Genomic DNA, 57,378 nt, shown 5'->3' with positions numbered 1-57,378 from the left:
TCACGTGCGTAGCGCGGGAAATCGCGAGACCGCCGGCGGCCGCAAACCCTCTGCGCGCCCCCTGGCCAATGCTCGTTTGCAGGATCAGCGCCATGTCCGGTCCGGGCACGGCGTAGACGACGACCAGCGCGGCAATGAAGACGACCAGAAGATGAGCGGAAACCATATGAACCTCGCGTTGAAGAGGCTCTATCTTGCTACCGTCCGATGAGTGAATATTGGCGAATGACTTACCTCTGTGGCCCCAAGGTAGCGGAATACACTACTATTTGGCCTTATGTCAAAGCTTTCCCCTGCCATGACCGACCTCGACAAAGTCGACCGCGCGATCCTCGCCGCCCTGCAGACCGACGGACGTATGTCCAATGCGCGCCTCGCCGAGACCGTCGGACTCAGCGAAACGCCGTGCGCCCGGCGCCTCAAGCGGCTCGAAAGCGCCGGCTACATCGAACGCTATCGCGCGATGCTGTCGCGCTCGGCGCTCGGTTACGGCGTGGTGGCATTCATCTACGTCCGCTTCGCGGTGCACGACCGTACGGTCGCGACCCGCTTCGAACGCGAGGTGCAGGCCATTCCGCGCATCCTCTCGTGCCATAACGTGTCGGGCAGCGCCGACTACATCCTGCAGGTGGTCGCGCGCGATCTCGACGACTACGGCAGTTTCATGCGCGATGAACTGCGCAGTCTGCCGGGGGTCACCTCGGTCGAATCGTCGCTGTCGTTGCGCGAGATAAAAGCGAGTACCGGACTGCCGGTGCCCTGACGGCCCGCGCGGCGGATCACAACGCCAAATCACCACGATATCGCTACGGACAAGCCGTGGCATAGTTCGCGCTATGGCGCGATCGCCGTATCCCTACCCCATGGAGTTTTCATGAATCCCGAACAGGCACGAGCCGAAGAATCCCGCGCAATGGAGCGCGTCGTGGCGGCAACCCGCCAGGTACAGACAGCGTTTGCTGGATTGCAGTCGCAATTCCCACCCGCCGGCGACGGCCGGCCGTCGCAGATCGCGCTGCAGACCTTCGATGCCGCGCTCCAGGAACTCGAAGACGCGCAAGGTGCCTTCGACGAAATGCTCGGCGATCTGCTCGACGGCGAGCGTTGAACTGGCGGTAAGCGCCATCGACAATTAATATCTTTTTCGACCTAATTACGGCGAAAAAATATATTGGACGTCTTACCGCCGCTCTCGCACTATTCGCATTCCCAGCGCATACCGCGCTCGCGCTAGCGAGCCGCCATCTGCGGGCTATCCGCGTGCCTTCATGCCTTTACTCCCGGCAATGGCGCACGGACTAGCCTGGGCAAAATTCCAATTTCGACGACCCCAATACCTGAGGACCCAGATGCCTGACTATCGATCACGCACTTCGACCCACGGCCGCAACATGGCCGGCGCCCGCGCGCTGTGGCGCGCCACCGGCATGAAAGATGCCGATTTCGGCAAGCCGATCATTGCGGTGGTGAACTCGTTCACGCAGTTCGTGCCGGGCCATGTGCATCTACGCGATCTCGGTGCGCTGGTCGCGAAGGAAATCGAAGCAGCCGGTGGTGTCGCGAAAGAATTCAACACCATTGCCGTCGATGACGGCATCGCCATGGGCCACGGCGGCATGCTGTACTCGCTGCCGTCGCGCGAGCTGATCGCCGATTCGGTGGAATACATGGTCAACGCGCACTGTGCCGACGCCATGGTCTGCATCTCGAACTGCGACAAGATCACGCCGGGCATGCTGATGGCCGCGATGCGCCTGAACATCCCCGTGGTGTTCGTGTCCGGTGGTCCGATGGAAGCCGGCAAGATCAAATCGCCGACCGACGGCCAGGTGATCGCCAAGATCGATCTGATCGACGCGATGATCAAGGCCGGCGATTCGAAAGTCAGCGACGCGGAAGTGGCCGAGATCGAGCGCAGCGCCTGTCCGACGTGCGGTTCATGCTCGGGCATGTTCACCGCGAACTCGATGAACTGTCTGACCGAGGCGATCGGCCTGGCGCTACCCGGCAACGGCACGATCGTCGCAACGCATGCATGGCGCAAGGGCCTGTTCGAACAGGCCGGCCGTCTGGTGGTGGATCTGTGCCGCCGTTACTACCAGGAAGAAGACGCCTCGGTCCTGCCGCGCAGCATCGCGAGCAAGCAGGCATTCGAGAACGCGATGGCGCTCGATGTCGCCATGGGCGGTTCGACCAACACCGTGCTGCACCTGCTGGCAGCCGCGCAGGAAGGCGGTGTCGATTTCACGATGTCCGACATCGACCGCATTTCACGCAAGGTGCCGTGTCTGTGCAAGGTGGCGCCCGCCACCGACAAATACCATATCGAAGACGTGCACCGTGCCGGAGGGATTCCTGGCATTCTCGGCGAACTGGCGCGTGCGGATCTGCTCGACCTGTCGTGTGGCAACGTGCATAGCGGCACGCTCGGCGATGCGATCGCTAAATGGGACGTCGCCGGTGGCGCGGGTGAAGACGCGCAGAAACTCTTCCGTGCGGCGCCCGGTGGCATTCCGACCACGGTTGCATTCAGCCAGGAAGCCACGTTCGCCGTGCTCGATACCGATCGCAAGAACGGTTGTATTCGCAGCAAGCAGAACGCCTATTCGAAAGACGGCGGCCTCGCCGTGTTGTACGGCAACCTCGCTGAGAACGGCTGCATCGTGAAGACCGCCGGTGTCGACGAATCGCAATGGATCTTCTCGGGACGCGCGCGCGTTTTCGAAAGCCAGGACGATGCGGTCGAAGCCATCCTCGGCGACAAGGTCGTCGCGGGCGACGTGGTCGTGATCCGTTACGAAGGCCCGAAAGGCGGCCCCGGCATGCAGGAAATGCTCTACCCGACGTCGTATCTGAAATCGCGCGGCCTCGGCAAGAACTGTGCGCTGTTTACCGATGGACGCTTCTCCGGCGGTTCGTCGGGGCTCGTGATCGGGCATGCGTCGCCGGAAGCTGCGGAAGGCGGCACGATCGGTCTCGTGGAAGAAGGCGACGTGATCGAGATCGACATTCCGAATCGCAAGATGCACCTGGCGGTGTCGAATGAAGAACTGGCGCGTCGTCGTGCAGCGATGGAAGCGCGCGGCGATCAGGCCTGGATGCCGGTGGATCGCCAACGTGTCGTGTCGCAAGCGTTGCAGGCCTATGCCGCGCTGGCGACTTCCGCCGATCGCGGCGCGGTGCGCGATCTTTCGCAACTGAAGCGCAGCAAGTAAAGGTGGCTTGGCCCTGCTGCCGCGACACGCGGTGGTCAGGGCCAAAGCGATCGATGTGTTGTCGGGCACTTGTCTTCCCGGTACCTGAAACAGCCCTCATCCTGGATAGCCCGCGATATCGATGGCGTATTGCGATCGGCTTTTGGAGCGGACGCCGGCGCGGCAGACAGTTAGTTGCGCGTGGCGACCGATCCGTGCAACCAGACACGCATGGGCAACGCGCGCGCAATCAGCCGTGCACGGCGACGATCGCCTCGATCTCGACAGTGATATTGCGCGGCAACGAGCCGACGCCAACTGCCGAACGCGCGTGCCGTCCGGCCTCGCCAAGAATGTCGACGAACAGATCCGAGCAACCGTTGATCACCCGCGGATGCTCACCGAACTCCGGCGTCGCATTGACCATCCCGAGCAACTTGACGACCCGCTTCACGCGCGCCAGATCGCCGAGTTCATCGTGCAGCACGGCCAGCAGGTTCAAGCCAACTAGCTGCGCATGCAGATACGCTTCATCGGTGGTGATGGTGGCGCCGACCTTGCCGGTCATCAGTTCGCCGCGCTCGTTCAACGGCCCCTGCCCCGAGAGGAACAGCAGATCGCCCTCGCGGATGCAGTGCGTGAAATTGCCGATCGGTGTCGGCACCGTGGGGAGTCTGAAGCCGCGCGTACGCAAGCGGTCGTAGCAGTTCATCGAAGACGGGGATGACATGTAGCAGTCGGTCTGGAAAATTGAAGCAGGCAGGCGGCCGTGACAGGCACGGCCATTGATATGAGTGCTCGGCGAACGACGCAACGAGAGATCAACCGATGGACTCGGATTGACGATGTTGCCAGCCAAGCCGGGTTTCGATACGAGCCGCCACGGTACGCACGGCTTCGGCGAACGGTTCGGTACCTTTGGCCGCTTTGGCCTCCGGCATCACGATCGAAATCGTGAACACGCATGTACCGCTGTTGTCGATGACCGGTGACGCCAGGCAGGCCACCGACGCATCCGATTCGCCGATCTGGATCGACAGTCGTGCATCGAGTGCTTCGCGTGCGAGACGCGCGAGCACGTCGGCGCGGGTCTCGGCACGGCCGGTCGGCGAAGGCTTCGCGTGACGGCGAAAAAACGCCACCCGCTCGGCGTCCGGCAGATGCGCGACCAGCAGCCGCCCGGACGCGGTCCAGTTGAGCGGCACGCGGCTACCCACCCGCGATGTCACGCGAAAATGCCCCGGCCCTTCGGCCATCTGCAGCACGACCATCATGCCTTCGACGAGCCCGCACACCTGCACGGTCTCGCCCACTTCGGCGGAGAGCGCCTGCATTTCCTCGCTCGCGACACCGAGGTAATCGAGCGAACTCGCGTAGCTCAACCCATAGCCGTAGAGCCGCGAGCCGAGCCAGATCGTGCCATCGGGTTTGCGCGCGAGCAGATTCCGCACGACCAGGTCGCTGATGATCGAATAGACCGTCGACGGCGGCGCGCCAACCATGCGTGCAATCTCGTAGGCAGTAGCAGGCCGTGCGGTCTCCTGCAGCGCATCGAGAATCTGTACGGCCCGTTCGATCGCGCTAGTCCGTGTGCGCGGCGCGGCCTCCGCGCTGTCGGCGGTCTCGGTAGATGCCTGCGCTTCGATTTCGCCAGCGCGCAGGTGCGCTGTATCTGTGGCGGACGACGGGGAAGTCGGTGTCATCGTGTCCTCTGCTCGCGGATGCGTGCTGAATGTTTTTTGTCCGGTTGACCGGGAACTACCGTATGTTAGACTAATCCTCAATTACAACATATATTCCACAGTTATGGAATAGGTCGCGGAGGCAGTTCGATGGATATCCGTTCTCGTCTGGGCTTGCGCCCCGTCATCAACGTATCGGGCACGATGACGAGCCTCGGTGCGTCCAGCGTGGCCACGCCGGTCATCGAAGCGGTCGCGGAAATGCTGCCGCAATTCGTCGAAATCGACGATCTGCAACGCAAGGCATCGGTGGCGATTGCAGCGGCTTGCGGCAGCGAAGCCGGGTATGTGACCGCATCCTGTTCGGCCGCCATCACACTGACCATCGCGGCCACGATGACCGGCGATGATCCGGGCCTGATCGAACGCCTGCCGCACACCGCCGGGCTGCGCAATGAAGTCGTCGTGCAGACTGGCCATCTGGTCAACTACGGCGCGCCGATCGACCAGGCCATCCGGCTTGCCGGCGCGCACGCCGTTCCCGTGGGAGCGGCAACCGAGGCGCACGGTTATCAACTCGCCGCCGCCATCGACGAACACACCACCGCCGCGCTCTATGTCGTCTCGCATCATACGGTCGGCTATGGGCTGATTCCGCTCGAGGAATTCATCGAGGTTGCGCATGGTAAAGGTGTGCCGGTCATCGTCGATGCAGCCTCCGAATACGACCTGAAACGCTTTATCGCAGCGGGCGCGGACCTCGCGCTGTATTCCGCGCACAAGTTTCTTGGCGGGCTGACCGCGGGCATCGTGGCGGGCAAGAAAGCGCTGGTGCGTGCCGCCTATTTCCAGAATGCCGGCATTGGCCGTGGCATGAAGGTCGGCAAGGAAGGTATCGCCGGTGCGATCGCTGCACTCGACCAGTGGCAGCACCGCGATCACGTCGCGGTTCGCGCACGCGAGCGCAGCTACCTGAGCAGTTGGGAACAGGCGTTGAACCGCTTGCCCGGCGTGCGCGCGCAGATCGAAGCCGACCCGACCGGCAATCCGCTCGAGCGCCTGAAAATTTCACTCGACCCGCGCGATGCGCGCACCACGGCATGGGATCTCGCCGATGCGCTCGCCCATCCGCACGACGGCTCACAGCCTGTGATCGTGCGCGATCACGAGGTCGAGTTGCATTACTTCTTTCTCGATCCGTGCAACCTGCATGCGGGCGAGGCACCGGTGGTGCTGGCGCGCATCGTCGCCGAACTGCAGCACGCCCGCGAAGCGCGCGAGCCACTCGTTACACCGTTTCACCAACGCGATGCGAGACGCACCGCCGCACGACGCAACTGGCCTGACTGATTTGCCGCAGTTCGCTTGAGTGCGGCGTCGGCGGTCAATGCCGATACGCTGCACGATTTATACAATCAGTACTACTAGCAGAACAACACCGGATCCGGTCGGTCGCCGGCATTCGTTCTTTGATGTGAGGAAACCACCATGCAAAATAAAATCCTTCGCAGTGCTATCGCTATTGCCATCGCCGGGATGGGCACACACTCCGCCTGGGCACAAAGCAGCGTCACGCTTTACGGCATCGTCGATGCCGGCTTCACTTTCACCAGCAACCAGGCGGGCCAGAAAGCCTATCAGGCCACTCAGGGCAACGTGCAGGGGTCGCGCTGGGGCCTGCTCGGCACAGAAGATCTGGGCGGCGGCAACAAGGTTTCATTCAGGCTCGAGAACGGCTTCAGCGCCGAAACGGGCGCGGCCGGTCAGGCCGGCCGGATGTTCGGCCGTAGCGCATGGGTTGCGCTCACCAACAGCACCGCAGGCACAATCACACTGGGACGTCAGTACAACAGCGTGCAGGACTACCTGTCGAACCTGCAGATCAACGGTGTCGGCGCGTTGAGCCAGTATGCGAACGCGGTCTACGACAACGACGACCTGAACAACACGTATCGCACCAACAACGCGGTCAAGTACACGACGCCGACTTTCTCCGGCTTCACCGCCAACGCGATGTACGCGTTCTCGAACACCGCGGGCCAGTTCGCAAACAACCGCGCATGGAGCGTCGGTGCCGACTATGTCGCCGGGCCGCTGCGCCTCGACGCCGCATACTCGCTGGTGAACAGCCCGGCCACGAACACTGCCGGCGCCGCGCCGTCGGACAACTACTTCAACACCGGCTCGTCGATCATCAGCAATGTGAAGCGCAACCAGGTATGGGGCGGCGGCGGTGCCTACGTGTTCGGGCCGGCCACCCTCGCGCTGCTCTATACGAACTCACGCTTCGATCTGCTGACGGGCGGCAGCCTGCGCTTCGCGAACTACGAAGCAAGCGTGCGCTACCAGATGACGCCAGCCACGCTACTGACACTCGGCTATATCTTCACGAGCCAGAACAGCAGCGCCGCCAGCGCGCCAGACGCGCACTACAACCAGTTGAGTCTCGGCGGCGAGTACTTCCTGTCGAAGACCACCGACCTGTACCTGAACGGCATCTACCAGCGCGCGTCGGGTTCGGCAGCGTGGGTTGAAGGCATCGGTAAGGCGTCGTCGACGAGCGGCCAGTTCGTCACGGTCGCGGGCATTCGCCACAAGTTCTGATTCCGCGCGGGTCTATCTACTTCGTGCCTGCCCCGCCGTATCGCCAATGCGACGCGGCGTGTAGACCACGTCGATTCAATCTTGTTTTCAGGAGCACCCATGGCGACTGTTCAAGGAAGCCTGTTACTCGTCTATGCACTGATTGCCATCGTCGCGCTCGTCGTGCTGATCGCGCGGTTCAAGATGAATCCGTTCATCACGTTGATGGTCGTATCGGTTGCGCTCGCACTCGCGGTCGGCATGCCGATGACGTCGATTCTCAAGTCGTTCGAAACCGGTGTGGGCGGCACGCTCGGCCATATCGCGATCGTGGTCGGGCTCGGCACGATGCTCGGCAAGATGATGGCCGAATCAGGCGGCGCGGAGCGCATCGCGCGCACGCTGATCGATCTGTTCGGGCCGAAGAACGTCCATTGGGCAATGATGTGCATCGCGTTTCTCGTCGGCCTGCCGGTCTTCTTCGAAGTCGGCTTCGTTCTGCTGATTCCGATCGCGTTCAATGTCGCGCAACGCACCGGCACTTCGATGATCCGCGTCGGCATTCCGATGGTGGCCGGTCTCTCGGTCGTGCATGGACTTATTCCGCCTCACCCTGCTGCTTTGCTGGCGGTCACGGCTTATAACGCGGACATCGGCCACACGATCTTCTACGCGCTGATTGTCGGCATCCCGACCGCCGCGCTGGCCGGGCCGCTGTTCTCGAAACTGGCGAGCCGTTTCGTCGTACTCGACGGTGTGAATCCGATGGCGCAGCAGTTTATCGAGCAGGACGCGCAACGCGCCGGACGCGAGCTGCCCAGTTTCTCGATCACGCTGTTAACCGTGTTGCTGCCGGTGCTGCTGATGCTGGTGGGCAGTTGGGCGGATCTGATCGCAACGCCAAAGTCGACGCTGAACAACGTACTGCATCTGATCGGCCATCCAGACATGGCGCTGCTGCTCGCGGTGCTGCTCAGCTTCTACACGTTCGGCAGCGCGCGCGGTTTTGGACGCGAAGCGATCCTCAAGTTCACCAACGAGTGTCTTGCACCGACCGCGGGTATCACGCTCGTCGTCGGCGCAGGCGCGGGGTTCGGGCGAATTCTGATCGACAGTGGCGCATCGAAGGCGATCGTCGATGTCGCGATGGGTGCGCACATGCCGTTGCTGTTGCTCGCCTGGTTCGTCGCGGCGCTGATCCGCGTTGCGACCGGCTCTGCGACCGTCGCGATGGCGACGGCTGCCGGGATCGTCGCGCCGATCGCATCGGCAGCAGTGGGTACGGCCGCCGCCGTGCGGCCGGAACTACTGGTGCTCGCAACCGGCGCGGGATCGCTGATTCTTTCGCACGTGAACGACGGCGGCTTCTGGCTCGTCAAGGAATACTTCGGCATGACCGTGCCGCAGACCTTCAAGACCTGGACCGTATGCGAAACAATTATTTCGATCTCGGCACTGGCGTTGACACTCGGTCTGTCGACATTCGTCTGACCGTACCGGCACCAGGGGCTTCGCTTGCCCGCCAACGCACAAGCGCTGAAGATGGATCCTTTGATTCATCTTGCATGCCAATACAAAGGAAGCCCCTATGCAATCTTTGTCGCCAGACACCGTGCTAATCGTCATCGACGTACAACAAGCATTCGACGATCCGAGCTGGGGACAGCGCAATAACCTTGCCGCCGAGGCGAACGTCGCCGCGCTGCTTGCCGGCTGGAGAGAAACGCACCGACCGGTCATACATGTGCAACACCGCTCCCAACGACCCGAGAGTCTGTTTCATCCGGATCGCCCCGGCTTCGCAGTCAAACCGGAAGCCGAACCACTACCCGGAGAACCGGTGATTTTCAAGGAAGTGAACAGCGGTTTTATCGGCACCGATCTCGAGCGGCAGCTCCGCGCAAGAGGTGCGGTTACGCTCGTCATTGTCGGGATCACCACCGATCACTGCGTGTCGACCACGACGCGCATGGCCGGCAACCTGGGCTTCGAGACTTACCTTGTGGCGGACGCCACGGCAACCTTCGGGCGCCGCAGTCCGGACGGACAGCACTTCAGCGCGCAGCAGATGCACGAAACCGCACTGGCAAGCCTGCATGAAGAATTTGCTACCGTGGTCGATACCGCAACGGTTCTCGCAGCGCTCTAGCCAAAGCGCATGTCGCCCGCCGGCGGTGCATTTAAAAGCTCACTTATGTTTTCCGTGAGGTTTCCCCTGAGGTTTTCCGTGAGCCGCTTCGCGTTTTGACAACTTGCCATGCGGCCGCATCCCGCCCGTCACAAGCGCCTTGACGTGCCGCTCGAGCACCGGCCGCCCCACCCCGGAGATACCGGGAAGCTTGCTTGGAATTCTCGACGTCGCGAGCGGCGTCATCACCAGCGAGAACAGGGAATTGACCAGCAAAGGCGCTTCGATCTCCCGATTGACCACACCCGCTTGCTGGGCTCGCGCAATCAATTCGATAAATAGAGTAACCTTCCCGGTCGGCAGGTGGCGCACCATCCGCTCGTGCAGCAAGCTGCCTTCGCAGAAGTTATCCTGCATCCACAGCGAGGGCAGCCACGGCATCCGCTCAGCGATGGTAAAAAGGCGGCTGATATGCGCTTCGATCATGCCGAACGGATCACTGCCGGCAGCTTCGGTCACCGGCTCCCAGACGAACTGAACCGCGGGCGCGAGGCGGTCGTCGACGATCGCGTCGAGCAAGGTGTCGCGATTCGTGAAATAGTAATGCACCATCGCTGACGTTACACCTGCGGCGGTGGCAATCTGTGCAATCGTGGTTGCGCCAACACCCTGCTCGGAGAACAGGCGCGTTGCGGTGTCGAGCATATATTCCCGTGCGTCTCTCACTTTCGGAGGCGGTCGGCACCCACACTGTCTTAACTTTTCCATTAATATCTATTAAGAATTGAAGGCTTTGTAATTTTATATTAATTGATTCGTTGATTAGAATATATTACGCTTGGAACAAATTGTTCCAGGGTCAACCCCCATCGGCAGGTTCGTGAATGAGCGCATCTCCCAGCTTTGGTACTCGCAGGTTGCCCGCAGCGCGGGTATGTCTACGTGTTCTGCAATATGGATGCATGGCTGTTGCGACGTTGGTCGCCGCAGGCTGTGCGGTCGGACCGGATTACCGCAAGCCGACCGTCGAAATCCCCGCCAGCTTCAAGGAAGGGGTCGACTGGCAACGCGCCGAGGCCAATCCACAAGCGTCGCTGTCCAGTACGTGGTGGCTTGATTACCACGACGATACGCTGACGCATCTGATTGAACAATCGCTGAAGGCGAATCAATCGATTGCTCAAGCAGAAGCGGCATACCGGCTCGCGCAGGCGACCGTGTTAGCTAACACGTCGAGCCTGTTCCCCACTATCACCGCAGGCGCATCGGGTTCACGCGCAGGCACAGGAACTGGCGCCGCATCGTCGGGCAGCAGTGCGACGAGCGTATCGGCACCGGGTGTGCGCAATTCCGTTAGCGCCAATCTCTCGGCAAGCTGGGAGCTCGATCTGTGGGGGCAAGTGCGGCGTGAAGTCGAGTCGGCGAAGGAAAGCGCGCAGGCAAGCGATGCGCAACTCGCCGGCGAACGCCTGTCGATTGCCGCCGCCGTCGCCACCGATTACTTCCAGTTGCGCCAGGCCGACGTCGACATCGATCTGCTCAAGCAGCAACAGCAAATCGATACGCGCATCCTCGAGATGACGCAGGCGAGCTTCAAGGAAGGCATCTCGTCGAACGACGACGTGCTGACCGCGCAGGACACGCTTGAAGTCGTGATCGCCGATCTGCAGTCGACGGAAACGACGCGCGAGCAGGATGAACACGCCATCGCAGTGTTGCTCGGTGTGCCGCCCGGCGGTTTCTCGATCGAACCGCAGCAACACTACGCGTTTGTCACACCGGCTGTTCCTCTTGCAGTGCCGTCGCAACTGCTCCTGCGACGCTACGACGTAGTCAGCGCCGAGCGCACGGCCGCCGCAGCAAACGCGAAGATCGGCGCAGCGGAAGCAGCATTTTTCCCAACGCTGACGTTGTCGGCGGAAGGCGGCTATCAGCATAGCGCGCTCGCCAACCTGTTCTCGCTGCCCAACCGTTTCTGGACGCTTGGACCGGCACTGGCAGGAACGATCTTCGACGGCGGCGCACGTACAGCGGCAGTCCGCGAAGCGCGTGCCACGTATGACGAAAATGTCGCCAGCTACCGGCAAGCCGTTCTGACCGCATTCCAGAACGTCGAAGACGGCCTGTCGTCGTGGAACCATCTGCAGCAGCAAGCCGATGCTTACGCGCATATCTATCGCCGCAACCAGCAGTTGTTCGATAGCGAGCATGCGCAGTTCCAGATAGGTACGGCCAGCGAGCAGGCCCTGCTGACCCAGCAACTCACCTTGCTGCTCGCCCAGCAAAACCTCTCCGACACGCAGGCCCTGCTCACGCAGAGCAGTGTGTCGCTGGTGAAGAATCTTGGCGGCGGCTGGCAGTGGGATGACGCCAAAGGTGTCGGCGTCGATGCTGTCGCCGTATCCGGGCAGCAGCCGGCAACAGCAACCGTGTCAGCACTTCCGGCGCGGTAACCGATGCAGGGACTCATCCAGTTTGATTCGCGGTGTCCGGTTCGAATGCAATGTTCCGGACACGCGTCGTATGACGCACCGCAAGCGGTTCATCCAGACCGGTATTCAGGTGCTGTCCGTGGCCGATCTTTGTGCACGGACTCCCGGTCTTTTTCCTTTCCACGATCATGCAAGCATGGTGTCCTATGACGTTACTGCCTGTGCGCACGTCGCTACTGTCCATTAGTTTCATCGCCCTCGTGGGTTGCAGCAAGGGCACGCCTCCGGCACCGCCGCCGCCCCAGGTGGGCGTCATCAAGGCTGAGCCGCAGAACGTGCCGCTCAACCGCGATCTCGTCGGGCGGCTGTCGGCCTATTACAGCGCGAATGTCACCGCACGCGTTTCCGGTGTGCTGCTCAAGCGTGTGTATACGGAAGGCACCGAAGTCAAAGCGGGTCAGTTGCTGTTCGAGATCGATCCGGTCTTCTACCAGTCGGTGCTCAACACCGATCTCGCTACGCTGGCGCAGGATCAGGCGACTTACGTCAATGATCGTGTGACCGCGCAGCGCGATCGCAAGTTGCTGCCGATCGGCTCGGTCTCGCAACAAACCGTTGACGATGCCGAAGCCGCAGAACGCAGCGCACTGGCCAAGGTTCAGGCCGATCAGGCTGCGGTCGACGGTGCGCGCATCAACCTTGGCTACACCAAGGTCACGTCGCCGATCAGCGGCATTGCCGGGCAGCAGCAGGTTACGGCTGGCGCACTCGTCGGTAGCGGCACATCCGATAGCGGCTCCAGCGGCACCCTGCTCACCACCGTGCAACAGCTCGATCCGCTCTACGTGAACTTCACGATCAGCGCCGCCGATCTGATCACGCTGCGTCAGGCGCAAAGCCAGGGCAGTGTCGCCCTCGCCACGCAGAACGACACCAGTGTTCAGGTGGTGCTGCCCAACGGTCGTCCGTACGATCAGGTGGGTACGCTCGACTTCTCCGACGTCGAAGTGAACTCGACCACCGGTGCGGTCAATCTGCGCGCGAAGGTGCCGAATCCGCAGCATCAGTTGCTGCCTGGCATGTATGTATCGCTGACGGTCGGCCTCGGTACGCAGAACAACGTGTTCCTGATCCCGCAGCAGGCGATCCAGCGCGACACCGTCGGTGCCTACGCGATGGTCGTGGGCGCGGACGGCAAGGCGGCGCGCAAGGATGTCACTGCAACCGACAACTATCGCAACAGCTGGATCGTCACAGGCGGTCTCGCATCGGGCGACCAGGTGATCGTGCAGGGAATCCAGAGCGCGCGTGAGGGAACGCCTGTCAAGGCAGACCCATGGCAGCCAGCCCCGGCAACGGGTGCAAGTTCAGCGCAGGTCGGCTCAGCCCCGGCATCAGGCGCGAAGCCTGCCGGCGTCAAGTCGTAAGGAGCTCGTCTCATGCCACGTTTCTTTATCGATCGCCCGGTCTTTGCCTGGGTGATCCCTATCCTGATCTGTCTGCTCGGCGTCATTTCGCTGTCGCGCATGGGGATCGATTCGTATCCTGACATCGCACCGCCCGAAGTGACGGTCACGGCGACCTATCCGGGCGCGAACGCCGCCACGATGGAATCGACGGTGACGCAGGTTATCGAGCAGCAGCTCACCGGTATCGACAACCTGCTGTACTTCAGTTCGACCTCGGGCAGCAACGGCACGGCGACGATCACCCTTAGCTTCGCAACGGGCACGAATCCGGATATCGCCGAAGTGCAGGTGCAGAACAAGGTGCAGCTCGCGCAGCCGCTGCTGCCGACCGCCGTGACCGAGCAAGGCGTGGTCGTGGCCAAGGCCAGCCCTGACATCCTGTTGTTCATCGGCCTGACCTCCACCAACCCCGCCATCGACGCCGCTCGCCTGAGCGACATCGTCGCTTCGCAGATCCAGCCGGTGGTCGCGCGGATCAACGGCGTGGGTAACACGTTCGAACTCGGGTCGGAATACGCGGTGCGGATCTGGATCGATCCGGACAAGCTGCAAAGTTACGGGTTGTCGACGACCCAGGTCGTCAACGCGATCAGCGGACAGAATGCCCAGTTCGCCACCGGGTCGCTCGGCGCGGACCCCGCGGTCAAGGGGCAGACGTTCACCGCGACCGTGTCCGGCGATGCGTTGTTCTCGTCACTGCAGCAGTTCCGCGACATCATCCTGACGTCGACCAACACCGGTACGGTCGTCCGCCTGAGCGACGTTGCACGCATCACGTTCGGCGCGCAGACGTACGGCTCTTCCGCGACCTATAAGGACAAGGAAGCGGGCGGCCTCGGCCTGTACCTGCTGCCGGGTTCCAACGCGCTGGCAGTCGCCAAGGCCGTGAAGGCCGAGATGGCGATCCTCTCGAAGGATCTGCCCACTGGCGTGAGCTGGGACGTGCCTTACGACACGACACCGTTCATCACGGCGTCGATCACCGACGTGGTCCGCACGCTGATCGAGGCCATCGTGCTGGTGTTCTTCGTGATGTTGATCTTCCTGCAGAACCTGCGGGCGACCATCATTCCGACACTGGTCATTCCGGTCGCGCTGCTCGGTACGTTCATCGGCCTGAAGGCGCTGAACTACTCGCTCAACCAGCTCACGCTGTTCGGCATGGTGCTGGCGATCGGGATTATCGTCGACGATGCGATCGTGGTGATCGAGAACGTCGAGCGGATCATGTCCGACGAGAAGCTCGCGCCAAAACCAGCGACGCGAAAAGCAATGGGCCAGATTACCGGCGCCATCGTCGCGATTACGGTGGTGCTGATCGCGGTGTTCGTGCCGTCCGCCTTTCAACCGGGCGCGACCGGCATCATCTATGCGCAGTTTGCGTTGACCATTGCGATTTCGATGGGCTTCTCGGCGTTCCTCGCGATGTCGTTCACGCCGTCGCTGTGTGCTGCGATTCTCCGGCCGACACACGACGAGAAACCGAACAGGATCTACCGGTGGTTCAACGCGGCATTCGCCAAGCTGAGCGATACGTATTTCGGTCAGGTCACGCGTGCGGTTCGTCACGCACCGCGCTGGATGGTTCTGTTTGCACTGGTCGCCGTGCTGACCGGGTTCCTGTTCACTCGCCTGCCGACATCGTTCGTACCGGACGAGGATCAGGGCTTCATGCTGGCACTGGTCAGTCTGCCTACCGGCGCGACGCTCGAACGCAACAGCCAGGTAATGGCCGAGATCAACAAGAAGCTCGAAAACAGCCCGATCGGCAAGGACATTGCCGGCATCTTCAACGTGAAGGGCTTCAGCTTCGTCGGTAACAGCGAAAACGTCGGCATGATCTTTATCAAGCTGACCGACTGGAAAGCACGTTCGAAAACGGCCATGCAGCTGATTCCGGAGGCCAATGGGATCTTGCACAGCATTACCGACGCCCAGATCTTCGTGGTGAATCTGCCGACCATCCGCGGGTTGAGTCAGTTTGGCGGGGTCGACATGTACCTGCAGGCGCGCGCCGGGCAATCGCGTGCTGAACTGGGACAGGCCACGGGCATGCTGCTGGGTCAGGCGGCCAAGAATCCGGTCCTGTTCGGTGTTCGCCCGAACTCGCTGCCTGAAGCACCGCAACTGCAGGTGACTGTCGATCGCGTGCAGGCGCAGTCGATGGGACTGTCGCTGAACGACGTCTACAGCACGATCCAGTCGCAACTGGCGCCCTCCTACATCGACCAGTTCACGTATGCAGGCCGCGTGAAGCGCGTCTATGTGCAGTCGGATGCGCCGTTCCGGATGGGTCTCGACTCGCTCCAGCATCTGTACACGCCGACCAATGTGACGAGTTCATCGTCCACGACCACGAGTTCGAGCAGCACGGCCAGTGGCGTCAACTCGAGCGGCTACCAGACACCGGTCAATCCGTCGGTCAGCAACAGCGCGATCAGTCCGTACAACATGGTGCCGCTGTCGAGCGTCGTGAAGGCGACCTGGGGTGTGGGTCCGCAGGCACTGCCGCGTTATAACGGCTATTCGGCAATCGAAATCGTCGGTAACTCGGCGCCCGGCTATTCGACCGGCCAGGCGATGGACACGATTCAAGGCATCATCAACAAATCGTTGCCGCCGGGCTTTGCCGCGGACTGGACAGGACAGTCGTATCAGGAAATCCTGGCCGGGAACTCGGCAACCCTGCTGACCATCCTGTCGATCGTGATCGTCTTCCTCTGTCTCGCTGCGCTGTACGAGAGCTGGTCGATTCCGGTTGCGGTGCTGCTGGTGGTTCCGCTCGGCCTGCTGGGTATGTTGACCTTCTGTCTGCTGACAGGCGTGCCGAACGACATCTACTTCAAGATCGGCATGGTGACGGTGATCGGGCTGGCGGCGAAGAACGCGATTCTGATCGTGGAATTCGCGGTGGATGGCCAGGCGCACGGCATGACGCTCTTCGACGCGACGTTGAATGCGGCGAAGCTGCGGCTACGACCGATTCTGATGACGTCGATGGCCTTCATACTCGGTGTGTTCCCGCTCGTGATCTCGTCCGGTGCCGGTGCCGCGTCGCGACATGAAATCGGCATTGGTGTGATCGGCGGGATGCTGTTTGCTACGGTCTTCGGCTTGCTGCTGATCCCGGTGTTCTATGTATCGGTGCGCCGCATGCTGGGTGACAAGCTCGATGAAGTGACACACAAGCTACGGCTCGCCGAGCACGACGGCCAGACCGATACCTGATGAGCAATACCCCTGCCGCTTCCGGCAGGGGGTGCTTCGTGAGCGTTGGCCGGCAACCTGCCGGGAAGCCAGATGGCCCAACGCCACGAATGCACCAGTCAAACTGTTTCGGCGCTACCCCGGCGCTCGCCAACGTTCGGCAGGACTTCCGGCAATGAAACGGACCAGGAAACACGCCCTCGATACCCGCGCGCAGATATTGCAGGCGGCCGAACGCGTCTTCATGCAACGCGGCGTTTCGCGTGCATCGCTATCGGATGTGGCCGAAGCCGCCGGCGTCACGCGCGGTGCGGTGTATGGGCACTTCAGAAACAAGCTGGCGGTCTTCGAAGCCTTGTTCGAAGATGCATCGTTGCCGGTGGATCCGTTTATCGCGGCGTGGAGCGAGTGGGACGACGATCCGCTCGGACAGCTGCAAAGAAACCTCACGTTTCTTCTCACGCAGGTGCTGTCGGCGGGTGCCGCGCGACGCCTCTACACAATCATCCTGTCGCGTTGCGAGCCGGCCGTCGAAACCGAAGTGTTCTGGCACAGGATCGACGAGAGCCGGCGCCATGCCGAAACCCAGATCGAGCACGCCTTACGGGCGGCGATCGATCGCAACCAGTTGCGCCCCGATCTGAACGCGCAGCGTGCTGCCGCGGTCATTCATGCCAGCCTGACCGGATTTTTTCTCAGAAGCCTGCGTGAACCACTGCCCCCGCTACCCGAAGCGGAGGCACGCTGGGTTGTCGCATCGGTCATGCGCGGGTTTAGTTTTTCCTGAGGCATTGCGTTCGCGTTCGCCCTATCTGTCGCCGAGAAAATGCTCGATCGCGAAGTTGAATGCCTCGGGGTCCTGCAGGAACGCGAAGTGACTGGTGTTCGGCAATATCATCAACCCGGCGCCCGGAATCGTCGCAGCGATATATTCGGTGTGCTCGCGGTGGATCGCCTCGTCATGATCGCCATCGAGTACCAGTACAGGCGCCTTGATGCCCTTGAGCTGCGCATCGGTCCAGTTCGGTTGTGACGCCCACATGTGACTGATCTGCTCGACGAATGCATCATATTCGTTTGGTGTCGGCGACAGATGGCGGTATTCATTGCCCGCACGCTTGATGAATGCAGCGAACGTCGGGTTCCTTTCGACATCCTGGATCACACCGTCCGTCTTCGTATTCGCAGCGAACGCGATCACCTTGCCGACCCGGTCCGGGTAACGGATCGCCAGATCGAGCCCGATGATTGCGCCGTCGCTCCAGCCGACAATGTCGGCCTTCTGCAGCTTCAGTTTGTCCATCAGCGCGACGACATCGTCGGTCATCAAGTCGTATCCGAAGGGCCGCGCGTCACGCGTGCTGCGTCCGTGCCCACGGCTGTCGACAATCACCACCTCGTGGTGCTTCATCAAGGCGCGGATCTGATTGCCGAAGTAGTCGGAATTCGACAGACCGCCGTGCAACAGGATGACCGGCGAGCCGCTGCCGATCGTCGCGTAATACAGGTGAATGCCATTGACGTCGGCAATGCCGTGGTGCTCGCCAGCGACAGGCGCGGGAGTGGGCGGCAAGGTCTGCCAGCGCGCTTCGGCTTGTGCGTATTGTGCGTACTGCACGGCAAACACGGTGCAGGCACACAAGAACAGGCGCTGTACTCGCGACCTGCTTCGATTCGTTTTTTCTCGCATGGCATTTACCTCGGATGCTTGATTGGCGGGACATGAAGAGGCTTCAAATATACGCCTCTTCTCCGGATGCAAATAATGCGCTGCGAATACCAGATCCTCATCTGCAATTGAAATTCCACTGCTCCTAGTGATACTACGTCAGACAGTCCACTAATATGCAACCTAGCTTTTTAACGCCCTATATGGAGATTCTTATTGCAAAAGAGGTACGTTATCTGTCTACTGTGGTTTCGCATTCGATGTATAGCTCATGATTTTTCAGGCAGGTTCGCCGCGGTCCCTTGCATGGCTCATGCATAGCGTCCGCGCCGTTGCCCTGCCCGCTCCGAATGCGATGCTGCGCATTTAAACCGGTGTGGAAACCCATTTACTGAAATGAGCCCCCCATGAGATTCCTTTGTTTCGCATAAATGGAATGCCATCCAATGCAGTCCGGATATCTGTTCGGAGATGCCCTATTGAGTCTCCGGAATTTCCGCTGCAATCGACTGCTTTATTCAACATTCTTATTGCCTTTCCTTAAAGAAATTCGCGGTCATTGACTCAATCGTCCCGGAGACCCTTATGAGCATTTCACGTCGCTCGTTTCTGAAAGGCAGTGCTGCCGCCGCTGCGCTCGGCGCAATCGGTTCTCCATCGGTTTCCGGCGCGGTGGCTGTGGCGGCGTCGGCGGCTTCCGGAGTGGCGGCCATCAGCGCACCTGGCGATGTGGTCGGCAAGGTCACCGTCGGCTACCAGGGCTGGTTTGCGGCACTCGGCGATGGCGCGCCGATCAATGGCTGGTGGCACTGGTCGCAGAACTGGTCGCAACCACCCTCGCCCACGAATGCAGGCATTCGTGCATGGCCCGACATGCACGATTACACGCATACCTATCCGACGAATTTCGCACCGCTGCACAGCGGCGCAACCGCCACCCTGTTCTCGGACTACGACCAGGATACGGTCAACGCGCAGTTCGCATGGATGCAGCAGAACGCCATCGATACCGTCGCGCTGCAACGCTTCGATCCCGATTCGAGCGAAGGTCCGACGCGCGATGCGATGGCCACCAAGGTGCGCACCGCGGCGGAGACCTACGGCCGCAAGTTCTACATCATGTACGACGTGTCCGGCTGGACCGACATGCAGTCGCAGATGAAAACGGACTGGACCTCGAAGATGTCCGCGCTGACGGCCTCCCCTGCTTACGCGAAGCAGAACGGCAAGCCGGTGGTATGCATCTGGGGCTTCGGCTTCAATGACGACAGCCGGCCGTTCAGCGCCGATGTCTGTGCCGACGTGGTTGCGTGGTTCAAGAGCCAGGGCGTGTATCTGATCGGCGGCGTGCCGACACACTGGCGTACCGGTGAATCGGTTCGGCCCAATTTTCTCGACGTCTTCCACCAGTTCAACATGCTCTCGCCGTGGATGATCGGGGCGATGAGCACGATCCAGCAAGCCGATGCGTTCGCTGTCGATATCAATGCCGCCGACAAGGCGGATTGCGACGCGCATGGCATCGACTATCAGCCCTGTGTGATGCCCGGCGATCTGTCGCAACGCGAACGGGTGCACGGCAACTACATGTGGCGACAGTTCTACAACCTGGCCAATCTCGGCGTGGCCGGCTTCTACATCTCGATGTTCGACGAGTACAACGAAGGCCATCAGATCGCGAAGACTGCCGCGACGCAAGCGGATGTGCCGTCGAACTCGAGCTATCTGAGCCTCGACGAGGACGGCACGCCGTGTTCGTCCGACTACTACCTGCGTCTGACCGGCGATGGCGGCCGCATGCTCAAAGGCACGCTCGCGCTGACACCAGTGCGCCCTACCGCTCCGACAGTGGGCAGCAACACCGGTGTAGCGACCGTGGTGAGCTTCACGGCCAGGGTCAACAACCTGATCGTGACTGCCGACAGCGCCGGCACCGCACCGCTGATTGCAAACCGCACGGCCGTCGGCCAGTGGGAGCAATTCGACATGGTCAACGCGGGCAACGGCGACATCGCGTTGCTTGCGCATGCCAACGGCAAGTACGTCACCGCGGAAAACGCGGGCGCTCAACCGCTCATCGCCAATCGCACGGCGGTCGGCCAGTGGGAAACCTTCCGCATCGTCATTCAACCGGGCACTAACGGCGCGGTGGCTTTGTTGTCGCGCGCCAACGGGCGCTATGTCACCGCGAGCAATGCGGGACAAGGTCCGCTCATTGCCAGTGCCACTCAGGTAGGTGGCTGGGAACAGTTCGACATCACGATTTCTTGAGCTGGGGCGTTACTGCATGCGAACGCGAGCGAAAGCATCGACGCTTCGCACGCAGTCATTTCAATCTCGTCAGGAGGATCAAATGAAATCGAAAGTTATAAGAGTGCTTGCAATCTGTCTTTCGTGTCTAGGGTTCTCGGCGCACGTTGCCGCACAGTCAGCGACCGCGCAAACCGCTGCGACGTCTGCGGCAACCTGTCAGTTCAGCGTGTGGACCGCCGGCGTCGATTATCCGGTGGGCACTGTGGTGCAGTATCCGGCCAACGGCTCGTACTACAAGGAAGTGAACGCCGGCACCAACGGCAGCGACGGTACCGATCCGACCATCAGCACCTGGTACTGGCAACCGACTACCTGCAGCGGTACGAGCACGCCGCCGCCTAGCAGTTTCATCTACAGCCCTTACTTCTACTCGGGCGACTTTGGCGGCAACCAGATGAACACGACCGTTACCGGTAGTTCGCAACTACTGGTGAATGTGATCCCAGCCAAGCTTCAGGCCATCACCTGGGCGTTCGCCACCGGCAGCTGCGGCAGCGAAAACTGGAATGGCGTGTCGGCTTCGGCGTTTGCCAAGGCGAACGTGGGGAGCTTCGTTAACGCGGGCAAGAAGTACACCGTGTCCACAGGGGGCGCAGGAGCGAGCTTTCTCTGCACGTCGGACGCTAATTTCGCGAAGTTCATCCAGACCTACAACAGCGCGAACCTGCTAGGCATCGACTTCGATATCGAAAACGGCCAGTCGCAGAGCGATATCAACAATCTGGTGGCACGCGTATCGACGGCACAGGCAACCTATCCGAACCTGCGCTTCAGCTTCACGATCGCCACCGACGGCGGCAACGAAAGCAACAGCCTCGGTGGCACCGGCGCGATGGTGATGACCGCGATCCAGAACTACGGGCTGAAGAACTACACCATCAATCTGATGACAATGGACTTCGCCTCGTCGGGTCAGGAGAATGCGTCGCTGTGCACGCTCAACAGTAGCGGCAAGTGCAATATGGGGCAGTCGACCATCTCTGCCGCTGAAAGTCTGCACAATTACTGGAAGGTGCCGTACAGCCAGATTGAAGTGACACCGATGATCGGCGGCAACGACAGCATCGACGAAACGTTCACGCTGGCCGATGCCGTCACCGTGGCGAACTATGCACTGTCCAAGAAGATTGCCGGGATTCATTTCTGGGCGTTCTCGCGCGACCGCGATTGTGCTCCGGCAACCGTTGACGGCAACTCTTCCGACACCTGCAACAACTATGGCAAGGCGGGCACGCTAGGCTATACGAACCAGTTCATTTCGGCTCTGGGGTTGTAGCAAGGGGATGCCTCGGTCGGGCTACCGGCCGGCGACTATCAATCGCCGGCCGGTAGCTGGAATACCTCGCAACCGCACGGGACCGGCAAAAGCGACTAAACGTAGCGCGCCTCATCGAGATCGGCGATCAACGTCGGCCCCGTCGGCTTCCAGCCCAACCGTGCTTGCGTAAGCGCACTCGAAGCCGGCATGTCCAGGCCGGCAAAGATCCCCATCCAGCCGTAGTGTGACTGCGCTTCTTCCGGTGCAATCGATACCACCGGAAGCTTGAGACCGCGGCCAAGCGCCTCGGCGATTTCGCGGGCGCTCACACCTTCTTCGCCGACCGCGTGATAACGCGCGCCGCGTTCACGCTTCTCAGCAGCAAGCCGATACAGACGCACGGCATCGGAGAGATGCCCCGCCGGCCAGCGATTACGTCCCTCTCCTACATAGGCAACCACGCCTTTCTCACGGGCAATCGCGACGAGCGGCGAGACGAGCCCCTGCTTGAACGGATTGTGAACCTGCGGCAGTCGCACCACGGACACGTTCACGCCCGCATCGAGCAGCGCGTTCCCGGCCAGTTCCGATGCGATGCGCGGATTGGGATGGCTCGTGTCGAAGATATCTTCGCTTGCCGGTTCGCCATGCTTGCCGCTGCCCATTCCGGTACCCGAGGTGATAACCAACGGACGATCGGAACCCGCGAGTGCGGAACCCAGCGCTGCAATGACGCGCTTATCCTTTTCGCAGTTCTCGACGAAGCGCGAAAAGTCGTGATCGAATGCCGTGTGGATGACGGCGTCCGCATTTGCAGCGCCGCTACGCAGGCTCTCTGGATCCTCCAGCGTGCCGCGATGCACCTCGGCGCCTGCTTCGATGAGTGCCTGCGCGCCGGCGTCCGAGCGGGTCACGCCGATTACCTGATGACCCGCGTTGATGAGTTCGGACACGAGGGCCGAGCCGATAAAGCCGGTCGCGCCGGTGAGAAAAATACGCATGATGAGATCTCCTTGGTCGTCACCGGCGTACTATTCACTCGTTTGTTATCCCGTTAAAGTAGTGATCTCATCATAGTAAAGTGACTAACAGGGTCAACGATGTCAGTCGATACAGCACGATCGCTGGGAGATTTTCTGAGGAGCCGCAGAACGCGCCTCGACCCGGCCAGCTTTGGCTTTTCCGGGCGCAGACGCACGCCGGGACTGCGCCGGGAAGAAGTTGCCCAGCGTGCCAATATCAGTCCAACCTGGTACACATGGCTCGAGCAAGGGCGTGGCGGCGGGCCGTCGGGAGAAGTGCTGGAGCGGATCTCAAGCGCGCTGATGCTCACCGATGTGGAGCGCGAGCATCTGTTCATGCTGGGGCTGGGGCGGCCGCCCGAAGTCCGCTACAAGTCGGTCGACGGCGTCAATCCGCGGTTGCAACGGCTGCTCGATTCGCTTGAAGCGAGTCCGGCCATCATCAAGACCGCTACCTGGGACGTCGTTGCCTGGAACCGCGCGGCCGCCATCGTGCTCACCGACTATGGCACGCTGCCGCCCGGTCAGCGCAATATTCTCCGCTTCCTGTTCTGCAATCCCGCGATCCGCGCCAAGCAGCACGATTGGGAAAGCCTCGCGCGTTTCATGGTCGGCTCGTTCCGGGCAGATGTGGCGCGTGCCGGCCTGGTATCCGAAGCCGGCGAACTCGTGAACGAGCTCCGCAATGCGAGCGCGGAGTTCGATGCGCTGTGGCAGGACAACGAGGTCATTGGTCACGCGGACATCGACGGTATCAAGCGTCTGTTGCATCCGAAGCTCGGCCCGATCGAGCTGGAATACTCGTCATTTTCCGTCGATGGTCGACCGGACCTGGGCATGCTCGTCTACAACCCGCTCGACAATGAGATTGCGCGGCAAATCAGGGCACTTGCTCTCGCTGCACAGGGGTGATGTGCCTATCGAACCTCGGCCCGCCGACGCCATTCAAGCGGAATGTGACCACCTGCATGCCGTGATTCGCCACGCCATATTACCGACTCACCACCTTGCGTTCCGGTCGCCGAGCAGATAGTCGATCGATACACGCCCCGGCCCCCAGGCCGCAATCGCCAGCGCCATCGCTACCCAGGTCAGGTGGATCGGCCAGCCGTCCGGCACGGTCAGTTCGATGATGCATGTCATCAGGATCAGGCCGGCCGCGGCGAACCGGGTGCCGAAGCCTAGTACGAGCAGCACGGGAAACGTCACCTCGCCGCAGGCCGACAGAAACGCCACGACAGCCGGCGCGGGGAACGGATAGGGACCGCCCGGCAGATGCAGCTGAAATTCCTGCGTGAACAGATCGATTGCCGTATCGCTAAGCTGAAGAAAGCCGTGCCATTTGAGGATGCCCGATTTCCAGAAAGGCACCGCGATAGCGAGGCGCAGCACCAGTTGCACGAGCCACGGCTGCGCGAGCCGCTGGATCAACCGGTTCGCCGCGCAGATCGCGGACGCGAGTACGTCCGGAATGGGAAGTTTCAGGTTCTGTGGGGTCGACATCTTGATCAATCTCCATGTTGGACGTGGACGGCGGTAAACACGCCGGCTGAGATCATCCCGGCCAGGCTGGCCGGAAGATCGAAGGAAGGGGTTTCCTCTAACGCGGCTGCTACGGCGTCGCCTAACGTTGCGCCGTCGATAAGGGAGATGAGAAATGCCGCGCCGCCCGGTGGCAGGCGCGATACCGTCACGTCATCGTCCGGCCGCGTAACGAGTGCATCTTCCGCGTCGCTTGAGCGAAGCGGCGTAACAACACCATCGGGACTCTCGGTCCGGTTCATCGCAAAGATCGCGACCGCCGGATAGCGCGATCGCACAATGCGGGTCGCGGGATGGGCAATCAAACGCAGCGCTGCGAGCGAAGTCGGCTCGACGCTTGCGAACACCTCGGCGCTCAGCACGGGTACATCGGCAGCGTGGTAGGCATCGAGCCATGCCCGTTCGATGCGCGCAGTATCCGCAAGCCAGGGCATCTCACACGCGTATTCGTAGGAGTCGATGAAGGCGGGAAAATCCCGTCCGTATTCGAACAGCAGCGCAGAAGTGGGCAACGTTGCGCGGATATGGAAACGCGCCATCGCCCTGAAGAAATCGACGCCAGTAATACGCTGAACCGCGGGATAAATAGCAGCGAGCGCGTCGATCAAGCTCACCGTGACGTTGTTGCGATAAACGTCGTAGCGCTTGACTACCCTTTTCCCGGACGCGTGGTTCAAATCGTCCGGCACCGCGCGCGTTGGGTCTGTCAAACCCGGTGCAAATGCTGCGGCGTAATCGTAGGCGCTCGAGTCAGGCTGCATCGCTGACCTCCTCTGCGAACAAGTGCGTGGGTTCTTCCATGATTCTTTGGGCCGCGAGTGCCTGAGCCCTTAACACAGGCCAGTCAGGAAGATTACTGTCCCACTCGATCAGGGTTGGCCGCACACCGATACGCGATACGACGCTGCGATAAAGATCCCAGACCGGTTCAGCAACCGCACGGTCGTGACTGTCGATCAGTAACGGTGCGTTCTCGTCGTCGCGTTGCTCATCGTGTCCGGCGAGATGCATTTCGCCGACCCGCTCAAGCGGGAATTCCGCGAGGTATGCCTCGGGGGAAAAACCGTGATTGACCGCCGAGACGAAAACGTTATTGAGGTCCAGCAACAAACCGCAGCCGGTACGTCGAGTGACTGCGCGAATGAAATCGGTTTCGCTCATCGTCGACGATGCGAACGCAACGTAGGTCGATGGGTTTTCCAGCAAGATGGGACGTTTGATCGCGTCCTGAACCTGGGCGATGTGTTCGCACACACGCTGCAGCGTTTCTTCCGTGTACGGCAACGGCAGAAGATCGTTGAAGAACGCGCCGCCATGTGACGACCACGCGAGATGTTCGGACACCAGCGCGGGCTCATAGCGTGCGACCAGATCGCGAAAGCGCTCGAGATGCTTCGTGTCCAGCGCGTCAGGTCCGCCGATCGACATGCACACACCATGAACGGAAAGCGGATAGTGCTCGCGTATCGCCGACAACGCCCGATGAGGCGGGCCACCGGCACCCATATAGTTTTCCGCGTGCACCTCGAAAAATCCGCGCGTCAGTCCGTCCGCAAGGATCGCGGACAGATGCTGATGCTTGAAACTGGTGCCCGCCAGTATCGCGACGTCGCGTGCATCTGATACGTCGAATACGTCTGATACGTCGCGACGGGAGCGACCCCGCTCGTCGATGGCCGTAGCCGCTCTGGCGTTATTCATGGCCGCTCCCATTCCTCTTGTCGTTATCCGGATCAGGACTTCAGTGCGGTGAGCGAGCCGTGGGCGCCGCCCGGCACTTCGATGCTCGTGCACGTGCCGCCCTGAACGAATTTCCACGAATTGCCCTGGAAATCGACCGTCGACGTCCCCTGGCACGTGGTGCCGGGGCCTGCGGCGCAGTCGTTCTGCCCTTTCAGGGCGATGCCGAAACACTTCTCCTTGTGTGCAGAGATGGCGGCGCTTTCTTCGGCCTTCGTGAGCGGCGCGGCGTGCGCGACCGAGGTGAGCAGACTTGCGACAGCGCTGATGAGCAGGGCGGAAGCGACATTGGTTTTTGTAGACATTGCATTTCTCCAGTGATTGAGTGGGTACCCGTGGTGGATACGGGTGCTGAGTCGTGGGGCACTGGGGATTAATGACAACGCGCGCAAAAAAAATTTTACCGACCGGCCGCTATCGCCCCCATCAACGGTAGTGCCTTTACACATATCGTTAAATTACGATATATGATTCGTCCTGTAGCGATGCAGCCTCCGATGCAACCGGCATCGGGTCTGCCTGCTGTTCATGGACACGAAACGATGACGACGATCGACATCGACGCGATTCACAAGGCACTCGCCAACCCGATGCGGCGCGAGATTCTTGTGTGGTTGCGGGAGCCGCGTAAGTATTTCGCCGATCAGGAATTCCCGCTCGAGAGGGGCGTGTGCGCGGGCCAGATCGACGAGCGCTGCGGGTTGTCGCAATCGACGGTTTCGGCGCATCTGGCCGCGTTGCAGCGCGCCGGACTGATCACGTCCAAACGCGTCGGTCAGTGGGCATTTTTCAAGCGCAACGAGCCTGTCATCGAAGCGTTTCTCAAGCACATGAACGCGGATCTTTGATACGCGAGCGGTGTGTACCGCTCTCTTCCATTACGTTGTTCTGATAGCCGCGAGCCCCTGGCTCGCGAGCATAGGTGAACTGTTATGCCGACACTTTTCGATCCACTCAAGATTGGCGATCTCACGCTGCCGAACCGCATCATCATGGCGCCGCTTACCCGTCAGCGCGCTGGCGATGTCCGCGTGCCCAATGCATTGATGGCGCGTTACTACGCCGAACGCGCATCGGCGGGCCTGATTCTCAGCGAAGCCACCGCTGTCACGCCGCAAGGCGTCGGCTATGCGGCGACGCCAGGCATCTGGTCGCAAGAACAGGTTGAAGGCTGGAAACTCGTCACTGAAGCCGTGCACGCCGCCGGCGGGCTGATCTTCCTGCAACTGTGGCACGTGGGCCGCATCTCCGACCCGATCTTCCTGAACGGCGAACTGCCGGTCGCACCGAGCGCAATCGCGGCCGAGGGCCACGTGAGCCTCGTGCGTCCGGAGCGGCCATTCGTGACACCGCGTGCGCTCGATCTGTCCGAGATCCCCGGTATCGTCGCGGCCTACCGCAAGGGTGCTGAGAACGCGAAGGCCGCGAGCTTCGACGGCGTCCAGGTACACGGCGCAAATGGCTATCTGCTCGACCAGTTCCTGCAGGACAGCACGAACCTGCGCACCGACGAATACGGCGGCTCGATCGAAAACCGCGCGCGCCTGCTGCTCGAAGTCACCGATGCGGCTATCGATGTGTGGGGCGCCGATCGCGTCGGTGTGCACCTCGCACCGCGCGGCGATTCGCACACGATGGGCGACTCCGATCGCGCAGCGACTTTCGGCTATGTGGCACGCGAACTCGGCAAGCGCAAGATCGCGTTCATCGCCGCGCGCGAAGCCGTTGGTGACGATCGCATCGGTCCGTTGCTGAAGAAAGCGTTCGGCGGTCCGTACATCGCGAACGAAAAGTTCACGAAAGAAAGCGCGCAACACGCAATCGATGCCGGCGATGCTGACGCGATTGCGTGGGGCAAGCTGTTTATCGCGAACCCGGATCTGCCGCGCCGTTTCGAATTCGATGCGCCGCTGAACACGCCGAATCCGGCCACGTTCTATGCGGAAGGCGAAGCCGGCTACACCGACTATCCGGCGCTCGAAACGACGGCCTGATCGGGCGACGTTCCTCTCGTAGCGTGCTGTCGAGCGCGGCGGTTGCAACCGGAATCTATCCCGGCTGCAACCGCCGTTTGTCATGGCAGAGTCATGAGAATCCGCGAGCCCTACCCCGCGGGCAAGCCGAGGACTACACTGCACGTTCCTGCCTCGACAGACCCCGCTGCGGGGAAAACCTCATGCATCTGTTGCAACTCGTCCTGCACTTCGACCGCAACCTCGGTAGCCTGATCGCGCAGTACGGCACAGCCGTCTACGCGATGCTGTTCGCCATCGTCTTCGTCGAGATCGGCCTGCTGCCGCTCTTCTTCCTGCCCGGCGACCCACTGATTTTTATCTGCGGTGCATTCGCCGCGACGGGTGCGCTCAACGTCTGGGTCGTCACGCCGGTGCTGTTCGTGGCGACGGTGGCCGGCAGTATCGTCTGCTATGCGATCGGTCGTGCGGTCGGTGAAACGGTTTACACCTCGAATGCTCGCTGGATCGACAAGAATGCGTTGCGCAAGGCGCATTCGTTCTATGAGGCGCGCGGCGGTCTGACGTTTCTCGCGTCCCCATTCATCGCTGTCGTACGCACGTTCGCACCTTTCGTCGCAGGCGTATCGCGGATGACGTTTGCGCGGTTTACGTCGTACGTCACGGCAGGCGCCGCGCTGTGGATCGGCTCGCTGGTGGCGGCCGGCTATCTGTTTGGCAATGTGCCGCTGGTGCGCGATCATATGAGTTCGATCGTGCTGCTCGGCGTTGCGCTCGGTGTCGGTTCGCTGCTTGTCAGTGCACTGTGGCGCTTTGTTACGAAGGGACGGCAGCGCGTCTGAATCGCATCGCGATTTCTCTACTCGTCGTCATAGCTGTCGAACAAGGAGGCAATTCATGGCGCTTTCCGGTCTGCTCGTCTTCGCGCTCGCGTTGACTATCGCCGCCGGTTCACCCGGTCCCAACATCGCCGCACTGGTCACTCGCGTGCTGACCACGAGTCTGCGCGACGTGCTGCCGTTCCTTGTCGCGATGTGGCTCGGCGAAGCGCTCTGGCTGACCTGCGCGGTTACCGGGCTCGCGGTGATCGCGCACACTTTCGCGGTGGTGTTCACTGTGGTGAAGTTCGCGGGCGTCGTCTACCTGCTGTTTCTCGCGTGGAAGATGTGGTTCGCGCCCACCGAGGTGCAGCAAGAAACATTGCCGCGCGGTCAATCCGCGTGGCGGATGTTTGTCGCCGGTCTGATGGTGGCGCTCGGCAACCCGAAGATCATGGTCTTCTACCTCGCCCTGCTGCCGACGATCATCGATCTTTCCCACGTCGGCGTCGTCGCATGGCTCGAACTGACGCTGACGATGCTGGCCGTGCTGGTGCTGATCGATTTCACGTGGGCGGTCCTCGCCAGCCGCGCCCGGAAGCTGCTGACAAGCCGCCGTGCGGTGAAGATCGCTAACCGTACTAGCGCAACCGTGATGGCCGGTGCGGCTGCGGCTATCGCGACGCGCTAGATAAACGGCGGCTGTCGCATGTCACACGGCCGTGGCAGCCGGCACCCAATCCGGCGACTGCGCGCGTTGTGCGGCGGCCCATGCATCGACGGCACACAAGATCGCACCCTGCAGCGCAGCGCCATGTTCGAACGCAGCCGGCACGACTTCTGGCGGATACGGCACCGCGCGCGCGAGCATCGCGGCGAGTTCGGGCAGAATGCGCGGCACACGCGCCATGCCGCCGCCCACTGCAATACGCGCTGGATCGAGCGTCAAGGCGATGTTCGCGACATGCACCGAGAGGCGATACAACGCATCGTCGATCAGCGCTGCAATGCGCGCATCCGCATCGGCCAGCACGAACGCTTCGCGCGCGCTCACCGGCCGGCCGAGCAACGCACCCACACGGTTCGATAACGCGCTGCCGGAAACGAACTGCTCGAGCGGCGTACCGCCGTCGGCGAACAGGATCTCGTCTGCAACACCACGCAACTGGTAACCGATCTCTCCCGCCGCACCGTGTGCACCGCGCAGCACCTTGCCGTCGATCACCACCGCCGACGCGAGCCCCGTGCCCAGATTCAGATAGAGCGCGCACTCGACACCCATCAACGCACCACAACGCGACTCCGCGAGCGCCGCCGCCTTGACGTCGGTCTCGACGACCACGCTCGCGCCGCTGAACCCGGCGCGCAAGGTTTGCGCGAACGGTAGCGTGTCCCAGCCCGGATTGTTCGGCGCCAGCCTGACGCCGTCCGGTTCCACGATGCCCGGCGTCACCGCGGCCACGACGCGCAGTGCGCCACCGTGGCGTGCTGCGGTTTGTGCAAGCAACGCATGCGCCGCATCGAACATCCGCTCCATCACACGCGCCGCGCCCTGTTGTGCGTGCGTCGGAATCTCCGTTTCGATGAGTCGCACGCCCTGCGGGGTTGCGGTCGACATCGCGATCTTCGTTCCACCAAAATCGACTGCGAGGACGAAGTCTTTCTCGTTGCCGTCCTGCCCACTACCGTGCCTGCGGTTCGCACCATCGCCATCACTGCCGCCGCTACCGCCGTGCGGATACCTGTTGTCATCTTGCTGCATGCGTGCCTTGCCGTTTATTGAACGCGCGCGCCGGCATCATCCTGCCGCTGACGCTCGAGAAACACTTCTTGCACTTCCTTCGGACCGAACGGCCAGACCCGCGTCACGCGTGCCCAGATCAGGAACGCGACAACGCCGGCGACGAGCCATGCGGTCGACAGTATTTGCGACTGGCGATCGGTTGCGTAGTACACGTAAAACCAGCCGACCAGCGCAACCAGGCTCGGCAGCGGATACAGCCACTGCCGATACGGCCGGCGTAACTCCGGCTGGCGCCGGCGCAGCACTGTCAGCGCAGCGATCTGCGCCACCGATTGCAGCAGCACCGACACCGCGACGAGCATGTTGATCACGGTGGTCAGATCGAAGAAGCTACCTGCCGCGGTGATCACGCCCATCACAAGCAGCGCGACGTGCGGGAAATTGTGTTTGCTGTGCAGACGGCCGAACGCCGAGAGGAACACACCGTCGCGCGCCGCATGGAACGGCACCCGCGAACCGCCGAGCAGACCGGCGAACACCGAGGCGAACGCGGCAATCAGAATCAGGATCGTGACGATCGCCGCAGCCGTATGCCCCCAGTTGCGCGACACGACCAGCGACGCCACCGAACTCGACTTCGCCACGTCCTGCCAGGGCACCGTGCCAATCACGCCGACGTTCATCGCGAGATAGAAGACCATCATCGCGGCGATCGAAACGATGATCGAGCGCGGCATGACACGCCCCGGGTTCTTCAGTTCGTCGCCCATGTAGGCCGTCGTGTTGTAGCCCGCATAGTCGTAGATCGCGATGATCAGACCCGCGCCGAGACCGGTGAAGAACTTGCCGAGATCGCCGGAGCCGGGCGGCAGCGACATCGCGAGGTTCAGGTGGAAATCCGAATAGGCGGCCGCGGTCGTGAGCCCGACAGCCAGCACCATGATGATCCACAGCACGGCGCTCAGCGAGCGGATCGATTCGATCCGACGGTATAGCGCGAACACCACCAGCGCGGTGACAACGAGGCCGATTGCATGGCTCTGCCACGGCAGCAGGTTCGGCAGAAAGAACCCCATGTACTGAACAAACCCGATGATGCCGGTGCTCATGATGAGCGGAATCGACAGCATCGCGGTCCAGATGAACAGGAACGGCACGAGGCGCCCCGTGCGGTACTGGAACGCTTCGCGCACGTACAGGTAGGTCCCGCCCGCGCCCGGCATCGCCGCGCCCAGCTCGGCCCAGACGAGCCCGTCGGCCATCGCGAGCAAGGCCCCCACCACCCAGCCGATCACGGCAAGCGGGCCGTTCATCACCGCGACGATCGCCGGAATCGTAATAAACGGACCGATCCCGCAGATCTGGATCATGTTCACCGCGATCGCCGGGAACAGCCCCACCGAACGCTGGAAGTGCGGTGCGTCGGGCGTCGCCGCAGGCGCCTCGCTGGCGGAACGGCCGTCGGGCCACGTCGAAGAAGAATCGCTCATCGGGGGATGTCTCCATGCGGCGAAGCCGCGTTTGTCGTCAAAGGATGCCTGGTCGCGCCGCGGTGTTGTTGTCGGGTTGCGGTGTCGATGGGCGGATAATAGGAAAGTTTCTTTACGAATGCAAATGCGTCAATATTCGCGGCAAAATTCCACCGCCGTTGTTGCCAGCCCGTCCCGCGAGACTTGCCCCGACCGAACGTGGTTGTTAGCATCGCCCGTCACCCGCTCGAATCCGTCATGACTCTGCATACTCGCAAGCGCACCCGCCCGACGCCGCCGGTCACCCGCGGCCCCGCCTTCGTGCGGCAAGGCAACGAATGGGCGATCTACCAGCATCTGCTGGACCTCGCACCGGCATCGAGCCCGCAGCTCGCGGAAACGATCGGCCTGTCGAAGGTGACGATCTCCGCGGCTTTGAACAATCTGGAGCGGCTCGGCCTCGTCGAGCAAAGCGGCGTGCGTGCGGGTAACGCCGGACGCGCACCGCGGCTCTATGCGCCGCGCGCGGAAGCCGGTTTCGTGGTGGCAATCGACGTCGGTGCGGAGTGGATTCGCGGCGCGCTTGCCGATCTGACCGGACGCGTCGTCGCCCGGCTCGACAAACGCACGCCGGCGCGTGTCGCACGGCTCGTTGCGCAGATCGTCGAACTGGTCGCGACGATGCTCGATGAACGCGGGGTCAAACGCAGCGACGTGCTGGCCACCGTGCTCGGCTCACCCGGCGTACTCGATCCGGAAAAAGGCCGGCTGCTGCTGGCGGCAAACGTGCCGGGCTGGGAACGCAGCGGTCTGATTTCGTCGCTGCGTGAAGCGCTCGGCACTGACATCGTGATCGAGAACGACATCAACCTCGCAGCGCTCGGCGAGCAGAAACATGGCATCGGTCGCGGCGTCGATAACTTCGTGCTGATGTCGGTCGGTACCGGGATCGGTCTTGGCATCGTCGCGGATGGCAAGCTGCATCGCGGCGCCCATGGGTTCGCGGGCGAGATTGCGGTGTTGCCGCCCGCGCCTTCTGACGACGACACGCCGCCTGCCACGCGCCATCGCGGGCTATTCGAAGTCCGCGCCGCGGCCAAGGGGATCGTCGCGCACGCGCACCGGCTCGGTCTGCATGCCGCGAGTGCCGAGGATGTGTTCGCCGCCGCGCATGCGGGCGATCGCCGCGCGCTCGAATGCGCGGCTGAGGAAGCGCATCAGCTCGCGTGGGCGCTCGCATCGATCGTGCCGATTCTCGACCCGGCGCTCGTCGTACTAGCCGGCGGTATCGGACGCAATGGCGCGCTGCTCGTGCCGATCATTCGCGACTATCTGGCAGCGCGTCTGCTGATGCCGGTGCCCGAGTTCGCGATCTCGACGACCGGCACCGACGGCGTACTGCTCGGCGCGGTGGAGCATGGGCTCGATCAGGCGCGGTTGCGCGCGTTCGAACGTCTCGGTTACTGATCGGTTACCGATCCACGTCGTGAAACCGCGCGTGGTACGACGCGAGCAGCGCCTGCCACCACTCGGCATGGCGCTGCAGATAGATGCGGTCCGGGAAATGATGGCGCGCGACATGCTCCTGCGGCACGCTGTCCCAGCCGCGATGTTCGACGGTCACACGGGTCTCGACGGGCTCGGCTTCCACCTCGTCGAAGCGCACTTCGACATGCGTGAGTTGATCTGCTGCGAAGCTCGCTTGCCGCCAGCTGAACGCAATGCGCACACCAGGCTCCCACGCGGTGATGCGACCGACTTCGAACACCTCGCCATCCGGCTGCGTTTCGATCAACCGCCCTTCACTACTGCCGTCCGAATGCTCGAATGACAGCACGCCGGCACCGTGCGGTGTGAACTGGAAGAGATCGTTTGGCCGCCACCATGCAGCGATATCGCGTGTGAAGACATCGAACGCATGCTGCGCAGACGCCGCAACGCGTAGCGACACCAGCACACGCGAGTTCATGGCTTGCGCTCCACGTGCGCCTTGAACGCCTGCAATTGCGTCGCCCAGAGTTGTTCGGTCTGTTCGAGCCACATCTTGAGTTCACGCATCGCCGCCGACTTCAACACATAAATACGCACGCGCGCATCGAAATCGTCGGATGACTCTTCGATCAGCTTGCTCGCGCGCAACACGCGCAGATGCCGGCTCATCGCTTGCGGGCTCAGGCCGGTGGCCTCGGCCAGATCGCCGGCGCGCATGGGCCGCTCGCGCAGCAGATCGACGACCTGCCGCCGATTCGGATCGGCAAGCGCGGACAAGGTTCGATCAAGCGATGCTGCAGTAGCCTGTTTCACGCTTTATACCCAACCGTCGATCTTTAGCCCGCTAGCCTGCTCTGCTTCCTCGCGCGATACCGGGCGCACCGTCTGGCCGAAACTCCACTCGTGGCCTTCGAGGTCGCGGGCTGCGTAGACACGGTCGCCGTAGAACTGATCTTCGGGCTCGCGCGTGACGACTGCACCTGCGGCGCGCGCCCGCGCGCAATGCGCGTCGAGGTCGCGCGATAAATGCACGTGCACGATCTGGGTGTTCTTGCCGTTCGCCGACGACGGGCTTGCCGTGTGCTCCGCATACTCGCCGCCGATCATCAACAGTCCATCGCCGAACTTCATTTCCGAGTGCACGATGCGCCCCTCCTGGTCGGTGATCACCATCGAGCGTTCAAAGCCGAATGCTTTTTCAAGCCAGTCGAGCGCAGCGGCCGGATCGCGATAGAACACGGCGGAGGTCATGGTCGGACGGCGGAATGGATCGGACATGGGAGCCTCCTTGATTAACTTCAGGATTGATATTTAACATCGTAGTTAAGCAAATTCGAAAGTTCAAGGGGAGTTTCTGAGTGTCACCGCGTACGCGAGTTCTAGATGAATGTGGCTGAGAGGCATCGCTTATTCTCGATACGCGGAAATTTCTATACGATTGGACAGGCAAGCTTCAGCTTCCATAGCGGAGCTCTCATCTCCCGACACACCATTCCAACTTTCAGGATGCACGCTTTGACCTCTTCTTCTGCGCCCCGCATCCCGGGCACGTTTTTCCTCCATTCCCCCGGTCCTGTGCGACTGCCGCAGCAAGTAGCGAATGCGCTCGGCACCCAGCCGTTCGAGCTTGGCGATCCCGCTCTGGATGAGCTCATTGCTCGCTGCGAAAGTGGTCTAAAGAAGGTGTTCGGCACATCGCGGTCGGACGTCTTCCTGTATGCGGCCAACGGTCACGGCGCCTGGGAAGCTGCCATCTGCAACCTCGTCGCTCCCGGAAAATGCGTGGCTGTGGCGGGCAGCGGCGCATTCTCCGAAGCCTGGGCACAGTACGCCGAAGAACTTGGCGTACAGGTGCGCCGCACGGCCTGTGAAACCGGTCATGCAGCGGACCCCGCCGCCGTGGGACAGTTGCTGCGTGCCGATACCGCACACGAGATCGTAGCGGTCTTCGTGGTTCACACCGACACAGGCGCTAGCGTCACCAATAACCTGCAGGCGTTTCGCGACGAAATCGATGCCGCCTCGCATCCCGCGTTGCTGGTAGTCGACGTTGTGGCCTCGCTGGCCGCCGAGCCGTTCGACATGGACACATTGGGTGTCGACGTCGCCATTGGCGCCTCGCAGAAAGCGCTGATGATCTCTCCCGGCCTGAGTTTCATGGCAGTCAGCGAAAAAGCCATGCGGGTCGCGGAAGCCAACAAGACGCCGCGTGTGTACTGGGACTGGCTGCGCCGACGCAGCGATCTCGGCTACCGCAAGTTCTGCGGGACACCGCCGCAAAACCTGTTAATGGGCCTGGACGTAGCGCTCGCACTGATTTTCGAAGAGGGTCTGCAGAACGCGATTGCACGACATCGTCTGCTTGCCGGCGCGGTACATGCCGCCGTGGAAGGCTGGAGTGAGCGCGGCGACGTGGGGTTTTTCGTACGCGAGCCGCGTTCGCGTTCTGTGTCGGTTACCGCCATCGAAGTACGCCCGGGCATCGATCCGGAAAAGCTACGCACCGTCGCACGCGAGCAGTTCCAGGTCGGTATCGCAGGCGGCGTGGGTGCACTTGTGGGGCGAATTTTCCGCATCGGCCATCTCGGCGACCTGAATGCACCGATGATATTGGGCTGCCTCGCGGGCGTTGAAGCTGCGATGAGCATCAGCGGTATTGCCTACGGTCCGGGCCTCGAACGCGCCGTACGCTTACTGTCGGCATCGACAACGGAAAATACGCAGTAGTGACCCGACGAAACCAGCGCAGACCACGCGGCTAATCAGCCGCGCGGCCCAGCGGTATTTCCAGTACATGAAAACCTGGTCAACCGGGAATCCTGTTCACGGCCGGCCCGCGCCAGGCACCTCGACCTGCACCGCCCACAGCGCCGCCTCGCGTGACGGCGCGCGGTTGTGCTCCGAGGAATCAGGCGCCACGCATAGATAAAGCGTCCGGCGATCCGCCCCACCCAGGGTGCAGGCAAACACGCCCATGTCTCCCGTGGAAATTTCCTGCAGGATGTGCCCGCCTTCGGCGACGCGCAGCACGCGGTGGTGAGTCACGTCCGCACACCAGACGGCGCCTTCGGCATCGAGCACAGCACCGTCGGGTGTGACCACGGCCTGCTGGACGACAGTCGTCGCATCGGTCGATTGCGGCAACGGGCCGAACACCGCCCAGTCGCGACGCGGACCGAGTTGGCCCGGGCCTACGATGTCGAAAGCCGAGATGCGGTTGCCGGTGGACTCGCAGACGATCAAGGTCTTGCCGTCGGGCGTGATCATCGAGCCATTGGGAAAGTGGAGGCCCTCGGCCGCGACCCGGACCGTGCCGTCGAGCGTCACCGAGGCCAACCTGGCAGGCGCAATCGGCGCGCCGCCCATCAGGTCGAAGCCGAAGTTGCCCACCCAGGCGGTGCCGTCCTCGCCCACCACCATGTCGTTAATGTGGCCGGTGGCGATGTTCGAGAGGTCGGCATGCTCTACGAGCCGGCCATCGGTTTCCAGGCGCAGCACACGCCGATCACGCATCGAGCTGACGAGCAGCCGTCCATCGGGCAGCCAGCCCAGGCCCGAGGGCTGACCGGGTACCTCGGCTACCGTCGTGACGCGGCCGTCGGCGTCGATGCTCATTACCCGGTGCATGTAGAAGTCCGACAGCCATAGCCGGTCATCATGCCAGCGCGGACCTTCCAGAAAGCTGAAGCCCGAAACGATTTCTCTGATGCGTGCATCCATTGTGTGGCCCCTGACGGTTGGCAAAACCAGTTTGTCACGCTGCTGGACTGGACGAGTCGCGCAAGATGCGTCGACTCGTCAACTCGACAATGCCGCTAGATATTGATGATGTAGTTGGTTGCTGCCATACCCCCGTCCACTTGCAGCGTGTCGGCGGTAATGTATGAAGCTTGCTCCGACGCCAGAAACGCGGCCGCCGCGGCAACTTCCCGCGTGCTCCCATAACGCCCGATCGGAATCCTTCCAACATAGGCTGCGCGGATCGCTCCAGTGTGCATTTCCTGCGTGAGCGGCGTATCGATTGGACCGGGAGTAATCGCATTGACGGTAACCCCATGTGATCCCAACTCAGCCGCCATCACTTGTGTGAGACTGATCAGCCCGGCTTTGGACGCTGCATAGGCTGCTCGTCCCGGTATGCCGCGCACACCCGCACCCGAAGAGATATTGACGATACGTCCGTAGCCCCGCTTCACCATGCGCCTGGCAGCGGCTTGTCCGCACAGGAACGCACCTGTTAGATTGACAGCCAGAACCCGGTTCCACTCGTCGAACGTTGTCTCCAGGAAATCCTTGCGCAGTCCGATACCCGCCGATGTCACCAGGATGTCCGGCCCGCCGAAGGCGTGTTCGACCTGGGCCACCATCGCCTCCACCTCTTGCCCGATCGTAACGTCCATCCGCAACGCGATGACTTTTGCAGCGGCATCAGCCTGTAGCTTCTTGACCAGTGACTCTGCAAGGTCGATGTCACGATCGGCGATGGCAACCGCAGCGCCCTGTTGGACAAAATGCTCGACTATCGCAGCGCCGATACCGCTGGCGCCACCGGTAACGACTGCTACGCGACCCTTTAGATCTTGCATTTCTATCTCCGAAATTTTCCGGTCGCCGAGGCATTCTTGAAGCCCTCGCGACGACTCTTCAGTTTCATCCCTGTCTGCGCGTGCGGTTTTCGGTTTACGAATAGGTGCCGAGCGGTTTGATGTAAGGGTCGAGCATCTCTTGAACCTGTTGGCGGCTAATCACTTCACCTGGATCGGCTTTGCGGACGGTGCGATCCGCTCCGCGATAGACATGCTCGCCCATCATCCGGCCATCCTTTGAATACGGCCAGAACATGCCGGTCAGATTGCTCGTGATGTACCACGCTTCGAGGTCGTCGATCTGCTCGCCAGTGGCCGCAAGATACTTGCCTTGCCAGAGCCGGTGAGACACGGCCTCGGAGGCGAACCCCCAGTCGCTAAGCATGATCTCTTCCTTCTCGAGGAAGATGACCGTCGAGTTCGTTTCCACATACGAGCGATATAGACCAGAAACCGCGTCCAGGCCGTCAAGTACGGTTACGCCTTTGGCGCTGTGAATGACATAGCGAGGGCTTTCGACCGTCATGTCCGGAGACATGATTTCCTCCCATCTCCCGCAGACCTCGAGCTGCGCGTGGCGTCGATAGTTCTCGAGAATCTTTCGATGGAACGGGTTCTTCTCTGTTTCAAGCAGGCGGTCGGCTGCCGCAGTGAGTAAGGGCATCTCAAAGTGCATGGCTTTCCTTTTGGGGTGATGGCGAATCTGTCTCTTGAGTTTAGAAAACCAGCATGAGGCCGTGACGGCGGTGCATCGCATTGTGGTGAGCGGTGAACCATCTGTAAAATACCTGCAAGAGCTTATTGGTAGTCGTTAAAGCTATATCGGCAATAACCCTGATACCCTGAGTCTCGCGACTGGCACTCTCTACGCGTTATGGATATTCGTCATCTGCGTTATTTCGTAGGGGTGTGCGAAGCGGGTAGCCTCTCCAGAGCTGCCGACAGGCTGCACGTGGCGCAGCCTTCACTGGGCCAGCAAATCTCCGCACTTGAAACCGAACTGGACACCCAGTTGTTCGAGCGTTCTCGCCGCGGAATGGTGCTGACGAACGAAGGACGAGTCTTCCTCGATCATGCACGCGTGGTATTGGCGGATGTGGACCGCGCACGAGAAGCTGTGAGAAACGCTAACGCCGTCCCGATGGGAGCGGTCTGCCTCGGCTTGCCAACTACAGTGGGCCTGATGGCAACTATTCCGATCCTGGCAGTCTGTCGCTCCGAGCTGCCCAACGTGCATCTGAAACTGATCGAGGCATATAGCGGCACACTTCAAGAGTGGTTGCAGGCGGGCCGGATCGATATTGCCATTCTCTATGGCGACGCCGTTGAGGTTGGCTTGAAGAAGCGCGCCTTGCTCGATGATCAGCTTGCTTTCATCGCGGGGAACGGAACGGACGTTCCAGCGACTTTCACACTCGAGCAGCTGGAGAACTTTCCGCTCATTCTGCCAGGGGTCGAGCACGGGCTTCGCCGCATGGTCGAAAGTGCCTGCGCTCCACTCCATATCAAGCTCAACGTCGTCGCGGAGATCGATTCGCTCGGAACCGTGAAGCGTGCCGCGGAGCTCGGTCTGGGCTGCACGGTTCTGCCGCCCATGGCGGTTGCTGCGGAAGTAGCTGCCGGCAAGCTTAAGGCGGTGCCGATCGAAGGGCCGCAAATGAGGCGACGCGTCGTACTTGCCATCAATGAAACGAGGCCTGGCAGTCTGGCGAAATCTCGTGTCATTGAGATCGTTGAGCGGGTCATCGCCGATATGGTCGCAGGCGGTGCATGGCCGGCGGAACAGCTGGGTGTGATGGCTCAACAGATTGTTCACCCGTGAGACCGGGATGACCCGACGTGGCGGACCTATCTGAATGAGAGAGACTTCTCCGACACGTTCTTCGATGCTGCAGACTCGCTGTCCGCGCGGGGCCGCGTCCATCATGCTGCTCTTGATGTGGGCAATGCCGTTCTCCGCTGCAGCCGGCGATATCGCCAGCACGCCCGCACTTCCACCGCTGACGCAGGAAGACGTCCAGACCCTGACGCAGGCATACGACATCATCCAGCGCGACTATGCGAGGCCAGTGGACGGCAAGGCTTTGATGTACGGCGCAATCAAGGGCATGGTCGCCGAACTCGATCCGCACTCCGAATTCCTGACGCCCGACGAATTTGCTCCGCTGGTCGACCAGTTAGCAGGCGGGTTCGCGGGCGTAGGTTTGCAGGTCGGCGAACAGGATGGCAGGTTGCTGGTATTCGCGCCGATCGATCAGGCACCCGCACAGCAGGCCGGCATCCGGGCAGGCGATGTCATCACGCGGATTGACGACATACCTACGCAAGGAATGACGGTTCGCGATGCAGTCGCGCGTATGCGCGGTCCGGCAGGAACAACAGTGAACCTCAGCGTCTACCGTGCCACCGGAAACGAAACCCGCACCTTCGAAATCACACGCGCGCTGATCCATACCTCCAGCGTCAGCTCACGTATCGCTGTTCCTGGTTACGCCTACATTCGCATCAGCGGCTTTGACGAACAGACTGTGCCGGACCTTGCGAACCGTTTGCGCGATCTCGCTCGTACAACACCGCCGTTGAAGGGCATGGTGCTGGATCTACGCGCAAATGGTGGAGGGGTGTTGCAGGATGGCGTGGGCGTAGTCAGCGCCTTCGTGCCGGCCGATACGCTGGTCGTCACGGTCCGGGAACGTGAGCCCGGTTCGGGGCATGTGTACCGCGCTACTTACGAGGATTATCGCCGGCCCTCGTTTACCGGCGACCCGCTCGTCGATTTGCCGGCGATGTTCAAAACGCTGCCGCTCGTCGTGCTCATCGATGCACAGTCGGTCTCGGTTACCGAAGTTGTCGCCGCCGCACTGCACGATACGCACAGGGCTACGGTCATGGGTCAGCCTTCGTTTGGTAAAGGCACGATTCAGGTCACCGGGCCATTGAGCGGCGGTGCCGGCCTGATGCTTACGAGGGCCCGTTATTACACGCCGGACGGTGGCTCCATCCAGAATCGCGGAGTCGTGCCGGATGTGTCCCTTGCAGCGTCTGCAGGAGCCGATAGCAGCAACACGTTGCCCAGCGTGCGCGAAGTCGATCTTGCTCATCATCTCGCCAATCCGCTTGACTCCGATGAGACTGCCTATTCCGAGTCTCATGCGCGGGAAGTCGTGAGTCAGCTACGCGCCATAGAGGCACACAATGAGCACGTTTCTTCGAACACACCGTTAACGCCCGCTCATCCCGCGCCGCCCCCTCAAGCTGGGTCGAATGATTTCATGACCGAGCAGGCGTTGAACTGGCTTCGTGGTCAACCTGTCATTCGGCCGCCGAAATAGCCTCTTTGATCCACGTGGTGAATGCATCCATCGTGGCCTGGGTCCGTGTCGGTAGATGACGGTCTCGCCGATAGAGAATCGATACTTCGGGCGCGGGTGTCTCCCATGACTTCAGAATCCGCGTGAGCTTGCCCTCGCCTAACGCGGGTGCCGCAATGAACGAGAGACTCTGCACGATACCCATGCCCGCAATTGCAAGTTGCAGCCGTGCTTCGGCGTCTCCGATCGACGCGATGCTGCGTGGAAATAGCGTTTGCCGTTTCCCGTCCTTGTCGAATTCCCACTCGAGCCGTGCGCCTCGTTGCGGCAACAGAAAATCGATCAGATGATGGTTTGCGAGGTCGTCCGGAGACTCCGGTGTGCCCATTTTTTTCAGGTACGCAGGGGACGCAACTGTAACGCGGCGTGGGCGCCCTAATGGACGCAGCACCAGGTCCTGATCCTCGAGTCCGCCAATGCGTACCGCAAAGTCGATCCCCTCGTGCACAAAATCGCTGCGCTGGTCGTTCATCACGAGTTCGACGTGAATCCCCGGATGTTGTTCGAACCAGGCAGGCAAGCGAGGGACAAGAATCGAGCGCGCAATCGAGACGTTCGCGCTCACCCGGACCCGTCCCGCCAGCATCTCTTGAGAACCCGCGAGCAAGGTTTCGACTTCGTCCAGTTCGCCGAGCAGCCGACAACACAGCTCGTAATAGCGCGCACCCGCCTCGGTAGGCGCAACCGCACGCGTCGTCCGGGCCAATAGCCGCACACCGAGAATTTCCTCGAGGCGAGCCATGCGCTCCGTTGCATTCGAAGAAGACATGCTCATCGATCGGGCCGCCTTACCGAACGAGCCCATTTCCACAATCCGCACGAACAGGCGCATAGCCGCCAACTGATCAACACGCATCCGATTACTCGCTCAGACCGAAAAGTGTCTTCGCATCTTACGCTCTAGGCCGCTTGCCGGCGAAACCCTATCGTGTGGGCTGTTTTCAACGTATGGAGGATCTGCTGTCATGAACTACTGCACATTCGGCCGCTCCGGCCTGCGTATTTCCCGCCTCACACTGGGCGCCATGACGTTCGGTGCGGGGGATGGCATCTGGGCATCGATTGCCGGATTGAATCGTGAGCAGGCAGCGCGTCTGGTCGGGCTTGCCGTCGATCAAGGGGTGAATCTGATCGATACCGCCGATGCTTACTCGCAGGGGCAATCGGAAGTGGTGGTTGGCCAGGTGCTGGCCGATCTTGGTCTCGACGAAACGCGTATGTTGATCGCGACCAAGGTCCGTCTGCGCACAGGCCCTGGCCCGAACCAGGTGGGTCTTGGTCGCTCTCACATCATCCACACTGTCGAAGCGAGCCTTAAGCGGATCGGCCGAGATCACATCGATCTGTTGCAACTGCACGATCGCGACGCACTCACACCGCTCGATGAGACATTGCGTGCACTCGACGATCTCGTTGCACAAGGCAAAGTGCGGCATATCGGCGTGTGCAATTTCAGTGCGTCCGAACTCGAACGGATCCACTCGATCACGTCGCACGCACATTGGGCACAAGCGACCAGTAACCAGGTGCACTACTCGCTCGCCGCACGCGACATCGAGCACGAGATCGCGCCCGTCGCACGGCAACACGATATGGCATTGATGGTCTGGAGTCCGCTTTCAGGTGGTTATCTGAGCGGCAAATACACCGCGCAGAGCGGTACGCCTGAAAAGGGTCGACGTACCAATCTCAACTTTCCGCCCGTCGATCCGCAAAAGGTCGATCCGATCATCGACGAACTACGCGTCGTCGCACATGCATTGAACAGCACGCCTGCGCAGGTCGCGCTTGCGTGGTTGCTCGGGCGTGACGAAGTGGCAACGGTGATTGTTGGGGCTAGTTCGGAGGCGCAGCTTGGCGCCAATCTGCAAGCGGCAGAGCTCGTGCTCCCGCCGGAGCATCGTGAGCGGCTCGATCGCGTCTCGCAACCGGACGTGCCGTATCCGCACTGGATGCAGCGGTTTCATGACAAAGACCGTTTCTGATTGCACATCTCCCCTATGCGAGAAAGCGGAAAGGACGATCACATGACCGAAAGAAAAATTGCTGTTTATCGTGCTCTTGTATTGCTGAGCATTGCTGGAGCCGCGCTTGCAACATTGCCCGCATTTAGCCAGGACACTATGCCCTCCCCTGTACAACCAACGACAAACGACGTCAAAACGATGCAGCTCGATCTCCAGCACCGTTCACACGAGATCCATTGGCCCGATGGTTTCAATCCGGAAACAGCTGACCTGTTTTCGCATAACGAGGCCGTCATCCATGCGTCGTGCGAACGCGTATGGGACAACATCGTCGATGCCACTAAATGGCCTCAGTGGTATCCAAATTCGAAAGACGTCAGCATCGTCGGCGACAGTCCCGTCCTTACTCGCGACGCCGTTTTTCACTGGACGACATTTGGCCTGAAACTGGAAAGCAGGATTCGCGAATTCGTTCCGTACACGCGTATTGGCTGGTACGGTTACGCGCCGGGTACGTCGCCCAGCTTCTACCACACGTGGTATCTGACGCCTGCAGGCGACTCCTGCCGTGTCGTGATGGATGAAGTGGGTAACGGTACCGACGCCGCTCATCTGCGCGAGACCGATGAGAGCCTCATGCATCGCGGCCACGATCTGTGGCTTGCTACGTTGAAGTGGGTTTCTGAAGCACATTGATCAGCGTGCGGGTTTCAATCCGAGCGCATTTCCAGCCTCGAAATGCGAAGCTGATGAGCGAGAAGATCAAGCTTGTCCAGCAGCTCGCGCGATATCGACAGCCCTTCACGGACGCGCTCGGCACGCCTGCGTGCGCGTTCCGTGCCCGGTAGCCTTATCCCGGCCGTTGCGTCAGCACGGCCAGATGTGGTCATCTCATCGACCTGTCGCTCCACGATTGCCAGAAACGACGAAAGAGGAAGGAAGCGTTCGACATCGAGCGCAACGATGAAATGCCCGGAGTTGTTTCCAAACCCACCCCCTGCCGCGAAATCCGGGATGTCCTTGCCGAATGCAGCACCATTCAATGGCCCACCTAGCAAGCCAAGCATAAATGCGAGGCCGAGCCCCTTATGCCCGCCCATCGATGTCAGCAGGCCCCCGTTCACCCTCTTCGGATCGGTAATCGCTTCGCCAGTGGCGCGATCGATCACCCATCCGTCAGGCATCGTGCGACCTTGCAATGCAAACGCCGCAATAACGCCTGATGCGACCGTCGACATACCTATGTCGAGGACGAAGGGCGCATCGCCAGGGCCCGGCACGGCAATCGCAAGTGGGTTCGTGCCGATCAGCGGTTCAGCACTCCCCGCAGGCGCCATGTGATTGACCCCTGACACGGCGCTGTAAATCCCTATCATGCCGTGCGCGCAAGGCATCGACGCATAAACACCGCCGGCGCCTGCGTGGTTCGATCCACGAACACCCACCCAGGCGACACCCGTCTCGCGAGCAATCTGAATGGCCTGCTCTGCGGCGAAGGTCATGATTCGATGACCAGGACCATTGTGTCCGTCGACCAGCGCCGTCGATGGCCCGGTTCTCGACAACACGGGTTGTGCAGTGGGACTTATCTTGCCCGACAAAAGAGCGACCGCATATTGCGGCAGCCGGAAAATACCGTGCGCATCTGCGCCGGTTAGATCCGCTTCGATCATCTGAATCGCAACGCACTCTGCGTCCGCTTCGCTAACGCCAAGCGCCTCCAACACATCGGCAATGAAATTTCTGGCCCGCGCGGCGTCAATCCTGACCGGATTATCTGGAGCGTCCGCTTTCATCGTTGCGCTCCTAGTTCGCGCATCGTTTCGCCAACCCAATCTGCAATGGAGTCAACGCCGAGGGAAATGTTGTCGATGCTGCAGTGCTCCGCGCCGCCGTCGTCAATCGAATGAATTTTCAGCTCGCGCTTGACGCTGTTGACGCAATCGTCGAAGGTCTGCTGCGCCTGCTCGAGTTTGATCTGCCGGTCATTGCCACCGTGTTCAATGAGAATCGGGCAACGGATACGATGGAGCACACCGGCAAGCGTCATGCGGTCGGCCGTCTCCAGCAAATCCTCGACACTCTGTGAGCCAAACACCCACATCGCGTGATTCCAGTAGTGGGGCACGGGAAGACTCCGATCGCGGCTCTCATAGCGATAGCGCTGCGTCGCTCCCCAGTTGTAGTTCGCTCCCCACGCAACACAGCACGCAAGCCGCGGCTCAAACGCCGCCGCGCGCGGAGCATGATAGCCACCGAGCGAAAGCGCCATGATTCCAATGCGACGGGGATCGACATCGGGACGTGACTCCAGATAATCGACACAGGCGGCGGCCGGAACTTCAGCCTCCGGGAAATTCTTCAGCCCGCGCCGCCTGAGCGACTCTCCGACTCCAGGATTATCAACAAGGAGCGCGCTCACGCCGCGGCGACTCAGTTCCGGTCCCATCCCAACGAGATAGAGAATTTCCTTGGTGACGTCCAGTCCGTCGAAGTGAATCATGCAAGGCGTCTGCGCATCCCGATCGTTTGCTGCCGGTACAAACAGGGCCGGTAAAAACGTATCTTTGTAGGGCACTTCAACCCGCTCGCACTTCTGACCCGTCAACTGCAGGTACTTCTCGAAACATTCGAGGACTTTCTGATAAGCCTGTTTCCGGGGCTCGAAGTCCGGTGCCTGCATCCGCTCGGCCTGCAGGTAGTAAATGGTCGCGCGCCGATACTTCATCCCGGCGCTGTACGAATGTCCCTTCCGTTCGTCTTCTCGTGCGAGTCGGGTCAGACGCTCGCCGAGCGACGACCATGCCGTAAACAGCTTCTCGCTTGCAGCTGGATCTCCGCGGTTCGACGCTTCACGTGCCGCCCCCGACACGCTGTCGATCTCTCCAATCTGGCCACCCATGCCGAGGCAAAGGTTGACCGCCATATTCCATGTGTAGTTGCCAGGAAAATATTCAAACATTGCGGATCCTGAAGTTTGATGTTTCGTTGTCATGCCGACGCGGCACACTCCGATCATGATCGGGCCTATCTGATAAGCCGGTAACCGTCTATCGCTCGACCTTACAAGCGCGTCCGCCGGACTGCGGACAATTGAACCGTCAATGCTCCGGCAACCACTGGAATCATCGCCAGCACGTAGGCGATAGTCGAGAAGCCCCACTGCTTATGCACGAGACCGCCGACGAAAAGGGACGCGCATATCTGCCCAAGGCGACCCGCACCCATTGCCCAACCCACTGCCGTTGAACGGGCCACTACCGGATAAAGGGTGGCGCACAGCGCCATGATTGCCGAGGCGGCCAGATCGAGCAGAAAGCCGGTCAGCAACATGCTGAACGCGGCAGGAAAAATGGCGCCACCGGCCGCGGCAAAACCCGCCATGCAAACCGCAGCCGAAGCGAAAGCGACGAGTAGTACGCGTACGCTGCCGAAACGCATCATCAGCACACCGGCCACAAGCATGCCGGCTACACCGCCCAGGTTCTCGAGACCGACCATCCATGCCGCGGTTGACGGCCTGACACCAGCGAGATGAAGCAGCGACGGATACCATAAGAAAATGGTGCTGAGCACGCCGTAGGTGGCAAAAAATATCGCCCACAGCGTCAAGGTCTGCATCGTCCAGCCATCGCGAAACAGCAGGAACAGGGAACCGGTATCCGCTTTCGTACTGTTCGCCCGCAGATCCACTTCGCCTCTTACTGCGTTACCTCGAAGATGTGCGACCACAGGCGCCGCGCCCGCAGAAATTCCCCGTGTCGACATGAATTGCAGCGACTCGGGCAACATGGCGAACATGCCGATAACAAGCGCGAGCGGTAAGCCACCGACCAGATAGAACAGCACGTTCAAGCCGAATCGCGTCACCATGTACGAGCCAAGAAAGCCACCGAGCATGCCGCCGATTGGATAGGCCGCGAACAGCGCCGTCACCATGACGCGCCGGAATCGTTCCGGTAGATACTCCGATGCAAGCGTGATGAAGCACGGGGTCGCACCGCCGAGGCCAATGCCTGCGATCAGGCGGATCAACGCCAACGTGCCCAGCGTTGGCGCGAACGCGGTTGCAACCGTCAGCATGCCAAAGAGCAGCACGGAAAGAATCAGCATGGGACGGCGACCGAAGCGATCGGCAAGAAGACCGATCAACAGCGCGCCGATCATGTACCCGGCCTGTCCCGCCGCGAACACTGTCCCCAGTGCTGATGTTCCAACGTGCAAACGGTCCGCGAGCAAAGAACCGGCTACGCCGATCGCCTGGCTATCCATCCCGTCAAGAAGCGCAACGAGCGCGCACAACGCATACGTCCGCTTTTGCAATGGCCTAAGCGGAATACAACCGTCGATCAGGTTGTCGACATCGACCGTCTCCCTGCCCGTACGTTGCAATGTGGTCGCGGTAGCCGCGGCGCCACCGCTGCTGCCCGATATCGGCCCTGACTTGCAATCGTGCGGCACCGCCGATTTCACCGCCCTGTTCCCAACACAGTCACTCACCAATTGTCTCCAGTGCGGCTCCACGCGTCTCGATTCCAAACAGGAGGAAGCTCAACCCGGCCACGAGATAGCACGTCGCGAGAAAACCGAAAGCGGGGATGAGCGATGCGAGTGAAGCGGCAGGATTGATTACGTTGGACGATCCGACGATCAGAGCAAGTCCAAGTGGACCGATGATTTTCCCAAGACCTCCGACCCCATACGCCCATCCCATGCCCGTGGCGCGCAGCGACGATGGCCATATTTCTGACGAGTAGGGGCCGACCACCGCAAAAGCACCATCGACAAACACGTTGGCAAGGATCAATCCGCTCACGAACGCTGACAGCGTGCCAATCGTCGTGGCGTGGCCGAACGCTGCCGCGGTTAGGAGGAATGCCCCACCTAATCCGGCCATCGCTCCACATGCGCGACGTCCAATGCGGTCCGCCAGGATCGAAAAGAAGATCCGGCCGGAAAATCCCGCCAACGTAACGAAGATCATCAAAAATGACGCTCGCGCCGGCGACACGCCTAATTGAAGGACGAACAACGTTGGCGCCCACATCAGGAAACCGTAGTAACCCGTTTGCGCGGTCAGATTGATCATCCAGGTCAGCGCGACGCGACGCGGATAAGAGAAAAGATCGCGCATACCGACCTGCATCCGCCGTATCGGTGCGGGCGCGGCGGGCAAGGTGCAAGGGTCTACCTCAAGTGCCCACGCGATCGAACGCCGCGCCTCGTCGACCCGTCCCACAGAAAGCAACCAGTGTGGAGATTCCGGGACCCACGTGCGAATAAGCAGCGTCAGCAGCGCAGGAGCGAGCCCTACCCCGAAGAGACCGCGCCAGCCGATCCAGTGCGACAGGAAAGCAGCAATCACTGACCCAAGCAACATCCCGACCGGCACGGCAGCGGTAACCAGTCCCCCGACCAAACCGCGCTTCGATGCAGGCACAAACTCCTGCGTAAGCGGAAGATCCACACAGTAAAGTCCGCCCACCCCGAATCCGACGATAAAGCGAAACACGGCTAAATACACCCATCCGTGATCCGGCGTGAAGGCCAACGCGCCGCTAGCCAGCGAAAAATTGACGACCGTCGCAAGAAATACCTTGCGCCTGCCGAACCGGTCGGCAATCCGTCCGTAGACAATGGCGCCTCCCATTGCGCCAACACCCGACGAAAGCAGGATGAGCGCCGATTGACCAAAGCTCAGGTGCCACGGGCCAACGACAAAGGCGAGTACAAATCCAACGACGAAATAGTCGAAAAACTCCAGCATGTCGCCGAGTATCGCCGCAGTGATGACGCGCCACTGGTTTCCCGTCAATCGCGTCTGCTGGTCGAGGCACGCCAATAGCGCGCTACGTCCGGCGATAGCAGGGTTCAGATTTGTGTCTACGTCACCCTTGCTTGCATGTCGGGTGAAATGCTGATCCATCAATCGTCTTCCTCTCCTGGTGCGCCTGTGGCTCGGTCAGGTTGTCCTCACGGAGGTGTGTATTTTCTCTTTTAATTATTGTTTGATAATTTAAGACGTGAAACGCTGCTTGTCAATCTGGAAACAGCATCACATTGCGTTGCACGGGTAAACGATCAGCCTCGTCCTCAACGGCAATGTTTCACCAACAGATCAACCGGATACGAGACGGAAAATGGTTGCCAGACACACGCTTATTGCGGGTGTCGAGCGCAGTGTTCCAGACGAGGTGGGATGTGCGTGCGGGTGCAAGAAGTCGTGCTGGCAACGGGTTGCACGACGAGGCAGTCAAGAAAAGGAATTGCTCTTGTAACGCACCGTGGAACCCACTAGGACAACAGCGCACCAATTGCGTCGTTGCGGAAAATTCAGGGGCGGCGAGCCTCGGCCGTGAACCGCGCGATTGCGTGAGGTGCTGCGTCGATGAAGGCATCGATTGTTACGTCAAGAACGTTCTGGCTTAGCTCGTGGTCGGTCGATGTGCCGAAGGCACAACGCCGGATCCCATGGTAGAAGATCCCACCGTGAAAGGACCATACGAAGTCGAGTTCGTCTTCCGTAATGGGAATCTCGAGTCCAGACACCATCCTGTACTCGGCGCGTAACTCCTCGCACAGCGGCATCAGGATGCGCTGCTCAAGGATACGGAAGTACCGGCGGTTGATTTCCACACCCGAAAGTCCGGCGAAAACATAAAGCCGCATCCAGTCACGATTGAAGACGACCTTCAGGTATGAGTTATAAAACTGGACGAGGCGTTCCCGAAGTGAAAGTGACCGGTCACGGATCAGTTTGGGCCATTGGCTGTCCCAACGCTGGGTGAACACGGCATCGAACACGGCATCGACCAGATCATCTTTCGATTCGAAATAACGAAACATGAGCGGCTGGGTCACGCCAATCTGTTTCGCCAGGTCATGCGTCGAGCCACTAAAGCCATGTTCGGAAAAGAAATTGATACTTTCGCGGATGATCTGCGCCCGCCTCTCGTCCGGCGATTGCCGGCGCCGCTTTTCCGGCACCGCGGAAACAGCAGCACGGGTGCGCGTCGATCTGGCTTTAGCGTTCACGTTACCTTGCGTCCTCTCGAAAGTCAGTTGCCATATTTTGAACGGCTACTGTGCGTGAATCCTGGTCGGCGGTCATGCGCCACGTTGCCAGCAACATACCGTCGTCGACACCGGAACCCCACGCATTATATCGACTCGTCGACGCAATGCCTGCTTCGTGTCAAGGCGTGGCTTTCCCGATAAAGCGCATCGCTTCGCTGATGACAGTGGAATGATCCACCATTCGATTGTGGCCAAAGCCATCCGTTGAGTAAAGTTGCGCATCGGGCCATAGTTCAGCGAACCGCGCGCCCTCTTCCCATGGCGTCACGCGATCCTGTCGGTCGTGAATGATCAATGCCGGTTCGGTGCGAACTTTCAGGTAACCTGAAGCATCGTAATCAGAAAAACGCTGGCCGGTTAATTTGTGTACCCACTCCTCAAACAGAGCAAAAACTTTGGGCGAAATGCCTAACTCACGAAAGTGGCGACGTGTACCTTCCTCCGCAGCCAGCATCGGAGCGATCAGGACATATCGGAGCGGCGGTGTCGCATCTTCTCGCGCGAAGACAGCGGCGGTTGCTCCAAGTGAGTGGCCGATCAAGACACTGGGTTGACCGAAACGCCGGCCTATTTGACGGAGCACTGACGTAAAGCGAGCGAGATGGCTGACTCGACCACCGCTCAAGCCGTGTCCGACCTGGTCGAAACAAACCACCGCGTAGCCAAGCGCGAGTAAGTGTGGCACCCACGGAGTAAAGCGCAGCGCGTAACTCGACCACCCATGCGATATCAAGACGAACGGTTGGCACGATGGATCACCCCATACGTAGATCTCAATCCACTCTCCGTCGAGTTGGATTCTTGACCTTTGAACATCTCCCAGGGACGCAAGTTTACTTTTGGCATGCTTGTACGTTGAGGGATCCGGCGTGACGAACAGTTTCCCCAAGTATTGAACCACTAGCCTGGGTGCCAGCTTGCTGGCTACCGACAAGACCAGTCGTAGCCCTCCTACCTTGATAGCTTTACCCATTCTGTTACCTCTGTACGAGTCACTGAGCGGCCCTCAATCCTGTCAACGACAAGGTTCGAAGTTATTGGCACGGTGCTCAGAGTTTCCTGCGATCGCGATGCATCGATGACCGTTTCTTGTCTTCGTTCTCGCAAACATAGACGGTCTCCGCCTGGGCTCGTAGACGGATCGACTCCGCGAGCCAGCGGCGTACCTCGACAGCAATCCGGCGCCATTCATCATGTGTTAAGACCCGCTTCATTGCGCATCCCTCTCGATCTTCCATTCACGCATCAATGTCTGGGGCAACACTAAACGGATATCTCGTCTGAATGAAGAGCTATGCCGTCATGAATCCAATGACTTTCGGTCATTGATTGATCATCACCGTGTCTGGTCACACCGCGTCGCCTTCATGCACAAACGACCGTCAGGATATGATCTGGGCTTACTGCACTCCGAGTCACCGCAAGCCAGTAACGCAGGCAACGATTCAATGGAAGCCACCGATGAAGCCGGATCCAGTCAAGATGGAAGCGGAACCCGAACGACGCCCCGCTACGGCCTATGAGGTCGCGGAACTCGCGGGCGTATCCCAGTCCGCGGTATCGCGCGTCTTCACGCCCGGTGCCAGCGTTTCCACGGGCATGCGCGAGAAAGTTCTGGATGCGGCGCAGCAACTTGGCTACCGCCCTAACCTCGTTGCCCGCTCGCTCATTACGAGGCGATCGAGTCTCATTGGCGTCGCGGTACCCGGTACCGCCAACCCCTTCTATCAGGCGGCGCTTGACGCGCTCTCCACGTCCTTTGCCAGAATCGGCTATCGGGTTTTGCTATTCACCTCCGATCCCCTTGCCGGCTCCGACCCGATCCTCGAAGAAGTATTGCGCTATCGCGTGGATGCGCTGGTTCTCATCTCGACGAGTCTTTCATCTCGCTTCGCCGATGAGTGCCTTCAACAGGGCCTCCCGGTCGTCATGCTCAACCGCAAGACAGACGGTGATTCTGTGCCCAGTGTCGCAGGAGACAACCGGCGAGGCGCAAAGGAGCTCGCCGCCTTCCTGTTCGCCGGCAAACATCGGCGTTTCGCGTACGTCGCCGGGCTTGAGCATTCGTCGACGAACCGGGATCGGGAGGCCGGATTCCTCGAAGGTCTAGCCGAACGCAAAGTCCGTCATGTCGATCGTGTGACTGGAAATTATTCCGCTGACGATACCGCGTCGGCTGTGCGCACACTGCTGTCGTCTACAACACCACCTGACGCGATATTTTGCGCGAACGATTACATGGCGCTCGTGGCCATCAATCTTGCCCGAACCGAATTCGGGCTTAACGTGGGCACCGACGTTTCCATCGTCGGATTTGACGACATCGACATGGCGCGGTGGCCGATCTTCGGGCTGACCACCTACTCGCAACCGGTGAAATTGATGGTCCAGCGCGTCGTTCAGGTGGTGGAGCGCCAGCTTTCCGCAGCAGTCGTGCCCGCCGTGCAACACATCATCGACGGAGAGTTGATCGTGCGCGGCTCCGCACGCGTACCGCAGACCGGCGTGGTGCAGTCCGCAGACCAGTGGACCTGGCGCTCGCGCAAGCGCCAGGACATATCGCGGTGAGCGTCATTTTCGTGCTCACATAGATATAAATTATCACTTGATATCTTGAATTTCCTCCGAGGCAGGTCTATCCTCAACCGAGGATTGCATTCGTATGCAATCACATTTGCATTCGAATGCAAAATTCCCGAACCCATACCCGAAGGAGAAGTTCAAATGGCCAGATGGCTCAAGCATGGCGCAGAGGCTGACGTGATCAAGTCTGCCGCGAAAGAAGTCCGCGATACGGTGGAAGCAACCCTCGCGGACATCGAAACGCGCGGAGATGAGGCAATACGCGAACTGTCGATCCGGTTCGACAAGCTGGACCGTGACGATTACAGACTGTCGCAGCGTGAAATCGACGATTGCCTCTCCCAGTTGACCACGCGTGACATTACGGACATCGAATTCGCTCAGAAGCAGGTAGAAAACTTCGCTCGACACCAACGCGCATCAATCCTCGACATCGAGGTTGAGACGCTTCCCGGCGTGATCCTTGGGCACAGGAACATTCCAGTCAACTCTGCAGGTTGTTATGTGCCGGGCGGTAAATATCCGCTACTCGCTTCTGCTCACATGTCGGTCATCACGGCTCGTGTTGCCGGCGTGCCACGCATCATCACCTGTGCACCGCCCTTTCACGGCAAGCCTGCTCCCGCGATTGTCGCTGCACAGCATATGGCCGGGGCGCATGAAATCTATTGCCTCGGAGGCATCCAGGCAGTCGGTGCCATGGCGATCGGCACAGAGAAAATTGCACCTGTAGACATGCTCGTCGGCCCGGGTAACGCATTCGTCGCGGAAGCCAAGCGACAACTTTTCGGCCGCGTCGGCATCGATCTCTTCGCCGGACCGACCGAGACGCTCGTGATCGCAGACGAATCGGTCGACGGCGAGATGTGCGCGACGGATCTGCTTGGACAAGCGGAACATGGTCCGGACTCACCCGCCGTCCTGCTGACAACCTCAGAAAAACTCGCGCATGAAACGCTGACGGAGATCGAGCGGCTGCTCAAGATCCTCCCGACCGCCGATATTGCGCGCAAGTCGTGGGACAAATACGGCGAAGTCATCATTGCGGACAGTGACGAGGAGATGGTCAAGATCGCCAACGACATCGCGTCTGAACACGTTCAGGTATTGACGCGAGATGTCGACTACTTCCTCAAGAACATGACCAACTACGGCGCGCTGTTTCTCGGTCCGCGCACAAACGTTGCGTTCGGCGACAAGACCATTGGCACGAACCATACGTTACCCACGAAGAAGGCGGCGCGTTATACGGGCGGGCTATGGGTCGGGAAATTCCTGAAGACCTGCACGTACCAGCAAGTTCTGACAGACGAAGCGTCCGCGCTGGTCGGTGAGTACTGTTCCCGTCTATGTGCGCTAGAAGGTTTCGCGGGGCACGGCGAACAGGCAAATCTGCGCGTGCGTCGCTACGGGCACCGCGATGTGCCATACGGCGGAGCCGCGGTCTGAAAACTTCCGGATCGCCCGATTTCCGGTTGGCACTGCGCATACGTGGCTACTCGCGGGTCGTCCCGTATCCAGTCGGGTAGTAGCGGCTGCTACGTTCGCAAAAGATTGTGCATATGACTGGGCGGAAGTCAGCTTGCACGGTTGCAAGCTGACTTTTATAAGGGAACTGGCGAGGAGACACGAGATGAATCAGGAGCGAAGCGAAATACGCGACGGCATGCAGATCACGTGGGACGCTGCGATTCAGATGGATGACGGCGTGGTATTGCGGGCAGACATCTTCAGGCCCGTCGACGCAGGAAGATATCCCGTCATCATGAGCTACGGCCCATATGGCAAGGGGCTGGCGTTTCAAGACGGCTACAGGACAGCGTGGCAATCGATGGAGCGAGACTATCCCGACGCGGTTACCGGAACCAGCAACGCGTACGCGAACTGGGAAGTCGTCGACCCGGAAAAATGGGTTCCGCACGGTTATGTCGTCGTGCGCGTCGATTCGCGCGGCGCAGGGAGATCGCCTGGCTACCTCTGCCACAACAATCATCGAGAACAGAAGGACTACCACGAGTGCATTGAATGGGCGGCCGCTCAGCCATGGAGCACCGGCAAGGTAGGGCTGAATGGGATCTCATACTACGGCGCGAATCAATGGCGCGCCGCCGCGACTCAGCCTTTGCATCTTGCTGCAATCTGCGTTTGGGAAGGTTGGCATGACAACTATCGTGACGGCAATCGGCACGGCGGCATTCTGTGTACGTTTCGCAAGAACTGGCAGGACATGCAGGTCAAGACGGTCCAGCACGGCGTTGGCGAGCGTGGCGCGACTAGCAGACTGACAGGAGAGCTGGCGTGCGGGCCGGAGACCTTGACGAACGACGAACTGGTCAGCAATCGAGAGGACATGCACCATGAAATGCTCTCGCGAGCGCTGCTAACCGACTACTATAAAGAGCGTTCGGTCGACCTCACGAAGGTACAGGTGCCGCTGCTCTCCGCTGCTAACTGGGGTGGACAAGGATTGCATGCGCGCGGCAACTTCGAAGGATTTATCGGCGCCGCGTCTACCCAGAAATGGCTTGAGGTACACGGTGGTTCTCATTGGGCGCCTTTTTATACCGACTACGGCGTAGCACTGCAGAAGAGATTTTTCGATTACTTTCTGAAGGGTGAAAACAACGGTTGGCAAGACCAGCCGAAAGTACAGTTGCAGGTACGCCACCTCGACAGGTACGTGCTTCGTTACGAGGATGAGTGGCCGCTTGCCAGAACGGCATGGACGTCGCTCTACCTCGATCCCCACACTCTGCAGTTAAGCGACAGCCGTCCTCAGTTTGTCAGTACGGTGCAGTACCGGGCGATGGGAAAAGGCGTGACGTTTATGACGCCGCCGCTTTCGGTCGATACGGAATTCACGGGCCCTTCGTCCTTGACTCTGATCATTTCGTCCTCGACCGCCGATGCAGACTTCTTTGTCGTTCTTCACGTTTTCGATCCGGCTGGAAACGAAGTGACATTTCAGGGAGCACTCGATCCCAAGGCCCCTCTGACACAAGGATGGCTACGCGCATCGCAGCGAAAGCTGGAGCCGGACAGATCGCGGCCGTACCGGCCATTTCATTCCCACGATGAGTCGCAGCCCCTGGAGCCGGGGGTTCCCTATGAAGTCGACATCGAGATCTGGCCAACGTGCGTTGTTCTTCCAAAGGGTTATCGGCTCGGTCTTACGATCATGGGAAGAGACTACGAACACGGTCTGGAACAATCGACCCTTTCGAACATGAAGAATCCGATGAAGGGATGCGGTCCTTTCTTGCACGACGATCCGGTCGATCGGCCGTCGGAGATCTTCGACAACATCGTGACTTTGCACTTTGATCCGGAACGGCCAGCCACGCTATTGGTCCCCGTGATACCCGAACGAAGCTGACGTGAACTATTGAGTATCGTTTAACTGCGTCCGCTGGCCTATCCAGCGGGCGCCGCATTCCCATGCTGACTGTCAGATCGCCCAACACGCCGGAGCGGTTATTTCGCCTTCGGCACTATCGGTAGAAGCACGTAGTTTTCACGCCCACCACCCAGGTGCAGTGTCGTTGTTCCACCGAATACATCAGCAGGCCGGTCACGGGGATCGTCGTGGAGGAACGGGCCACAACCGGTGAACTCATTCTTCATGTTCGACAGCTTGCCACCGCTTCCACCTGGGTAGACGTAATCCTTGCCTCGCACGCTCAAGGCGATACGCGCTCCGGGTGGTACAACAATTGAAGTCGGCCACAGTTCGATGTCGAGTTCATAGATCTCGCCAGGCGTGAGAGGTTGAATCTCGTCGTGAGTGTGATACGGCCGGAAAGGCAGCGATCTAACCAGATCAAGCTTGCGGTGTGATGCACGCAACCAGCCCTGCGCGATCGGTGTATGAGGATCCAGTGCTCCGACGAACACCACCTCATTGAAGTCAGCCGAAAACACGCGGAGTACGAGGAACAGATCCGCATCCTTCGTGCTCGAGGAAACATTGAGTTTCGCGGCAATCGGCCCAGTCAGTTCTGTCTCCTCTGCGAGTGGAGGTGTCACGAACGTAAAGCCATCGCCAAGTGCATCGAACGCG

53 protein-coding genes (2 of these 53 cut by a window edge) are annotated in these 57,378 nt (G+C 60.6%); 27 read left to right on the top strand and 26 right to left on the bottom strand.

The annotated features are described in order from the left end of the window. Positions 1 to 166, bottom strand: the 5' portion of a protein-coding gene (locus FNZ07_RS09215) for a LysE family translocator (protein WP_091015791.1). The gene continues 464 nt to the left of window position 1, outside the view; only the first 166 of its 630 coding nucleotides appear in the window; it begins with the start codon at positions 164 to 166; its stop codon lies beyond the left edge, outside the window. A gap of 132 nt (positions 167 to 298) precedes the next feature. Between FNZ07_RS09215 and FNZ07_RS09210 the strand changes: the two genes are divergently transcribed. The 3 genes from FNZ07_RS09210 (at position 299) to ilvD (ending at position 3,215) form a co-directional block, all read left to right on the top strand. Further along, positions 299 to 763: an Lrp/AsnC family transcriptional regulator gene (locus FNZ07_RS09210; RefSeq protein WP_091015788.1), complete on the top strand. Its 465-nt coding sequence runs from the start codon at positions 299 to 301 to the stop codon at positions 761 to 763. A 111-nt stretch (positions 764 to 874) separates the two neighbouring features. Continuing rightward, entirely contained in the window at positions 875 to 1,108 is a 234-nt protein-coding gene (locus FNZ07_RS09205) for a hypothetical protein (RefSeq protein WP_091015785.1), read from the top strand. Between the two features lie 241 nt (positions 1,109 to 1,349). Then, a complete protein-coding gene (gene ilvD / locus FNZ07_RS09200) occupies positions 1,350 to 3,215 on the top strand; it encodes a dihydroxy-acid dehydratase (protein ID WP_091015782.1) in 1,866 nt (621 codons plus the stop codon). Between the two features lie 229 nt (positions 3,216 to 3,444). On the opposite strand, the gene FNZ07_RS09195 is transcribed toward ilvD, so the two are convergent. Continuing rightward, complete coding sequence (locus FNZ07_RS09195; RefSeq protein ID WP_091015779.1) at positions 3,445 to 3,906, bottom strand: RidA family protein; 462 nt, start codon at positions 3,904 to 3,906, stop codon at positions 3,445 to 3,447. A 109-nt stretch (positions 3,907 to 4,015) separates the two neighbouring features. Further along, positions 4,016 to 4,897, bottom strand: a complete 882-nt coding sequence (locus FNZ07_RS09190) for an IclR family transcriptional regulator (protein WP_091015777.1) — start codon at positions 4,895 to 4,897, stop codon at positions 4,016 to 4,018. 129 nt (positions 4,898 to 5,026) lie between these two features. On the opposite strand from FNZ07_RS09190, the gene FNZ07_RS09185 reads away from it, so the two are divergent. The 4 genes from FNZ07_RS09185 (at position 5,027) to FNZ07_RS09170 (ending at position 9,608) form a co-directional block, all read left to right on the top strand. Further along, a complete protein-coding gene (locus tag FNZ07_RS09185; protein ID WP_091015775.1) occupies positions 5,027 to 6,226 on the top strand; it encodes an aminotransferase class V-fold PLP-dependent enzyme in 1,200 nt (399 codons plus the stop codon). 138 nt (positions 6,227 to 6,364) lie between these two features. After that, positions 6,365 to 7,480: a porin gene (locus FNZ07_RS09180; RefSeq protein ID WP_091015772.1), complete on the top strand. Its 1,116-nt coding sequence runs from the start codon at positions 6,365 to 6,367 to the stop codon at positions 7,478 to 7,480. A 99-nt stretch (positions 7,481 to 7,579) separates the two neighbouring features. Continuing rightward, complete coding sequence (locus tag FNZ07_RS09175; protein WP_091015770.1) at positions 7,580 to 8,950, top strand: GntT/GntP/DsdX family permease; 1,371 nt, start codon at positions 7,580 to 7,582, stop codon at positions 8,948 to 8,950. A 97-nt stretch (positions 8,951 to 9,047) separates the two neighbouring features. Then, positions 9,048 to 9,608 (top strand): cysteine hydrolase family protein, encoded by a 561-nt coding sequence (locus FNZ07_RS09170; RefSeq protein ID WP_091015768.1) that lies wholly within the window; start codon positions 9,048 to 9,050, stop codon positions 9,606 to 9,608. Between the two features lie 39 nt (positions 9,609 to 9,647). On the opposite strand, the gene FNZ07_RS09165 is transcribed toward FNZ07_RS09170, so the two are convergent. Further along, complete coding sequence (locus FNZ07_RS09165) at positions 9,648 to 10,292, bottom strand: TetR/AcrR family transcriptional regulator (RefSeq protein WP_245811607.1); 645 nt, start codon at positions 10,290 to 10,292, stop codon at positions 9,648 to 9,650. A gap of 257 nt (positions 10,293 to 10,549) precedes the next feature. On the opposite strand from FNZ07_RS09165, the gene FNZ07_RS09160 reads away from it, so the two are divergent. The 4 genes from FNZ07_RS09160 to FNZ07_RS09145 all read left to right on the top strand — a co-directional run bounded on the left by FNZ07_RS09160 (position 10,550) and on the right by FNZ07_RS09145 (position 17,482). Further along, positions 10,550 to 12,040, top strand: coding sequence for an efflux transporter outer membrane subunit (locus FNZ07_RS09160; protein ID WP_245811605.1), 1,491 nt, complete (start codon positions 10,550 to 10,552; stop codon positions 12,038 to 12,040). A 185-nt stretch (positions 12,041 to 12,225) separates the two neighbouring features. Further along, on the top strand, positions 12,226 to 13,446 hold the full coding sequence (locus FNZ07_RS09155; protein WP_091015761.1) for an efflux RND transporter periplasmic adaptor subunit: 1,221 nt from the start codon (positions 12,226 to 12,228) through the stop codon (positions 13,444 to 13,446). 12 nt (positions 13,447 to 13,458) lie between these two features. After that, a complete protein-coding gene (locus tag FNZ07_RS09150) occupies positions 13,459 to 16,716 on the top strand; it encodes an efflux RND transporter permease subunit (protein ID WP_091015759.1) in 3,258 nt (1,085 codons plus the stop codon). 154 nt (positions 16,717 to 16,870) lie between these two features. Next, positions 16,871 to 17,482 carry a TetR family transcriptional regulator gene (locus FNZ07_RS09145; protein WP_091015757.1) on the top strand — a complete coding sequence of 204 codons (612 nt, stop codon included), beginning with the start codon at positions 16,871 to 16,873 and terminating at the stop codon, positions 17,480 to 17,482. 21 nt (positions 17,483 to 17,503) lie between these two features. Here FNZ07_RS09145 and FNZ07_RS09140 read toward each other — a convergent pair whose 3' ends face one another. Next, a complete protein-coding gene (locus tag FNZ07_RS09140) occupies positions 17,504 to 18,313 on the bottom strand; it encodes an alpha/beta fold hydrolase (protein WP_245811604.1) in 810 nt (269 codons plus the stop codon). Positions 18,314 to 18,949: 636 nt separating this feature from the next. Between FNZ07_RS09140 and FNZ07_RS09135 the strand changes: the two genes are divergently transcribed. After that, complete coding sequence (locus tag FNZ07_RS09135; RefSeq protein ID WP_091015753.1) at positions 18,950 to 20,635, top strand: twin-arginine translocation signal domain-containing protein; 1,686 nt, start codon at positions 18,950 to 18,952, stop codon at positions 20,633 to 20,635. A gap of 82 nt (positions 20,636 to 20,717) precedes the next feature. Further along, positions 20,718 to 21,953, top strand: a complete 1,236-nt coding sequence (locus FNZ07_RS09130) for a glycosyl hydrolase family 18 protein (protein WP_245811603.1) — start codon at positions 20,718 to 20,720, stop codon at positions 21,951 to 21,953. 95 nt (positions 21,954 to 22,048) lie between these two features. Here FNZ07_RS09130 and FNZ07_RS09125 read toward each other — a convergent pair whose 3' ends face one another. Next, a complete protein-coding gene (locus FNZ07_RS09125; RefSeq protein WP_091015748.1) occupies positions 22,049 to 22,936 on the bottom strand; it encodes an SDR family oxidoreductase in 888 nt (295 codons plus the stop codon). Positions 22,937 to 23,035: 99 nt separating this feature from the next. On the opposite strand from FNZ07_RS09125, the gene FNZ07_RS09120 reads away from it, so the two are divergent. Beyond that, entirely contained in the window at positions 23,036 to 23,869 is an 834-nt protein-coding gene (locus FNZ07_RS09120; protein WP_091015746.1) for a helix-turn-helix transcriptional regulator, read from the top strand. A gap of 87 nt (positions 23,870 to 23,956) precedes the next feature. On the opposite strand, the gene FNZ07_RS09115 is transcribed toward FNZ07_RS09120, so the two are convergent. Genes FNZ07_RS09115 through FNZ07_RS09100 form a run of 4 tightly spaced genes read right to left on the bottom strand, consistent with a single transcriptional unit; the run spans position 23,957 to position 26,544 of the window. Then, entirely contained in the window at positions 23,957 to 24,460 is a 504-nt protein-coding gene (locus FNZ07_RS09115; protein ID WP_091015947.1) for a DoxX family protein, read from the bottom strand. Between the two features lie 5 nt (positions 24,461 to 24,465). Beyond that, entirely contained in the window at positions 24,466 to 25,260 is a 795-nt protein-coding gene (locus FNZ07_RS09110; RefSeq protein ID WP_091015744.1) for an HvfC/BufC N-terminal domain-containing protein, read from the bottom strand. After that, positions 25,250 to 26,200: an MNIO family bufferin maturase gene (gene bufB / locus FNZ07_RS09105; RefSeq protein ID WP_091015742.1), complete on the bottom strand. Its 951-nt coding sequence runs from the start codon at positions 26,198 to 26,200 to the stop codon at positions 25,250 to 25,252. The genes FNZ07_RS09110 and bufB overlap by 11 nt, the downstream gene beginning before the upstream one ends. A 32-nt stretch (positions 26,201 to 26,232) precedes the next feature. Then, positions 26,233 to 26,544 (bottom strand): BufA1 family periplasmic bufferin-type metallophore, encoded by a 312-nt coding sequence (locus FNZ07_RS09100; RefSeq protein ID WP_091015739.1) that lies wholly within the window; start codon positions 26,542 to 26,544, stop codon positions 26,233 to 26,235. Between the two features lie 237 nt (positions 26,545 to 26,781). Here FNZ07_RS09100 and FNZ07_RS09095 point away from each other — a divergent pair, with 237 nt between their 5' ends. The 4 genes from FNZ07_RS09095 to FNZ07_RS09080 all read left to right on the top strand — a co-directional run bounded on the left by FNZ07_RS09095 (position 26,782) and on the right by FNZ07_RS09080 (position 29,721). Next, positions 26,782 to 27,087 (top strand): ArsR/SmtB family transcription factor, encoded by a 306-nt coding sequence (locus tag FNZ07_RS09095; protein WP_091015944.1) that lies wholly within the window; start codon positions 26,782 to 26,784, stop codon positions 27,085 to 27,087. A gap of 84 nt (positions 27,088 to 27,171) precedes the next feature. Further along, positions 27,172 to 28,233 carry an alkene reductase gene (locus tag FNZ07_RS09090; RefSeq protein ID WP_091015738.1) on the top strand — a complete coding sequence of 354 codons (1,062 nt, stop codon included), beginning with the start codon at positions 27,172 to 27,174 and terminating at the stop codon, positions 28,231 to 28,233. 182 nt (positions 28,234 to 28,415) lie between these two features. Continuing rightward, a complete protein-coding gene (locus FNZ07_RS09085) occupies positions 28,416 to 29,054 on the top strand; it encodes a VTT domain-containing protein (RefSeq protein ID WP_091015736.1) in 639 nt (212 codons plus the stop codon). A 55-nt stretch (positions 29,055 to 29,109) separates the two neighbouring features. Continuing rightward, complete coding sequence (locus FNZ07_RS09080) at positions 29,110 to 29,721, top strand: LysE family translocator (protein WP_091015733.1); 612 nt, start codon at positions 29,110 to 29,112, stop codon at positions 29,719 to 29,721. A 21-nt stretch (positions 29,722 to 29,742) separates the two neighbouring features. Here FNZ07_RS09080 and FNZ07_RS09075 read toward each other — a convergent pair whose 3' ends face one another. Next, positions 29,743 to 30,792, bottom strand: coding sequence for an ROK family protein (locus tag FNZ07_RS09075; RefSeq protein ID WP_091015731.1), 1,050 nt, complete (start codon positions 30,790 to 30,792; stop codon positions 29,743 to 29,745). A 14-nt stretch (positions 30,793 to 30,806) separates the two neighbouring features. Then, on the bottom strand, positions 30,807 to 32,264 hold the full coding sequence (locus FNZ07_RS09070; protein ID WP_091015729.1) for an APC family permease: 1,458 nt from the start codon (positions 32,262 to 32,264) through the stop codon (positions 30,807 to 30,809). Positions 32,265 to 32,501: 237 nt separating this feature from the next. On the opposite strand from FNZ07_RS09070, the gene FNZ07_RS09065 reads away from it, so the two are divergent. Continuing rightward, positions 32,502 to 33,710 carry an ROK family transcriptional regulator gene (locus FNZ07_RS09065; RefSeq protein WP_091015727.1) on the top strand — a complete coding sequence of 403 codons (1,209 nt, stop codon included), beginning with the start codon at positions 32,502 to 32,504 and terminating at the stop codon, positions 33,708 to 33,710. A gap of 4 nt (positions 33,711 to 33,714) precedes the next feature. Here FNZ07_RS09065 and FNZ07_RS09060 read toward each other — a convergent pair whose 3' ends face one another. Genes FNZ07_RS09060 through FNZ07_RS09050 form a run of 3 tightly spaced genes read right to left on the bottom strand, consistent with a single transcriptional unit; the run spans position 33,715 to position 35,012 of the window. Continuing rightward, on the bottom strand, positions 33,715 to 34,212 hold the full coding sequence (locus tag FNZ07_RS09060; protein WP_091015725.1) for an SRPBCC domain-containing protein: 498 nt from the start codon (positions 34,210 to 34,212) through the stop codon (positions 33,715 to 33,717). Next, positions 34,209 to 34,547 (bottom strand): ArsR/SmtB family transcription factor, encoded by a 339-nt coding sequence (locus FNZ07_RS09055; protein ID WP_091015723.1) that lies wholly within the window; start codon positions 34,545 to 34,547, stop codon positions 34,209 to 34,211. Before FNZ07_RS09055 ends, FNZ07_RS09060 begins: the two co-directional genes overlap by 4 nt. A 3-nt stretch (positions 34,548 to 34,550) precedes the next feature. After that, a complete protein-coding gene (locus FNZ07_RS09050; protein ID WP_091015720.1) occupies positions 34,551 to 35,012 on the bottom strand; it encodes a VOC family protein in 462 nt (153 codons plus the stop codon). Between the two features lie 237 nt (positions 35,013 to 35,249). Between FNZ07_RS09050 and FNZ07_RS09045 the strand changes: the two genes are divergently transcribed. After that, positions 35,250 to 36,461, top strand: coding sequence for a pyridoxal-phosphate-dependent aminotransferase family protein (locus FNZ07_RS09045; protein WP_170275705.1), 1,212 nt, complete (start codon positions 35,250 to 35,252; stop codon positions 36,459 to 36,461). A 96-nt stretch (positions 36,462 to 36,557) separates the two neighbouring features. On the opposite strand, the gene FNZ07_RS09040 is transcribed toward FNZ07_RS09045, so the two are convergent. From FNZ07_RS09040 to FNZ07_RS09030, 3 genes are all read right to left on the bottom strand, one after another. Next, positions 36,558 to 37,454 carry an SMP-30/gluconolactonase/LRE family protein gene (locus tag FNZ07_RS09040; protein ID WP_091015717.1) on the bottom strand — a complete coding sequence of 299 codons (897 nt, stop codon included), beginning with the start codon at positions 37,452 to 37,454 and terminating at the stop codon, positions 36,558 to 36,560. 95 nt (positions 37,455 to 37,549) lie between these two features. After that, a complete protein-coding gene (locus tag FNZ07_RS09035) occupies positions 37,550 to 38,320 on the bottom strand; it encodes an SDR family NAD(P)-dependent oxidoreductase (RefSeq protein WP_091015715.1) in 771 nt (256 codons plus the stop codon). 94 nt (positions 38,321 to 38,414) lie between these two features. After that, on the bottom strand, positions 38,415 to 38,996 hold the full coding sequence (locus FNZ07_RS09030) for a hypothetical protein (RefSeq protein WP_091015713.1): 582 nt from the start codon (positions 38,994 to 38,996) through the stop codon (positions 38,415 to 38,417). 198 nt (positions 38,997 to 39,194) lie between these two features. On the opposite strand from FNZ07_RS09030, the gene FNZ07_RS09025 reads away from it, so the two are divergent. Together FNZ07_RS09025 and FNZ07_RS09020 are read left to right on the top strand one after the other, a co-directional pair. Beyond that, positions 39,195 to 40,142: a LysR family transcriptional regulator gene (locus FNZ07_RS09025; RefSeq protein WP_091015711.1), complete on the top strand. Its 948-nt coding sequence runs from the start codon at positions 39,195 to 39,197 to the stop codon at positions 40,140 to 40,142. A gap of 103 nt (positions 40,143 to 40,245) precedes the next feature. Further along, positions 40,246 to 41,652 carry a S41 family peptidase gene (locus FNZ07_RS09020; protein ID WP_170275704.1) on the top strand — a complete coding sequence of 469 codons (1,407 nt, stop codon included), beginning with the start codon at positions 40,246 to 40,248 and terminating at the stop codon, positions 41,650 to 41,652. Here FNZ07_RS09020 and FNZ07_RS09015 read toward each other — a convergent pair. After that, entirely contained in the window at positions 41,633 to 42,496 is an 864-nt protein-coding gene (locus tag FNZ07_RS09015; RefSeq protein WP_245811631.1) for a LysR family transcriptional regulator, read from the bottom strand. The genes FNZ07_RS09020 and FNZ07_RS09015 overlap by 20 nt on opposite strands. A 160-nt stretch (positions 42,497 to 42,656) precedes the next feature. Here FNZ07_RS09015 and FNZ07_RS09010 point away from each other — a divergent pair, with 160 nt between their 5' ends. Both FNZ07_RS09010 and FNZ07_RS09005 read left to right on the top strand, forming a co-directional pair. Continuing rightward, positions 42,657 to 43,676, top strand: coding sequence for an aldo/keto reductase (locus FNZ07_RS09010; protein ID WP_091015704.1), 1,020 nt, complete (start codon positions 42,657 to 42,659; stop codon positions 43,674 to 43,676). Between the two features lie 42 nt (positions 43,677 to 43,718). After that, complete coding sequence (locus FNZ07_RS09005; protein WP_170275703.1) at positions 43,719 to 44,354, top strand: SRPBCC family protein; 636 nt, start codon at positions 43,719 to 43,721, stop codon at positions 44,352 to 44,354. A gap of 14 nt (positions 44,355 to 44,368) precedes the next feature. On the opposite strand, the gene FNZ07_RS09000 is transcribed toward FNZ07_RS09005, so the two are convergent. From FNZ07_RS09000 to FNZ07_RS08975, 6 genes are all read right to left on the bottom strand, one after another. Next, positions 44,369 to 45,454, bottom strand: a complete 1,086-nt coding sequence (locus tag FNZ07_RS09000) for an Ldh family oxidoreductase (protein ID WP_091015699.1) — start codon at positions 45,452 to 45,454, stop codon at positions 44,369 to 44,371. Next, complete coding sequence (locus FNZ07_RS08995; protein WP_091015696.1) at positions 45,451 to 46,620, bottom strand: alpha/beta hydrolase family protein; 1,170 nt, start codon at positions 46,618 to 46,620, stop codon at positions 45,451 to 45,453. The genes FNZ07_RS09000 and FNZ07_RS08995 overlap by 4 nt, the downstream gene beginning before the upstream one ends. A gap of 101 nt (positions 46,621 to 46,721) precedes the next feature. Beyond that, complete coding sequence (locus tag FNZ07_RS08990) at positions 46,722 to 48,158, bottom strand: MFS transporter (protein ID WP_143098124.1); 1,437 nt, start codon at positions 48,156 to 48,158, stop codon at positions 46,722 to 46,724. Continuing rightward, positions 48,151 to 49,584 (bottom strand): MFS transporter, encoded by a 1,434-nt coding sequence (locus tag FNZ07_RS08985; RefSeq protein WP_091015691.1) that lies wholly within the window; start codon positions 49,582 to 49,584, stop codon positions 48,151 to 48,153. Before FNZ07_RS08985 ends, FNZ07_RS08990 begins: the two co-directional genes overlap by 8 nt. A 407-nt stretch (positions 49,585 to 49,991) precedes the next feature. Continuing rightward, positions 49,992 to 50,693, bottom strand: a complete 702-nt coding sequence (locus tag FNZ07_RS08980; RefSeq protein WP_170275702.1) for a TetR/AcrR family transcriptional regulator — start codon at positions 50,691 to 50,693, stop codon at positions 49,992 to 49,994. Between the two features lie 160 nt (positions 50,694 to 50,853). Beyond that, positions 50,854 to 51,708 carry an alpha/beta hydrolase gene (locus tag FNZ07_RS08975; protein WP_091015685.1) on the bottom strand — a complete coding sequence of 285 codons (855 nt, stop codon included), beginning with the start codon at positions 51,706 to 51,708 and terminating at the stop codon, positions 50,854 to 50,856. A gap of 488 nt (positions 51,709 to 52,196) precedes the next feature. Here FNZ07_RS08975 and FNZ07_RS08970 point away from each other — a divergent pair, with 488 nt between their 5' ends. From FNZ07_RS08970 to FNZ07_RS08960, 3 genes are all read left to right on the top strand, one after another. After that, positions 52,197 to 53,303 carry a LacI family DNA-binding transcriptional regulator gene (locus tag FNZ07_RS08970; protein WP_211367820.1) on the top strand — a complete coding sequence of 369 codons (1,107 nt, stop codon included), beginning with the start codon at positions 52,197 to 52,199 and terminating at the stop codon, positions 53,301 to 53,303. Positions 53,304 to 53,459: 156 nt separating this feature from the next. Next, positions 53,460 to 54,767: a histidinol dehydrogenase gene (hisD, locus tag FNZ07_RS08965; RefSeq protein WP_091015682.1), complete on the top strand. Its 1,308-nt coding sequence runs from the start codon at positions 53,460 to 53,462 to the stop codon at positions 54,765 to 54,767. 184 nt (positions 54,768 to 54,951) lie between these two features. Beyond that, entirely contained in the window at positions 54,952 to 56,694 is a 1,743-nt protein-coding gene (locus tag FNZ07_RS08960; RefSeq protein WP_245811601.1) for a CocE/NonD family hydrolase, read from the top strand. A gap of 98 nt (positions 56,695 to 56,792) precedes the next feature. Here FNZ07_RS08960 and FNZ07_RS08955 read toward each other — a convergent pair whose 3' ends face one another. Next, positions 56,793 to 57,378 carry the 3' portion of a CocE/NonD family hydrolase gene (locus FNZ07_RS08955; RefSeq protein WP_322788657.1) on the bottom strand. Its footprint extends 1,208 nt past the window's final position, so 586 of the gene's 1,794 nt are visible here — the last part of the coding sequence; its start codon lies beyond the right edge, outside the window; it ends in the stop codon at positions 56,793 to 56,795.

This window comes from Paraburkholderia megapolitana, from assembly GCF_007556815.1.
Taxonomy (GTDB): domain Bacteria; phylum Pseudomonadota; class Gammaproteobacteria; order Burkholderiales; family Burkholderiaceae; genus Paraburkholderia; species Paraburkholderia megapolitana.
Note: the sequence above shows the minus strand (reverse complement) of the source record. Positions and strands in the feature narration are given on the sequence as shown.

Coding starts and splice junctions, on each gene's coding strand:
- FNZ07_RS09210 (WP_091015788.1), top strand. CDS start 299: ATGACCGACCTCGACAAAGTCGACCGCGCGATCCTCGCCGCCCTGCAG.
- FNZ07_RS09205 (WP_091015785.1), top strand. CDS start 875: ATGAATCCCGAACAGGCACGAGCCGAAGAATCCCGCGCAATGGAGCGC.
- ilvD (WP_091015782.1), top strand. CDS start 1,350: ATGCCTGACTATCGATCACGCACTTCGACCCACGGCCGCAACATGGCC.
- FNZ07_RS09195 (WP_091015779.1), bottom strand. CDS start 3,906: ATGAACTGCTACGACCGCTTGCGTACGCGCGGCTTCAGACTCCCCACG.
- FNZ07_RS09190 (WP_091015777.1), bottom strand. CDS start 4,897: ATGACACCGACTTCCCCGTCGTCCGCCACAGATACAGCGCACCTGCGC.
- FNZ07_RS09185 (WP_091015775.1), top strand. CDS start 5,027: ATGGATATCCGTTCTCGTCTGGGCTTGCGCCCCGTCATCAACGTATCG.
- FNZ07_RS09180 (WP_091015772.1), top strand. CDS start 6,365: ATGCAAAATAAAATCCTTCGCAGTGCTATCGCTATTGCCATCGCCGGG.
- FNZ07_RS09175 (WP_091015770.1), top strand. CDS start 7,580: ATGGCGACTGTTCAAGGAAGCCTGTTACTCGTCTATGCACTGATTGCC.
- FNZ07_RS09170 (WP_091015768.1), top strand. CDS start 9,048: ATGCAATCTTTGTCGCCAGACACCGTGCTAATCGTCATCGACGTACAA.
- FNZ07_RS09165 (WP_245811607.1), bottom strand. CDS start 10,292: ATGCTCGACACCGCAACGCGCCTGTTCTCCGAGCAGGGTGTTGGCGCA.
- FNZ07_RS09160 (WP_245811605.1), top strand. CDS start 10,550: ATGGCTGTTGCGACGTTGGTCGCCGCAGGCTGTGCGGTCGGACCGGAT.
- FNZ07_RS09155 (WP_091015761.1), top strand. CDS start 12,226: ATGACGTTACTGCCTGTGCGCACGTCGCTACTGTCCATTAGTTTCATC.
- FNZ07_RS09150 (WP_091015759.1), top strand. CDS start 13,459: ATGCCACGTTTCTTTATCGATCGCCCGGTCTTTGCCTGGGTGATCCCT.
- FNZ07_RS09145 (WP_091015757.1), top strand. CDS start 16,871: ATGAAACGGACCAGGAAACACGCCCTCGATACCCGCGCGCAGATATTG.
- FNZ07_RS09135 (WP_091015753.1), top strand. CDS start 18,950: ATGAGCATTTCACGTCGCTCGTTTCTGAAAGGCAGTGCTGCCGCCGCT.
- FNZ07_RS09130 (WP_245811603.1), top strand. CDS start 20,718: ATGAAATCGAAAGTTATAAGAGTGCTTGCAATCTGTCTTTCGTGTCTA.
- FNZ07_RS09125 (WP_091015748.1), bottom strand. CDS start 22,936: ATGCGTATTTTTCTCACCGGCGCGACCGGCTTTATCGGCTCGGCCCTC.
- FNZ07_RS09120 (WP_091015746.1), top strand. CDS start 23,036: ATGTCAGTCGATACAGCACGATCGCTGGGAGATTTTCTGAGGAGCCGC.
- FNZ07_RS09115 (WP_091015947.1), bottom strand. CDS start 24,460: ATGTCGACCCCACAGAACCTGAAACTTCCCATTCCGGACGTACTCGCG.
- FNZ07_RS09110 (WP_091015744.1), bottom strand. CDS start 25,260: ATGCAGCCTGACTCGAGCGCCTACGATTACGCCGCAGCATTTGCACCG.
- bufB (WP_091015742.1), bottom strand. CDS start 26,200: ATGAATAACGCCAGAGCGGCTACGGCCATCGACGAGCGGGGTCGCTCC.
- FNZ07_RS09100 (WP_091015739.1), bottom strand. CDS start 26,544: ATGTCTACAAAAACCAATGTCGCTTCCGCCCTGCTCATCAGCGCTGTC.
- FNZ07_RS09095 (WP_091015944.1), top strand. CDS start 26,782: ATGACGACGATCGACATCGACGCGATTCACAAGGCACTCGCCAACCCG.
- FNZ07_RS09090 (WP_091015738.1), top strand. CDS start 27,172: ATGCCGACACTTTTCGATCCACTCAAGATTGGCGATCTCACGCTGCCG.
- FNZ07_RS09085 (WP_091015736.1), top strand. CDS start 28,416: ATGCATCTGTTGCAACTCGTCCTGCACTTCGACCGCAACCTCGGTAGC.
- FNZ07_RS09080 (WP_091015733.1), top strand. CDS start 29,110: ATGGCGCTTTCCGGTCTGCTCGTCTTCGCGCTCGCGTTGACTATCGCC.
- FNZ07_RS09075 (WP_091015731.1), bottom strand. CDS start 30,792: ATGCAGCAAGATGACAACAGGTATCCGCACGGCGGTAGCGGCGGCAGT.
- FNZ07_RS09070 (WP_091015729.1), bottom strand. CDS start 32,264: ATGAGCGATTCTTCTTCGACGTGGCCCGACGGCCGTTCCGCCAGCGAG.
- FNZ07_RS09065 (WP_091015727.1), top strand. CDS start 32,502: ATGACTCTGCATACTCGCAAGCGCACCCGCCCGACGCCGCCGGTCACC.
- FNZ07_RS09060 (WP_091015725.1), bottom strand. CDS start 34,212: ATGAACTCGCGTGTGCTGGTGTCGCTACGCGTTGCGGCGTCTGCGCAG.
- FNZ07_RS09050 (WP_091015720.1), bottom strand. CDS start 35,012: ATGTCCGATCCATTCCGCCGTCCGACCATGACCTCCGCCGTGTTCTAT.
- FNZ07_RS09040 (WP_091015717.1), bottom strand. CDS start 37,454: ATGGATGCACGCATCAGAGAAATCGTTTCGGGCTTCAGCTTTCTGGAA.
- FNZ07_RS09035 (WP_091015715.1), bottom strand. CDS start 38,320: ATGCAAGATCTAAAGGGTCGCGTAGCAGTCGTTACCGGTGGCGCCAGC.
- FNZ07_RS09030 (WP_091015713.1), bottom strand. CDS start 38,996: ATGCACTTTGAGATGCCCTTACTCACTGCGGCAGCCGACCGCCTGCTT.
- FNZ07_RS09025 (WP_091015711.1), top strand. CDS start 39,195: ATGGATATTCGTCATCTGCGTTATTTCGTAGGGGTGTGCGAAGCGGGT.
- FNZ07_RS09020 (WP_170275704.1), top strand. CDS start 40,246: ATGCTGCTCTTGATGTGGGCAATGCCGTTCTCCGCTGCAGCCGGCGAT.
- FNZ07_RS09015 (WP_245811631.1), bottom strand. CDS start 42,496: ATGGGCTCGTTCGGTAAGGCGGCCCGATCGATGAGCATGTCTTCTTCG.
- FNZ07_RS09010 (WP_091015704.1), top strand. CDS start 42,657: ATGAACTACTGCACATTCGGCCGCTCCGGCCTGCGTATTTCCCGCCTC.
- FNZ07_RS09005 (WP_170275703.1), top strand. CDS start 43,719: ATGACCGAAAGAAAAATTGCTGTTTATCGTGCTCTTGTATTGCTGAGC.
- FNZ07_RS09000 (WP_091015699.1), bottom strand. CDS start 45,454: ATGAAAGCGGACGCTCCAGATAATCCGGTCAGGATTGACGCCGCGCGG.
- FNZ07_RS08995 (WP_091015696.1), bottom strand. CDS start 46,620: ATGTTTGAATATTTTCCTGGCAACTACACATGGAATATGGCGGTCAAC.
- FNZ07_RS08985 (WP_091015691.1), bottom strand. CDS start 49,584: ATGGATCAGCATTTCACCCGACATGCAAGCAAGGGTGACGTAGACACA.
- FNZ07_RS08975 (WP_091015685.1), bottom strand. CDS start 51,708: ATGGGTAAAGCTATCAAGGTAGGAGGGCTACGACTGGTCTTGTCGGTA.
- FNZ07_RS08970 (WP_211367820.1), top strand. CDS start 52,197: ATGAAGCCGGATCCAGTCAAGATGGAAGCGGAACCCGAACGACGCCCC.
- hisD (WP_091015682.1), top strand. CDS start 53,460: ATGGCCAGATGGCTCAAGCATGGCGCAGAGGCTGACGTGATCAAGTCT.
- FNZ07_RS08960 (WP_245811601.1), top strand. CDS start 54,952: ATGAATCAGGAGCGAAGCGAAATACGCGACGGCATGCAGATCACGTGG.